The 57,671-nt window shown below is 52.6% G+C and carries 43 protein-coding genes and 1 tRNA gene (2 of these 44 only partly in view); 22 read left to right on the forward strand and 22 right to left on the reverse strand.

Going from position 1 to position 57,671, the window contains the following annotated elements; translation table 11 throughout:
• Positions 1–1,325, forward strand: the 3' portion of a protein-coding gene (locus KHQ09_RS03205; RefSeq protein ID WP_213596252.1) for a sensor histidine kinase. The gene continues 703 nt to the left of window position 1, outside the view; the window shows 1,325 of its 2,028 coding nt (coding positions 704–2,028); its start codon lies off the left edge, out of view; it ends in the stop codon at positions 1,323–1,325.
• Positions 1,326–1,354: 29 nt separating this feature from the next.
• Here KHQ09_RS03205 and cueR read toward each other — a convergent pair whose 3' ends face one another.
• The gene (cueR, locus tag KHQ09_RS03210) at positions 1,355–1,810 is read right to left on the reverse strand and encodes a Cu(I)-responsive transcriptional regulator (protein ID WP_213596254.1); all 456 of its coding nucleotides are present in this window, start codon (positions 1,808–1,810) and stop codon (positions 1,355–1,357) included.
• Between the two features lie 271 nt (positions 1,811–2,081).
• Between cueR and KHQ09_RS03215 the strand changes: the two genes are divergently transcribed.
• Complete coding sequence (locus tag KHQ09_RS03215; protein WP_213596257.1) at positions 2,082–3,518, forward strand: aldehyde dehydrogenase family protein; 1,437 nt, start codon at positions 2,082–2,084, stop codon at positions 3,516–3,518.
• 52 nt (positions 3,519–3,570) lie between these two features.
• Here KHQ09_RS03215 and KHQ09_RS03220 read toward each other — a convergent pair whose 3' ends face one another.
• Positions 3,571–4,524: a VOC family protein gene (locus tag KHQ09_RS03220; RefSeq protein ID WP_213656858.1), complete on the reverse strand. Its 954-nt coding sequence runs from the start codon at positions 4,522–4,524 to the stop codon at positions 3,571–3,573.
• Positions 4,525–4,738: 214 nt separating this feature from the next.
• Here KHQ09_RS03220 and KHQ09_RS03225 point away from each other — a divergent pair, with 214 nt between their 5' ends.
• Positions 4,739–5,458: an MgtC/SapB family protein gene (locus tag KHQ09_RS03225; RefSeq protein WP_213596258.1), complete on the forward strand. Its 720-nt coding sequence runs from the start codon at positions 4,739–4,741 to the stop codon at positions 5,456–5,458.
• A gap of 24 nt (positions 5,459–5,482) precedes the next feature.
• On the opposite strand, the gene KHQ09_RS03230 is transcribed toward KHQ09_RS03225, so the two are convergent.
• From KHQ09_RS03230 to KHQ09_RS03240, 3 genes are all read right to left on the reverse strand, one after another.
• Positions 5,483–7,345: a DUF1565 domain-containing protein gene (locus KHQ09_RS03230; RefSeq protein WP_213596260.1), complete on the reverse strand. Its 1,863-nt coding sequence runs from the start codon at positions 7,343–7,345 to the stop codon at positions 5,483–5,485.
• A 250-nt stretch (positions 7,346–7,595) separates the two neighbouring features.
• Positions 7,596–7,672: transfer RNA gene (locus KHQ09_RS03235), tRNA-Arg, on the reverse strand.
• A gap of 188 nt (positions 7,673–7,860) precedes the next feature.
• Entirely contained in the window at positions 7,861–9,558 is a 1,698-nt protein-coding gene (locus tag KHQ09_RS03240; RefSeq protein ID WP_213596262.1) for a sensor histidine kinase, read from the reverse strand.
• A 333-nt stretch (positions 9,559–9,891) separates the two neighbouring features.
• On the opposite strand from KHQ09_RS03240, the gene KHQ09_RS03245 reads away from it, so the two are divergent.
• From KHQ09_RS03245 to KHQ09_RS03260, 4 genes are all read left to right on the forward strand, one after another.
• A complete protein-coding gene (locus tag KHQ09_RS03245) occupies positions 9,892–11,055 on the forward strand; it encodes a PfkB family carbohydrate kinase (RefSeq protein ID WP_225686081.1) in 1,164 nt (387 codons plus the stop codon).
• A 40-nt stretch (positions 11,056–11,095) separates the two neighbouring features.
• Positions 11,096–12,013: a pseudouridine-5'-phosphate glycosidase gene (locus KHQ09_RS03250; RefSeq protein WP_022710762.1), complete on the forward strand. Its 918-nt coding sequence runs from the start codon at positions 11,096–11,098 to the stop codon at positions 12,011–12,013.
• Positions 12,014–12,306: 293 nt separating this feature from the next.
• A complete protein-coding gene (locus KHQ09_RS03255; RefSeq protein ID WP_075654125.1) occupies positions 12,307–13,446 on the forward strand; it encodes an efflux RND transporter periplasmic adaptor subunit in 1,140 nt (379 codons plus the stop codon).
• A complete protein-coding gene (locus tag KHQ09_RS03260; protein WP_238481551.1) occupies positions 13,443–16,652 on the forward strand; it encodes an efflux RND transporter permease subunit in 3,210 nt (1,069 codons plus the stop codon). The genes KHQ09_RS03255 and KHQ09_RS03260 overlap by 4 nt, the downstream gene beginning before the upstream one ends.
• A gap of 75 nt (positions 16,653–16,727) precedes the next feature.
• Here KHQ09_RS03260 and hydA read toward each other — a convergent pair whose 3' ends face one another.
• Positions 16,728–18,212, reverse strand: a complete 1,485-nt coding sequence (gene hydA / locus KHQ09_RS03265; protein WP_213596264.1) for a dihydropyrimidinase — start codon at positions 18,210–18,212, stop codon at positions 16,728–16,730.
• 94 nt (positions 18,213–18,306) lie between these two features.
• Positions 18,307–19,557 carry a Zn-dependent hydrolase gene (locus KHQ09_RS03270; RefSeq protein ID WP_213596266.1) on the reverse strand — a complete coding sequence of 417 codons (1,251 nt, stop codon included), beginning with the start codon at positions 19,555–19,557 and terminating at the stop codon, positions 18,307–18,309.
• Positions 19,558–19,910: 353 nt separating this feature from the next.
• Between KHQ09_RS03270 and KHQ09_RS03275 the strand changes: the two genes are divergently transcribed.
• On the forward strand, positions 19,911–20,579 hold the full coding sequence (locus tag KHQ09_RS03275) for a TetR family transcriptional regulator C-terminal domain-containing protein (protein ID WP_420801425.1): 669 nt from the start codon (positions 19,911–19,913) through the stop codon (positions 20,577–20,579).
• An 87-nt stretch (positions 20,580–20,666) separates the two neighbouring features.
• Here the strand turns inward: KHQ09_RS03275 and preA are convergent, their stop codons facing one another.
• The 3 genes from preA to KHQ09_RS03290 form a co-directional block, all read right to left on the reverse strand.
• Positions 20,667–21,980, reverse strand: coding sequence for an NAD-dependent dihydropyrimidine dehydrogenase subunit PreA (gene preA, locus KHQ09_RS03280; protein WP_213596268.1), 1,314 nt, complete (start codon positions 21,978–21,980; stop codon positions 20,667–20,669).
• 1 nt (position 21,981) lies between these two features.
• Positions 21,982–23,472 (reverse strand): NAD(P)-dependent oxidoreductase, encoded by a 1,491-nt coding sequence (locus KHQ09_RS03285; protein ID WP_213596270.1) that lies wholly within the window; start codon positions 23,470–23,472, stop codon positions 21,982–21,984.
• Between the two features lie 355 nt (positions 23,473–23,827).
• Complete coding sequence (locus KHQ09_RS03290; protein ID WP_022710560.1) at positions 23,828–24,292, reverse strand: SRPBCC family protein; 465 nt, start codon at positions 24,290–24,292, stop codon at positions 23,828–23,830.
• Positions 24,293–24,491: 199 nt separating this feature from the next.
• Between KHQ09_RS03290 and pgi the strand changes: the two genes are divergently transcribed.
• The 3 genes from pgi to KHQ09_RS03305 all read left to right on the forward strand — a co-directional run bounded on the left by pgi (position 24,492) and on the right by KHQ09_RS03305 (position 28,090).
• Positions 24,492–26,144 (forward strand): glucose-6-phosphate isomerase, encoded by a 1,653-nt coding sequence (gene pgi, locus KHQ09_RS03295; RefSeq protein ID WP_213596272.1) that lies wholly within the window; start codon positions 24,492–24,494, stop codon positions 26,142–26,144.
• Positions 26,145–26,288: 144 nt separating this feature from the next.
• Positions 26,289–27,350 carry a succinylglutamate desuccinylase/aspartoacylase family protein gene (locus KHQ09_RS03300; protein ID WP_213596274.1) on the forward strand — a complete coding sequence of 354 codons (1,062 nt, stop codon included), beginning with the start codon at positions 26,289–26,291 and terminating at the stop codon, positions 27,348–27,350.
• Entirely contained in the window at positions 27,350–28,090 is a 741-nt protein-coding gene (locus tag KHQ09_RS03305; protein ID WP_213596276.1) for an HAD family hydrolase, read from the forward strand. The genes KHQ09_RS03300 and KHQ09_RS03305 overlap by 1 nt, the downstream gene beginning before the upstream one ends.
• Before the next feature lie 106 nt (positions 28,091–28,196).
• On the opposite strand, the gene KHQ09_RS03310 is transcribed toward KHQ09_RS03305, so the two are convergent.
• A complete protein-coding gene (locus KHQ09_RS03310) occupies positions 28,197–29,933 on the reverse strand; it encodes a long-chain fatty acid--CoA ligase (protein ID WP_420801463.1) in 1,737 nt (578 codons plus the stop codon).
• 934 nt (positions 29,934–30,867) lie between these two features.
• Between KHQ09_RS03310 and KHQ09_RS03315 the strand changes: the two genes are divergently transcribed.
• Complete coding sequence (locus tag KHQ09_RS03315; protein ID WP_213596281.1) at positions 30,868–32,271, forward strand: pyridoxal-phosphate dependent enzyme; 1,404 nt, start codon at positions 30,868–30,870, stop codon at positions 32,269–32,271.
• A gap of 197 nt (positions 32,272–32,468) precedes the next feature.
• On the opposite strand, the gene KHQ09_RS03320 is transcribed toward KHQ09_RS03315, so the two are convergent.
• Positions 32,469–32,636, reverse strand: coding sequence for a hypothetical protein (locus tag KHQ09_RS03320; protein WP_022712226.1), 168 nt, complete (start codon positions 32,634–32,636; stop codon positions 32,469–32,471).
• Between the two features lie 853 nt (positions 32,637–33,489).
• Here KHQ09_RS03320 and KHQ09_RS03325 point away from each other — a divergent pair.
• The gene (locus KHQ09_RS03325) at positions 33,490–34,161 is read left to right on the forward strand and encodes an HAD-IA family hydrolase (RefSeq protein ID WP_238481552.1); all 672 of its coding nucleotides are present in this window, start codon (positions 33,490–33,492) and stop codon (positions 34,159–34,161) included.
• Positions 34,162–34,172: 11 nt separating this feature from the next.
• Here the strand turns inward: KHQ09_RS03325 and KHQ09_RS03330 are convergent, their stop codons facing one another.
• Both KHQ09_RS03330 and KHQ09_RS03335 read right to left on the reverse strand, forming a co-directional pair.
• Positions 34,173–35,120: an XdhC family protein gene (locus tag KHQ09_RS03330; protein ID WP_213596283.1), complete on the reverse strand. Its 948-nt coding sequence runs from the start codon at positions 35,118–35,120 to the stop codon at positions 34,173–34,175.
• Positions 35,121–35,150: 30 nt separating this feature from the next.
• Complete coding sequence (locus tag KHQ09_RS03335) at positions 35,151–35,588, reverse strand: Lrp/AsnC family transcriptional regulator (protein WP_028233479.1); 438 nt, start codon at positions 35,586–35,588, stop codon at positions 35,151–35,153.
• A gap of 185 nt (positions 35,589–35,773) precedes the next feature.
• Between KHQ09_RS03335 and KHQ09_RS03340 the strand changes: the two genes are divergently transcribed.
• Positions 35,774–38,815 (forward strand): aminotransferase class III-fold pyridoxal phosphate-dependent enzyme, encoded by a 3,042-nt coding sequence (locus KHQ09_RS03340; RefSeq protein WP_213596285.1) that lies wholly within the window; start codon positions 35,774–35,776, stop codon positions 38,813–38,815.
• A 91-nt stretch (positions 38,816–38,906) separates the two neighbouring features.
• On the opposite strand, the gene KHQ09_RS03345 is transcribed toward KHQ09_RS03340, so the two are convergent.
• Together KHQ09_RS03345 and KHQ09_RS03350 are read right to left on the reverse strand one after the other, a co-directional pair.
• The gene (locus tag KHQ09_RS03345; RefSeq protein ID WP_075654138.1) at positions 38,907–39,302 is read right to left on the reverse strand and encodes a c-type cytochrome; all 396 of its coding nucleotides are present in this window, start codon (positions 39,300–39,302) and stop codon (positions 38,907–38,909) included.
• Positions 39,303–39,426: 124 nt separating this feature from the next.
• A complete protein-coding gene (locus KHQ09_RS03350) occupies positions 39,427–39,822 on the reverse strand; it encodes a VOC family protein (RefSeq protein ID WP_022710320.1) in 396 nt (131 codons plus the stop codon).
• Between the two features lie 244 nt (positions 39,823–40,066).
• Here KHQ09_RS03350 and ydiJ point away from each other — a divergent pair, with 244 nt between their 5' ends.
• The 4 genes from ydiJ to KHQ09_RS03370 all read left to right on the forward strand — a co-directional run bounded on the left by ydiJ (position 40,067) and on the right by KHQ09_RS03370 (position 46,758).
• Entirely contained in the window at positions 40,067–43,114 is a 3,048-nt protein-coding gene (gene ydiJ / locus KHQ09_RS03355; RefSeq protein WP_213596287.1) for a D-2-hydroxyglutarate dehydrogenase YdiJ, read from the forward strand.
• A 24-nt stretch (positions 43,115–43,138) separates the two neighbouring features.
• Positions 43,139–43,699 carry a L,D-transpeptidase family protein gene (locus KHQ09_RS03360; RefSeq protein WP_213596289.1) on the forward strand — a complete coding sequence of 187 codons (561 nt, stop codon included), beginning with the start codon at positions 43,139–43,141 and terminating at the stop codon, positions 43,697–43,699.
• A 418-nt stretch (positions 43,700–44,117) separates the two neighbouring features.
• The gene (locus tag KHQ09_RS03365) at positions 44,118–45,206 is read left to right on the forward strand and encodes a DUF475 domain-containing protein (RefSeq protein WP_116086411.1); all 1,089 of its coding nucleotides are present in this window, start codon (positions 44,118–44,120) and stop codon (positions 45,204–45,206) included.
• A 157-nt stretch (positions 45,207–45,363) separates the two neighbouring features.
• A complete protein-coding gene (locus KHQ09_RS03370; protein WP_213596291.1) occupies positions 45,364–46,758 on the forward strand; it encodes an MATE family efflux transporter in 1,395 nt (464 codons plus the stop codon).
• A gap of 38 nt (positions 46,759–46,796) precedes the next feature.
• On the opposite strand, the gene KHQ09_RS03375 is transcribed toward KHQ09_RS03370, so the two are convergent.
• The 6 genes from KHQ09_RS03375 to KHQ09_RS03400 form a co-directional block, all read right to left on the reverse strand.
• Complete coding sequence (locus KHQ09_RS03375) at positions 46,797–47,618, reverse strand: M55 family metallopeptidase (RefSeq protein WP_213596293.1); 822 nt, start codon at positions 47,616–47,618, stop codon at positions 46,797–46,799.
• Positions 47,619–47,738: 120 nt separating this feature from the next.
• Entirely contained in the window at positions 47,739–47,894 is a 156-nt protein-coding gene (locus KHQ09_RS03380; protein ID WP_162994568.1) for a hypothetical protein, read from the reverse strand.
• Positions 47,895–48,203: 309 nt separating this feature from the next.
• Positions 48,204–49,721 (reverse strand): tripartite tricarboxylate transporter permease, encoded by a 1,518-nt coding sequence (locus KHQ09_RS03385; protein ID WP_213596295.1) that lies wholly within the window; start codon positions 49,719–49,721, stop codon positions 48,204–48,206.
• A 77-nt stretch (positions 49,722–49,798) separates the two neighbouring features.
• Positions 49,799–50,284, reverse strand: a complete 486-nt coding sequence (locus KHQ09_RS03390) for a tripartite tricarboxylate transporter TctB family protein (protein WP_022710311.1) — start codon at positions 50,282–50,284, stop codon at positions 49,799–49,801.
• The gene (locus KHQ09_RS03395) at positions 50,281–51,225 is read right to left on the reverse strand and encodes a Bug family tripartite tricarboxylate transporter substrate binding protein (RefSeq protein ID WP_116086419.1); all 945 of its coding nucleotides are present in this window, start codon (positions 51,223–51,225) and stop codon (positions 50,281–50,283) included. Before KHQ09_RS03395 ends, KHQ09_RS03390 begins: the two co-directional genes overlap by 4 nt.
• A gap of 277 nt (positions 51,226–51,502) precedes the next feature.
• The gene (locus tag KHQ09_RS03400; protein WP_238481696.1) at positions 51,503–52,555 is read right to left on the reverse strand and encodes an ABC transporter substrate-binding protein; all 1,053 of its coding nucleotides are present in this window, start codon (positions 52,553–52,555) and stop codon (positions 51,503–51,505) included.
• A 188-nt stretch (positions 52,556–52,743) separates the two neighbouring features.
• Here KHQ09_RS03400 and KHQ09_RS03405 point away from each other — a divergent pair, with 188 nt between their 5' ends.
• The 4 genes from KHQ09_RS03405 to KHQ09_RS03420 all read left to right on the forward strand — a co-directional run.
• Complete coding sequence (locus tag KHQ09_RS03405; protein WP_213596297.1) at positions 52,744–53,469, forward strand: response regulator transcription factor; 726 nt, start codon at positions 52,744–52,746, stop codon at positions 53,467–53,469.
• The gene (locus tag KHQ09_RS03410; protein ID WP_213596299.1) at positions 53,466–54,866 is read left to right on the forward strand and encodes a sensor histidine kinase; all 1,401 of its coding nucleotides are present in this window, start codon (positions 53,466–53,468) and stop codon (positions 54,864–54,866) included. The genes KHQ09_RS03405 and KHQ09_RS03410 overlap by 4 nt, the downstream gene beginning before the upstream one ends.
• Before the next feature lie 168 nt (positions 54,867–55,034).
• Positions 55,035–56,771, forward strand: a complete 1,737-nt coding sequence (locus KHQ09_RS03415) for an ABC transporter ATP-binding protein (RefSeq protein WP_213596301.1) — start codon at positions 55,035–55,037, stop codon at positions 56,769–56,771.
• A gap of 275 nt (positions 56,772–57,046) precedes the next feature.
• On the forward strand, positions 57,047–57,671 hold the 5' portion of the coding sequence (locus tag KHQ09_RS03420) for a DMT family transporter (RefSeq protein WP_213596303.1). 290 nt of this gene lie beyond the right edge of the window; only the first 625 of its 915 coding nucleotides appear in the window; its start codon is at positions 57,047–57,049; the stop codon falls past the right edge of the window.

Consider the following 57,671-nt stretch of genomic DNA (forward strand, 5'->3'; position numbering starts at 1 on the left):
AGGTGGCCGGTTATTATATCCGTTCGCCGCTGAGCGACTGGCGCATTGCGATCGGTGTTAACCGCTCGGAGCTGAACTGGCCGGTTTGGGTGGCTTTTGCCTATTTTATCATCCTGTTACTGGGCACATTATTGCTGAGTGCCTTGCTGGCAGGGTTCTTCGGACGCCGGATTTCGAAGCCGGTCAGAAAATTGGCCGCACAGGCTATGGCTGTGGGGGATGTGCAGGCGATAAAGCCGTTGGGTTCGGGCATTAGCGAGCTGGATGTTGTTAGTGAGGCACTGATACAGGCCGATAAACGCAACCGTGCGAAAGAGCTGAAACTTCTGGAAGCGCAATTGCGCCTGCAAATGGCGCTGGATGCCGGTAATATCGGTGTCTGGGAGTATAACCCAGAAGATGCCGAAGTAAGCCTTGATGGCCGTGCCAGCCACATGCTGGCATTTAAGGACAGACGTAAAATCAATTTTGTTACGGATTTTATGCCTCTCGTCCATGAGGAAGATAAACTGCGCGTTGAAACGGCTTTGAGCAACGCGCTGACATCAGGCGATATTGTCCGCGAGACTTTCCGCATCCGCGATACGGAACAACCGCATCCGGTCTGGGTGACGGGTATCGGCAGGCGTATTTATACGGATATCGGCAAACCTTCGGTTCTCGGGCTGATTGTGAATGTGACCGCTGAACAACTGGCGCTGGAGCAGCGGGAAGTGGTAGCGCAGGAGCTGAACCACCGGCTGAAAAATATGTTCGCGGTGATTATCAGCTTAATGAGCCTTTCCGCACGGGGCAAAACGGATGTGCAGGATTATGTCGGTCAGATGCGGGAGCGCATGACAGCGCTGGCCGGTGCATTTGAGCTGACCTATCAGAAAACACCCGCTGTTACGGGGCAGCATAGCACGATCTCACTGAATGAATTGCTGACCCGCCTTACGCAGCCTTATGTCTTTTCTGATTTGGAGCGCATTTCCATAGAAGGCGATGCACTTTTATGCCCCGTAGCCCATGTCACGCCGATGAGTCTGGTGTTTCATGAATTGATGACCAATTCTGTCAAACACGGAGCGCTGTCAGTGCCGCAGGGACATGTCCGTATCGAACTATCCGCATATGAGGATTTTATGCGGATTGAATGGCGGGAGACCGGCGGGCCGCAAATTATGCAGGAGCCGTCACAGCGTGGTTTTGGCTCCCGTCTCAAACAGCTCAGTATTGATGTGCAGATGCGCGGTTCGTTTAAGGAAATATGGGACAAAAACGGCCTTGTTTTTGTGATTGAGCTGCCATTGCCTGATATGCCTTCAGAAAAGAGTGCATAAAACAAAAACGCAGAGTGGTCAGGAAAAGATCAATGCGGGTGCTGTTTCCTGGCGCTGCTTTTTAAACTGCCGGTTTTCTTATTGAGCGTCATCTGATTTTGCAGCGACAAAGCATTGATGATTGCGCAATCCGGATCATTATCGCCATGGCAGCGGTCTGCCAGCTTCTGCAATGTATCGGCCATAGAGCGCATATCAGCGATTTTGGTTTCCAGTTCAGCCACATGCGCCAGCGCAATCTGCTTCACTTCGGAAGATGCGCGCTGATCATTACGCCAGAGATTGAGCAGTAATTTAATCCGTTCCAGCGACAGGCCGAGATCGCGGCACTGACGGATGAAGCGCAGATTTTGCACATCACGGTCGGAATAGACACGATAGCCGGAGGCCGTGCGGTCAGCCGCATCAATCAGGCCGATGGATTCATAATAGCGGATCATCTTGGCTGAAATGCCGGATGCTTTTTCTGCTTCGCCGATAATCATGATTGCTCCGCTCCGTTTCTTGTCTTGCCATTTATATAGGGTGCGCAGGGGTTTATCAAAGATGCTGTGCGGAGATAAAAATATTAGGTGATGACAGCTGTCCATTTTTCCTGTAGATACTGATATATCAGGATCATTCCGAATGAGCATCGCTTTATGAGGCCTGAACCATAGTCACAATGCTTTAAATGATATTAGTTTGATGCATCATATATGGCATGGTGCTGGCGGAACGAGTGACCGGCTATTCGCAAAGGGGAGTTTGCAGAATATGACATTGCATAAGAATCTGATCAACGGCGAATGGGTTGGCGGCGAGGCTATCCCGAATATCAGCCCGTCTGATACCAATGATGTGGTGGGTGAATATGCCCGTGCAACGCAGGCCGATGCACTGAGCGCGATTGCAGCCGCCAAAGCAGCTTTTCCAAGCTGGTCACGCTCCGGTATTATGGAGCGCCATGCAATCTTGCGCAAAACTTCTGATGAAATTCTGGCGCGCAAAGAAGAACTCGGTCGCTTGCTGGCACGCGAAGAGGGGAAAACGCTGCCGGAAGCTATTGGCGAAACTATGCGTGCCGCGCAGATTTTCGACTTCTTTGCTAATGAAGCCCTGCGCCTTGCTGGTGAAGTTCTGCCATCCGTGCGCCCGAATATCGGCGTGGAAATCACTCGTGAACCGGTTGGTGTGGTCGGTATTATCACACCGTGGAATTTCCCGATTGCTATTCCGGCATGGAAGATTGCACCGGCCCTTTGCTACGGGAACACCGTGGTGTTCAAACCGGCTGATCTGGTACCGGGCTGCGCCCATGCAATCGTTGATATTCTGCACCGTGCGGGCCTGCCAAAAGGCGTTCTCAATCTGGTGATGGGCAAGGGCTCGGTTGTTGGTCAGGCCATTCTCGACAGCGCTGATGTGCATGCCCTGACATTCACCGGTTCCACCGGCACCGGCCAGCGTGTTGCTGCGGCTTCGATCGTGCATAACCGCAAATTCCAGCTGGAAATGGGTGGTAAAAATCCGTTTGTTATTCTGGATGATGCCGATCTCGATGTGGCCGTTGAAGCAGCGCTCAATTCGTCTTTCTTCTCGACCGGTCAGCGTTGCACCGCGTCTTCCCGCCTGATTGTGCAGGACGGTATTCATGACCGTTTTGTTGATGCACTGGTTGCCCGCATGAAGACGCTGGTGATTGATGATGCGCTGAAATCCGGCACGCATATTGGTCCTGTGGTAGACGACAGTCAGCTGAAGCAAGACTTGGATTATATTGCACTTGGTACACAGGAAGGCGCAAAACTTGCCTTTGGCGGTGAGCAGCTGGAACGCAGCACACCGGGTTTCTATTTGCGTCCGGCCTTGTTCACAGAGGCGACAAACCAGATGCGTATTTCCCGCGAGGAAATCTTCGGCCCTGTGGCCAGCGTCATCCGCGTTAAATCCTATGAGGAAGCGCTTGCAACGGCCAATGATACGGCTTTTGGCCTGTCTTCCGGCATTGCAACAACCAGCCTGAAATATGCCACGCATTTCAAACGCAATTCCGATGCAGGCATGGTGATGGTCAATCTGCCGACCGCAGGCGTGGATTTCCACGTGCCTTTCGGCGGCCGCAAAGGCTCCAGCTACGGTTCGCGTGAGCAGGGGCGCTACGCGGCGGAATTCTATACCACCGTCAAAACCGCCTATACGCTGGCAGGCTGATATAACGGGCGAGAAATAAAAAGCGGAGAGGGAAACCTCTCCGCTTTTTTGTTTAGTCCAGCGCTTTAAGATTGCGTTCAATCGCAGCGCGGCGGCTTTCAAGGAACGGTGGCAGAGAGAGGCTCTCTCCCAGACTTTCCATTGGCTCATCGCTTGCAAAGCCAGGCCCGTCTGTAGCGATTTCAAACAGCACACCATTGCCTTCGCGGAAATAGAGCGAGCGGAAATAAAACCGGTCGATCTCGCCGGAAGAGCGGATCTTGTGGTCATTCAGCACACGCAGCCATTCCTGCATGCCGGCTTCGTCCGGTGTGCGGAACGCGACGTGATGGGCAGCACCTGCACCTTGTTGCGCGGCAGGCAGATCAGGCTGCACAGCTACATGCAGTTCAGCCGCTGGCCCGCCTTCACCCATTTCATAAACATGAACATGACCCTGACCATCCGGTGAGGCATAGTCGCGGGTTTTACGCATATTCATCAGCTTGATGAGAAAAGGCTCCGTATATTTCAGATCCGGCACACTGATCGTGATCGGGCCGAGGCCGCGGATCTGATGATCTGCGGCAACAGGGCTTTTCTCCCAAGGATGCGATTCACCGGTTTTACCGTCATCCAGCAAACGGAAACGCTGACCTTCGAAATCCTCAAAATCCAGAGAGGCACGTCCGTCGATGAGCTGAATATCACCAGCCTGAACATGCGCATCGCTCAGGCGCTTACGCCAATATTCCAGCGAGTCCTGACCGGAGACACGCAGACCAGTGCGGCTGATGGAATGTGTGCCGCGTTTTTCCGGTGCAGTCGGCCAGTCGAAGAAAGTGAGATCAGAACCGGGGGAGGCCTGACCATCGGCATAAAACAGATGATAGGCACTGGTATCATCCTGATTGACGGTTTTCTTGACCAGTCGCATCCCGAGAAGATCAGTGTAGAATTTCTTGTTTTCTTTCGCCTGTGCGGTGATCGCAGTCAGGTGATGAATACCTGTCAGGTTGGGTGACATCATATCCTCCTATGCCGGTTTGCAGATTGGAATGATCCGGCTTGTTGATCTTCCATATAGGGCGCTGTCTTGCCGGAAACAGGGACAAAGTCAGGACACTGCGTCTTGCGGGTGAAGAGGGTTCTGCTGCTGATGCTGTATACACGCAGCTATGCGGATCCCTTCATATAGCTGAGATACGCCACTGTTATCAGAAGGAAAAACGAGAGAGATTATGAGTTCTGTTGAAAGCCTTCTGCATACATTCGCCAGTCTCACGGCCGCGTTTATACTCGGCGGTATGATTGGTTTTGAGCGGCAATGGCGTCAGCGGCTTGCAGGGCTGCGCACCAATACGCTTGTGGCGCTTGGCGCCGCTACTTTCGTGCTTTTTGCCTCGCTGGTTGACGGTGATACCAGCCCGACGCGCGTGGCAGCACAGATCGTTTCCGGTATCGGCTTTCTGGGTGCAGGTATCATTTTCAAGGAAGGTTTTAATGTTCGCGGGCTGAATACCGCCGCGACTTTATGGTGCTCGGCGGCAGTCGGTGTTATGTGCGGCGCGGGTTTTTATCTCCATGCAGCGATTGCCGCCTTATTTATCATCAGCGTCAATTTATTTTTGCGGCCGCTGGTACATCTGATTGACCGGCAACCCGCCAGCGGTGGTGAGTTCGGCACCCGCTATGCTGTCAGTATTGTCTGTATGGGCGATGCTGAAGCGCATGTGCGGGGGCTGTTGCTGCGTGATCTAGGTACTGTTCTGCATATTCAGGATCTGGAAAGCACGAATATTGAAGACAGCAATCGCGTTGAGGTCAATGCATTGTTTCGTGCCGATAATAATCAGGATCCGCTGCTGGAGCAGATTATTGGGCGGCTGAGTCTTGAGCCATTGGTGACATCTGTACGCTGGCGCTATGTTGCTGCCGATGACGGGGATAAGGATTATTAGCCGGACTATGTTTTTTGCGTTGTTTTATTCAACATGCTCATAGGCGCCTCTGTCGATCAATGAGCCGGTGATGCGCGGGTTCATCGCAAAATCCTTGATGCCCGTGGCAGGGAATCCTGTTGCTGCATTAAACCGGCCATTGTTTCTGCCCGGAGAACCCGCAGCGAGGCGAAAATCTGAAGCACTGGCATTGATGAAGGCAGGATTGCCTATAATGCTGCCTGTATCACCGCTGACGGCTGTGAATGCGCTGAAATTATTGGGAGATGTGCTGTCATTGTAGTAATTTTTATTGTTCCAAAACCAGCGTGTAAAGCTGCTGCCGGATGTTGTGTAATATAAATTACTGGCAAGCTTCACTGTGTCCGGCACTGAAGGGATAAAGCTGGTGATTGCATAACCCTTTGTTCCGGCAAAGAGAATATTATTGCTGAAACTTATATTGCTGACATTGTGACCGAGCTGAAACTCACCGGAATTGATGCCTGAAATGTCACGGTTATTATTCTGATACAGAGTATTGTTTGTGATCGAGATGTGAGCGGCACCGCCCGACTGAGTCGCATCATATCCGCCTGCGAGGATACCGGCATCCTGATTGAAGCTGATGATATTGTTGCGTGCTATAATATTTTCAGTCACCTTGCCGCGCTGCTCACTCAGAAGCCATATACCGCCATCATTGGCGTAAATATTATTGCGCTCAACGGTAATATCCCGCCCGCCATCGACATAGATGCCTATGGCCGCAGCCGCAAAGGTCAGTGCCTGATTGCCGTTGGTTGAAAGATTATACACCGTGTTATCTGCAATCCAGCCGTTTCTGGCGCGGTTATAGTCCGCACGGTTGTTGCCGTAATAGCCGGTCGCATCAATGCCTATAAAATTATTGTCGTGTACCAGATTATTGGTGACCTGCCAGCCGTCGACATTGCCGCCAATGGTCAGGGATTCACTGGTTCCGGTTTTCAGATTATACAACTCATTACCGTCCACGATGACATTCTGTATCGGTACTGGCTGCTGTCCGTAAACAGCAATGCCCAAAGCATTTGCATTGCCGTTTGCAGGCAGATTATTCGCCTCAATGCCGTGAATAATATTGTCTCTGATCTCAATATATTTTCCGGTGCCCTGAGCAAGAACGCCAATGGCAATGAATTCCGTGCCGGATTTATAGTTGCGGATTTCAAACCCTTTAATGCGTATATAGCTGGCGCTGTTGAGGCTGATGAGGCCGCGCATGCCATAGGGCTCTGTGATCAACCCGCTACCGTCGATAATTGGCTTTTCACCGGCATATCGGGTGAGTGTGATAAAACCACTCTCCGCAGAACCTGATTTGTTGAATGTCACTGTCTCATTATAGATACCGCCGCGGACCGTGATTGTATCACCGGCCTGTGCCTGATCGACAGCATGCTGAATGCTGCGCCATGGGGCAGAATAGCTGCCTGAATTGCTGTCAGCGCCTGTGGTCGCGACATAATAAATTGTTCCGGTACGGCCATAGGCAACATTACAGATCTGGAAATTAGCAATTTCCGTTTCATCTGCCACAGAGACGGCGGAAATGGTGACATTGACAGATTCGTCCATATTGGCGGGAGCGGTATACAGGCCGGAATTTGTTATGGTTCCGATTGCGGGTGCGCCGCCTTTTACTCCGTCAACCATCCAGATGGTGTTATTCTCAGATGCTGGCGTGTCTGCTGCCTGAAACTGCTGTTTTTGCAGTGCTTGCATCGGCCTGCAGTCCGGTGAAGTGCCGGCAGTGGCTGCCGGTGTATTTTGCAGGATGATTGTCGCTGAAAAAGCGAAGAGCAGGCCTGCAGCCACATATTTATGATTTGAGATCGCTGATTTCGTATTTTTCAAAATAAACAAAAAGCGCATCTCCTGAGAATCACATTGTAACGAATATTTATTGTTGCGAATGCGAGCAGGGCGGAGAAATATTTTTGATATTCAACAGAGGAAACAACACGCGTCAAGGTGATTCGAGTGAGTGGTCCGGAGATGCGCATGTGAACTCTATGTGCTTGTAATAAGCACAGTGTATAACGCATGAAACTATCAAATGTGACAGGAGTTTTTCTGATCTTCAGAAAGTCAACTTCTCAATTTTGAGAAGGAGTGGCGCACCCGAAAGGATTCGAACCTCTGACCCCCAGATTCGTAGTCTGGTGCTCTATCCAGCTGAGCTACGGGTGCTTGCCCTAGAACCGCTCCGTTTCGGTGCGGTAAGCGCTCTCTAAAGGGTTCTGTTTGGCATTGCAAGGGCTTATGATGAAAAACTTTCAGAAATTTGTATTTTTTTTGAAGGCTGGGGATAAATATAAGAAAACCACGCGATTGCGTGGCTTTCCTGAAGGCGCTTTTCGCGCAGAGCGTTGAAATAATTAAACCATATTGCGTTGTGAGCGCTGAAACGGTGGCGGATAGATGGGCATATCAGGGATACGAATCTCAAATAATGCACCGTCTTTGTAATCGTCACGCAATTCTATGGTGCCGCCATGGGCACGAACCAGTTCCTGAGCAATAACCAGCCCCAATCCGGTGCCGTCGCTGCGTGTTGACCCGCGAAAAGCGGTGAAAAGATTGTCCCGTGCTTTCTTAGGCAGGCCGGGACCGGTATCCGCCACGGCAATATAACAGGTATTGCCTATGCGCCACGCGCTGATGGTCAGGCATTTTTCGGTTTCCGGCTGCCGGTGATAGGTGCCCATTGCCTGTACCGCATTGCGGCAGAGATTATTCAGCACCCGCAGCATTTGTTCTTTGTCGATATAGGCTTCAAAATCGACGGGAACCATATTGCGGAAAGCAATCTGCACATCGGATGGAAGCACCAGCATATCTTCCACTTCATGGATCAGCGGACGCAACAGGCGTTGCTGGCGAACCGGCACGGCTTCCTGTGTGCGGCCGTAAGCGATCACAGTCTCGGAATAGGTGATGGCGCGGTTCAGCGTGCGGATGAGCTTCGGTGAGAAGCGTTGCACAACCGGATCATTGGTATCGGCAAGACTGTCCGACATCAGCTGTGCTGAGGCCAGAATATTGCGCATGTCGTGATTGATCTTGGAGACGGCCAGACCGAGATCGGCCAGATGTTTACGCTCCTGAAACAAATGCTGCAGATGTGTCTGCATCTGCGCTAGCCTGTTCTGGGCATAGCCAAGTTCATCTTTGCGGCAGGAGCCGTCAATAATCAGCGTCGGATCATCCGGTTTCTGCCCGAAAGCAAACATATTCTCATACATATGGCCGACAGGGCGCAGCAGCAAACGGTGAATGATGAAATAAATCAGCGCGGCCGCGATCAGCGAAATCAGCAGCGATATGGCAGCAATAATACGGGAGTTTTTGATCAGCCTGTTATGCAGGGCATTATCGCTCATCACAAATTCAACCGTGGTGCCGCTGTAATCGGGCGGGCCTGACACCTGCATTGTCTTATTGCCGCCGCTGATCAGGGTGAGCAGAGCGCCCCAGAAATCACTCAGTGGCGTTGCTGTTGTCAGATCAATATATTCATCGACCTGCACTGCCTCCGGTGAGGCGGCAAGAACACGGCTGCTGCCATTACGGGTGACTGTAATGGATTGTGCGCCTGTGGAGCGCAGTAACTGATCCTGAATCTGCAATTCCAGCGTCGTGTCCGGATTCGCATCGAGCAATAACAGGCTGGAAGTGGCAATCATTGTATGTTTGGCATTCAGCCATTGATTGCGCATATTCGCCAGTGACGGCGCGAGAATGATAACTTCGGCAATCAGCACGGCCAGAATTGTCATCAAAAGTAATTTACTGGAAAGGCGGTGACGCAGCGGAATATGCAGGTCATCGGGATCGTTCGCAGTAAAATCCGATCCGGTATTGGTGAAGACCGGCGGGATACTTGTGCTTAAAGGTGCATTGGCGGCAATCGCGGAGAGGGATGTTTGGGTGCCGGATGTCGCGTCGCTGCCTTCCGCAGTCAGATCAGCTTGCTCACGGCTGCGCGCCTGTAATTCCTCGGCGCGCTTCTTTTCTGATTCTGCAGAGGCTTTGTCAGCAGGCCTTTGAAAATCCTTGCTTTTCATAAAGGTCATTTCACCCATCCGTCAGGCTGACAGGTTGTTCCTGTCCCCCGTCTCCACCCACGGACCAAAACAGGCGATCGCCCGGGTCACGGATTGTACAGTTGCATAAATATGCCTGACCGCAAGCCTGTCCCCACAAAGGCTAAAATCCTGCAAGTTTGTAATATAGGCGCTTTAAGCCAAAATTTCAAATTTTCGTGTGCTGTTTATTTATCGTGCGGTGATGAGGGAGTTATCCCTGAAGAATGCCAAAACAAAAGTTTTTATTTTAACATTTGTTTGATTATCTGAAATTGCTCTGCTATATGGCTCTCATCAGGACGATTGAAACGGAGAATGGCAATGGTGCAGGGCGATCAGGATGTGAACCAGTCAGCAAAAGCCGGTGCGCAAAATCTGCAAGATCTCTCCGCGCAGGAACGTGCTGTTCTGGAGATGATTGTCGCTAATCCGTTTGTCGGTCAGCAGCAGATTGCTGATGCGCTGAAACTGGCGCGTTCTACGGTTGCCGCTCATATTGTGCAGCTGACCCAGAAGGGTTTTGTTCTCGGGCGTGGCTATTATCTGCCGGAGAATAAACGCATCGTCTGTATTGGCGGCGCGGTCTTTGATCGTAAATATCATGCCCATGCCCCGCTCATCAGCGAGACATCCAATCCGGTCAGCGGTTATCGCAGCCATGGCGGTGTTGCCCGTAATGTCACGGAAAATCTGGCGCGGCTCGGCGTGAATATCGGCTTTGTTTCTATTCTTGGCGATGATGAAACCGGGCGCGCTATTCTTGATCATCTGCGTCTGCTTGGTGTCGATGTCAGCCGTGCGATTGTGACCAATGAAGCGCCGACTGCTGAATATGCTGCCATTCTTGGGCCGGATAATGAGCTGGCACTCGGCATTGCCGATATGGGCATTTTCGACCTGTTCAAGCCTGAAACACTGGAAACTGTCTGGCCGCATCTGGCTTCGGCTGACTGGGTTTTTGCCGATTGCAATCTGCCGCAGGCAACATTGGAAACCTTGCTGGCGAAGAAAACCGGCAGCCGTTTCCGTTTGGCTGTTGATACGGTTTCCGCACCAAAAGCACTGCGTTTGCCGCAGGATCTCAGTGGTGTTGATCTGCTGTTTCTCAATCTGGATGAGGCGCATAGCCTGTTGCGTCACCCTGCGGGTACACCACGCCTGACAGCCGAGCAGGCGATCAATGCCTTACATGCGCGCGGCGTTGCCAAAATCGTCATGACCATGGGTGCTGGCGGTGTTCATATTGGCGATGAAAGCGGCATCCGGCATATTGCCAGTGTGCCAGCGCAGCCGGTGGATATTACCGGTGCAGGCGATGCGCTGATTTCCGGCACGCTTTATTGTCTGCTTGACCGGAAGGAACTGCCCGATGCAGTGCGCACCGGTACTTTGCTGGCCACGCTGACAACCGAAAGCGACGCAAGTGTCCATCCGGATTTGTCTGCACATTTTCTCGAAGCGAACCTTCATCGTATTCGCGACTGATTTATCTCCATTAAACTCCCTCAGAAAGGCTGCTCCAGCTATGACCCGTTTGACTATGCATTTCAGCGATGAAGTCCGCGCCGCTCTCGATAAAGGCGCACCTGTTGTTGCTCTTGAATCCACGATCATCACCCATGGCATGCCTTTCCCGCAGAATTTGGAAATGGCGCGTAAGGTTGAAGCTGTGATCCGTGAAAACGGTGCGACACCGGCAACCATTGCTGTGCTCAAAGGTGAAATCCATGTCGGCCTCGGTGATGCCCAACTGGAACAGCTTGCACAGACCACCGATGCGGTGAAAACATCGAGCCGCGATCTGGCTGCTGATATGGTGCAGGGACTGACTGCCGGTACTACTGTTTCCGCAACCATGCGTATTGCTGCGCTGGCCGGTATTGAAATCTTCGCCACCGGCGGCGTTGGCGGCGTGCATCGCGGTGCGGAAGACAGCTTCGATATTTCCGCCGACCTGAACGAACTGGGCATGACCAACACCACTGTGGTTTGCGCGGGTGTGAAATCCATTCTCGATATTCCGAAAACGCTTGAATATCTGGAAACCCAGCGCGTGCCGATTATTGCGCATGGCAGCGATGATTTTCCGGCATTCTTCACCCGCTCAAGCGGTTGTAAAGCCGATCACCGCCTGAACAGCGCGGAAGAGATTGCGAAAGCGATGGCTCTGCATCATGCGCTTGGTTCCGGCACCGGTATTCTGATTGCCAATCCGATCCCTGAAGAAGATGCACTGACACCGGAATTCATTAACGGCACGATTGAAGCCGCTGTTAAGGAAGCTGCCGATCAGGGCGTTGGCGGTAAAGATGTGACACCGTTCCTGCTGGCGCGCATCAATGAATTGTCGGAAGGCCGCAGCCTGAAAGCCAATATTGCGCTGGTACTGAACAATGCCAAACTGGCAGCCCGTATGGCCGTTGCCTATAAAGCTATCGTATAAAAGACAGTATCCTATTGAGTTCAGCGGGCGGAAACATCGTGTTTCCGCCCGTTTTGCTTTGTCAGACCTATGTCATGGTAAGGCCTTATTAACCATATCGGCTCATCTCAGAGCGTGAGACGTGGTTTAAACAGAGCCGGATACCGGTTTTACGGGCTTTCCGGCACTTTGCCGCAACAGGATTACAGAAATTTAATTAGACCTGAGACCGCAGATTACGCATTTTAAGAGCAGAATGCAGCGAGCCTGTCTGTGCAGGCAATTAACTCAGGTTGCGGCAAGATCGGAAGATAATGAAAAACTGGAAACAAATTACGGTTTGTTTGGTCGTGGCTGCCGCCGCCTTCGGGGGCTGGAGCTGGTATAATACTGAACGTTCCGCGACACAGGCCACCGGCGGCGCACCGGCAGCAGGGCAGAGTGGCGCGCGCAACGCGCCTTTGGTGGTTGTAAAGCCAGCCCAGAAGCAGGTCGTCAATGACAAGCTGAGTGCCATCGGCAGCGGCGTTGCGCTCAATACGGTCGCGGTTTCGCCTTATTCAAGCGGAACTATTCGCCGGTTTCTGGTGAGTGCAGGCACCACTGTCCAAAAAGATCAGGTCATTGCCGAACTGGATGCGGAAACAGAACAGATTGCCGTTGAAAAAGCGCAGGTGCTGCTGAAAGACGCGGAAATCACACAACAGCGTATGGCAACTTTGCGGGCTTCCAACACGGCGACACAGGTACAGGTTGTTGCGGCAGAGCTTGCTCTGGCCAATGCAAAACTGGCTGTGAAGGATGCAGAACTGGCGCTCAGCCGCCGTTCGGTTACAGCACCGATTGCCGGTATTGTCGGTATTCTGCCGGTGGACGCAGGGAATTATGTAACATCCTCCACCACGATTGCTACGATTGATGATCGTTCAAAACTGCTGATTGATATCTGGGTACCGGAACGGTTTGCACCCCAATTGCGGTTGGGGCAGGCCGTGACAGCAATGCCGACGGCTCTGCCAGGAAAAAGCTTTCAGGGGCAGGTCAGCGCTATGGATAATATGATTGACGCGGCCAGCCGAACTTTGCGGGTGCGTGCGGAAATTACCAATCCGAGCGATGTGCTGCGTGCCGGTATGTCTTTTACCGTGACTATCCTTTTCCCCGGTGATCAATATCTGGCGGTTGATCCGCTTTCTGTGCAGTGGGACGGTGACGGTTCCTATGTCTGGCGCATTACCAAAGACGGCAAGGCCGAGCGTGTAGCTGCGCGGATTATCCAGCGCAATGCCAATGCGGTGCTGGTTGATGGTGCACTGGCTGAGGGCGATACGATTGTCACCGAAGGTGTGCAGAATGTGCGTGAAGGCGGCAATGTGACGATTAAGGGCGCGGGCAATACCGCCAGCCCGAAAGAACCGGCCACAGCGCAGGCAAACAGCAAACAGGCAGGATGATGATGAATTCTGACAAATCATCCGCTGAAACAAACACGGTGACTGAGGATGTAACCGGCGCTGAAGAAAAAGGCGGCGGGCATAATCCGCAGACCGGCGGTTTTACGGCATTGTTTATCCGTCGTACGGTTTTTGCTTTCGTGCTCAATGTGCTGATTGTGGTCGCAGGTCTTGCGGCTCTGAGCGGCGTGGATATCCGCGAATTGCCGGATGTTGACCGTCCGGTGATTTCCATCAGTACCACTTTTGACGGTGCATCTGCAGAAACGGTTGACCGTGAGGTCACGCAGGTTCTGGAAAATGAAGTTGCCCGTGTTTCCGGTGTGAAGAATATTTCTTCAACCTCATCATTCGGCCGCAGCCGCGTGACGGTTGAGTTCAATGACGGCGTGGACATCAATGTCGCCGCTGCTGATATGCGTGACTCGATCTCGCGCGTGGCCAACCAGATGCCGGAAGAAGCCGATGCATCGCGTATCATCAAGGCGGATTCCAATGCTGATGCGGTCATGCGTCTGGCAATTGCGTCTGAAACGCTCAGCGTTGATGATATGACGGTGATTGTGGAAGATCAGATTGTCGATGTGCTGTCTGCTGTTCCCGGTGTGGCCGATGTGGAAACCTATGGTGACCGTGACAAGATTTTCCGTATTGATATCGACCATAAACGTCTGGCCAGTTATGGCCTGACCTTTGCCGATGTCAGTTCGGCACTGGCTTCTATGGCGCTGGATCAGCCCGCCGGATCGCTGCGCAGTGCATCTCAGGCGATTGTGGTGCGCGCCACAGCATCGGTTTCCTCGCCGCAGGATTTCGAGAATATCATCATTAAAGGGCAGACCCGCATCCGCGATGTCGCCAATGTCACGCTGGGGCCGGATATTGAAAGCTCGGCAGTGCTCAATAATGGCCGTAACAGTATCGGCCTTGGCATTATCCGTCAGGCACAGTCCAACACTTTGGATATTTCGGACGGTATTCGTGCGGAAGTTGAGCGCCTGAATAAGACATTGCCGGAAGGCATGACAATGCGGGTGACCAGTGATGATGCGAACTTCATCCGTGGTGCTATGCATGAAGTGGAAATCGCGCTGACCGCAGCGATCCTCATTGTTATTGCTGTTATTTATATGTTCCTGCGCGATATCCGCGCGACACTGATCCCGACGGTTTCCATTCCGGTGGCGCTGGTCGGTACTGTGGCGGCGATTTATCTGGCAGGATTTTCGATCAATATTCTAACCCTGCTGGCGCTGGTTCTGGCAACCGGTCTGGTGGTGGATGACGCGATTGTGGTGTTGGAAAATATTGTCCGGCGCCGGTCGATGGGGCTGGGGCCGCGTGCGGCTGCGGTGCTTGGCACGAAAGAAGTGTTTTTTGCGGTTATCGCCACAACACTGACACTGGTGGCGGTGTTTGTGCCGATTTCCTTTCTGCCCGGACAGGCCGGTGGCTTGTTCCGCGAATTCGGTTTTGTGCTGGCAATTGCCGTGCTGCTGTCCTCCGTGGTGGCGCTCACACTGTGTCCGATGCTGGCTTCGCGGTTTCTGACGGCGGAAAGCATCGCCCATGAAACCGGAACAGATAAACCGCGCGGGCTAGTCTATCGTATCAGTGCCGGTTTGGCGCAATTCTATCGCCGCAGTCTGCACTGGTGCCTCAATGCACCGTGGATTGTGGTTGCGGCTGCTCTGGTCTTCGCCTTTTTCTCGTTAAGTGCCTATACGACTTTGCGTCAGGAGCTGACCCCGAATGAGGATCGTTCTGCGGTTATGCTGCGTATTTCCGGTCCGCAGGGCATCAGTATTGATTTCCTGCGTTCGCAGCTTGAGCAGATCGATACGGCGCTCAAACCGCTGCGCGATAATGGCGAGATTGTAAACTCCTATGCCATTGCCGGTTCCGGTGGTGCGTCCAATAACGGTTTTATGGTGCTGACACTGGCCGACTGGGCAGAGCGCGACCGTAAGCAGCAGGATATTGTTGCCGATATTAATAAGCGTCTGCGTCCGATCACCGGCGTGCGTGCATTTACTCTGCAGCCAAACAGTCTCGGTATTCGCGGTGCCGGCAATGGTTTGCAGTTCACGCTGGTCGGCAATGATTATGCAACGATCCAGCCGGTGACCCGCGCTTTGCTGGCCGAGATGGAGAAAGATCCGCGCTTCCAGCAGCCGCGCCTGTCGGTGGACGCAACGCAGCCGCAACTCTCGGTACAGATTGACCGCGAGCGGGCATCGGATCTCGGCATTGATATTACCGGCCTCGCCAATGCGGTGCAGTCGGTGCTCGATGGCCGCAGGATCGGCGCTGTCTATATCGGTGACCGTTCTTATGATGTGAAGATGATGGCGACGTCCAATCCGATCAATGATCCTACGGATCTGGAAAATGTCTTCATGCGTACCGGTGACGGCCGTTATGTTTCGATGGCAACCATTGCTTCGGTACGGGAAATTGCGGTGCCGCCGCAGCTGGCGCGTGAACAACGCCTGCGCTCCATTGCGATTACTTCAGGTCTGAGCAGTGATTTTGCTCTGGGCGATGCTTATAAAACCGTACAGGAACTGGCCGCGCCATTGCTGCCTGCCGGTGTGCAAATGGTGCCGCTGGCAGAAGCGGCAACTTTAGGCGAAACCTCAACCGGTCTGTTTCTGGTGTTCGGCTTTGCGGTAGTGATTATTCTGCTGGTTTTGGCCGCGCAGTTTGAGAGCTTCGTCAGTGCGCTGATCGTTATGGCGACCGTGCCGCTGGGGCTTGGCTGTGCCATTGTGGCGCTGATCCTCACCGGCACGAGTCTGAATGTGTATAGCCAGATCGGGCTGGTCTTGCTGGTCGGGATCATGGCGAAGAACGGTATTCTGATCGTGGAATTTGCCGATCAGTTGCGCGACCGTGGCCTGTCTTTGCGTGAAGCGGTGGAAGAAGCATCGAATATCCGCCTGCGTCCGGTTTGTATGACGATGATCTGTGCGGTGCTTGGTGGTATTCCGCTGGTCATCGCCTCCGGTGCCGGTGCGGAAGCCCGTATTGCGCTGGGCTGGATTATCGTCGGCGGTCTTGGACTGGCAACCATTGCCACGCTCTATGTGACACCGGTTGCCTATCTGCTGCTTGGCCGTTTCACCAAGCCGAAAAGCGATGAAGAAAAACGTCTGGATCGCGAGCTGGCTCATGCGGCTACGCTGGAGATGAAACCGGAATAAAGCCGGTCAGAACCTCATCTGTATATAAAAAACGGCGGGTGTTCCCGCCGTTTTATAGTTGATGGATACTTTATTTCACACGCCAATCGGCATCAGCGCGGGATCACGTTCCACTTTGCGTGGTGCTACTACCTCTTTCCATACCGACAAAGCCTGTTGCTGCGGTGTGTTCGGTGCGCGCTCAATGAAGCGCCCGTCACCCGGCTCTGCCAGAATTTTTCCCTGCGCATAGGCAACGCGCCCGCCGCTGATGGTCATACGTGGCAGGCCGGTCACTTTCATGCCTTCAAAAACATTGTAATCAATCGCCGAATGCTGCGTTTTGGCCGAGATTGTCTTGGTTGCATTCGGATCCCAGATGATGAGATCAGCATCTGAACCCTCCAGCACCGCACCTTTGCGCGGATAGATATTGAGAATTTTCGCTACATTGGTGGAGGTAACAGCGACAAATTCATTCTCGGTCAGGCGACCGGTACGCACACCTGTCGTCCAGAGCACCGGCAGACGTTCTTCCAGCCCTGCGGTACCATTCGGGATTTTGGTGAAATTACCAACGCCGTGGCGCTTTTGTTCGGTGGTGAAAGCGCAATGGTCGGTGGCCACACATTGCAGGCTGCCTGCGCTCAAACCTGCCCAGAGACTGTCCTGATTGATCTTGTCGCGAAACGGCGGTGACATCACCCGCCGTGCCGCATAGTCCCAGTTTTTATTCTGATATTCGCTTTCATCCAGTGTCAGATGCTGGATCAGCGGTTCACCATAAACACGCATGCCTTTCTGGCGCGCACGGCGGATAGCTTCATGCGCCTGTTCGCAGGAAACATGCACCACATAAAGCGGCACGCCTGCCTGATCGGCGATCATAATCGCACGGTTAGTGGCTTCGCCTTCCACTTCCGGCGGACGGGAATAGCTGTGCGCTTCAGGCCCTGTATTGCCTGCTGCCAGCAGATTTTGCTGTAATTGCGCAACAATATCGCCGTTCTCGGCATGCACCAGCGGCATGGCACCGATTTCCGCACAGCGGCGGAAAGAGGCGAACATCTCGTCATCATTGACCATCAATGCGCCTTTATAGGCCATGAAATGTTTGAATGTATTGACGCCGCGTGCCACCACTTCCGGCATTTCATTATAGCAGCGCTCACTCCAGCCGGTGACAGCCATGTGGAACGAATAGTCGGTGCGTGCTTTGCCTGCTTTCTGAAACCAGTCCTGCAAGGCTTCCAGCAAATTACCCTCTGGTGAGGGTAGTACAAAATCCACCACCATTGTGGTTCCGCCTGCCAGTGCCGCAGCGGTGCCGCTGTCAAAATCATCGGAACTGTGGGTGCCCATGAACGGCATTTCCAGATGGGTGTGGGGGTCAATGCCCCCCGGCATAATCAGGCAGCCATAGGCATCAATTGTTGTGTCGCCCTGCAAATCATGGCCGATAGCGGCAATTTTGCCGTCTGCAATCAGAATATCTGCATCGTAAGAGCGGTCTGCGGTAACAATTTTACCGCCTTTAATCAGTGTTGTTTTCTTATCTATATGCGATCCGGAATATGACATTGTTCGTTTCCCCTTATGGTTTTTTGCGAACAGATGCTGATTAATCGAAAAGGTTAAGGGCTCCGGCACAAATGACTCATGCCGGAGCAGGTATTTATACGATTTCAGCGGTCTCCAATGCTGCATGCAGCAGCACATCAGCGCCGTTACCAGCCCATTCTTTGGTGATGTCTTCCGCCTCATTATGGCTCAGACCATCAACGCAAGGGCACATAATCATGGCTGACGGTGCAACCTGATTGATCCAGCAGGCATCATGGCCGGCACCGGATATAATATTGCGGTGTGACAGACCGAGACGCTCGGTTGCCTGACGGATGGTCGAGAGGCAGGTCTCATCAAAGGAAACCGGATCAAACGCGCCGACTTCCTCAATCTGATAGGTCAGGCCGACTTTCTCACAGATTTCCGCAACGGATTTCTCCAGTTTCTGAACCATTTTGGCCAGTTCGTCTTTATCCGGATGACGGAAGTCGGCTACAAAAACAGCAGTACCCGGAATGATATTGCGGGAATTCGGGCTGATATGGGCATAGCCCACGGCACCCACGCCATTCGGTGCGTGCTCCCATGCAATTTCATCCACACGCTCGGTAATACGCGCCATACCAAGCCCCGCATTCACACGTTTGCGCATCGGTGTTGATCCGGTATGGGCTTCTTTGCCGGTCAGCGTAATTTGCAGCCATTTTAACCCCTGACCATGGGTTACAATACCGATATCCAGACCTTCATCTTCCAGAATAGGCCCTTGCTCAATATGCAGCTCGTAATAGGCTTTGATCGGGCGCTTGGCGGTCGGGATTGAACCTTCAAAACCGATGCGTTTCAGCTCGTCACCAACGGTTTTACCTTCCGCATCCGTGCGGGATTTCGCCCATGCTTCATCAAAGAGACCGGCGAAAACACCGGAAGCCAGCATGGCGGGAGCAAAACGGGCGCCTTCTTCATTCGTCCAGTTCACGACCTCAATCGGATGGCGGGTTTTAATGCCCAGATCATTGAGGGTGCGCACCACTTCCAGCCCGCCAAGGACACCAAGCACACCGTCAAATTTACCGCCGGTCGGCTGTGTATCCAGATGGCTGCCGAGCATCACCGGTGGCAGCGACGGATCGCTGCCCTCGCGACGGGCAAACATATTGCCCATCGTGTCGATGCCCATAGTCATACCGGCATCTTCGCACCATTTCTGAAAAAGCAGCCGGCCTTCACGGTCTTCATCGGTCAGGGTCTGACGGTTATTCCCCGTTGAAATGCCGGGGCCGATTTTGGCCATATCCATCAGGCTGTCCCAGAGGCGGTCAGCATTGGTTTTGAGATTGCTGTTCAGATGCGTTTTCATGTCTGTTTCCGTATGCGGTCTGTATTAATCATGATAAGCTCATAAAGGCGCGGGGAGACGGCATGTGGATTTCCTCCTCATTCAGCGCATCGTGAAAGATGATGCGTTTTGGCGTAATAAGCGCAGCCTTGTCAGAGGCCGCACAAAAAGAGCCTTGATTGTTTCCCCAAAAACACGTTGATTACTGCTCCGTTCTGTTGCGGAGTATTTATGAAACCGGCTTGCTTCCGTTGCTGGAAACCGGCTGCTGTATCATCCACTAAAATCCGTTCAGGACAAGAGAATATCGGTGGCCGAATTTGCCTGTAACGCATTATATTTGCAGGCAGTATGAAAATGCGGGGAAGAGCAGCATGGTACGGAAATCTAAATCGGCTAAAGACATTTCCGTGATGCAGCAGGAACAGCCTGAAAGCCTGTCGCGTATTCAGGAAATGAACCGCAAGCTCATTCTTGAGGCCGCGCTGGATGTGTTTTCGACCTATGGTTTTCGTGGTTCCACCATCGACCAGATCGCGCTGAAATCCGGTATGTCGAAGCCTAATCTTCTGTATTATTTCCGCCGTAAGGAAGATATTTACAACACCGTTTTGCAACAGACGATGGAAGAATGGCTGGCTTCGCTGCAGTCTATTGATCCGCAGGGCGAACCGCTGGAGGAGCTTGGCTCTTATATCCGCAACAAGATCGAGATGGCGTTCCGCAATCCTGCGGCTTCGCGCCTGTTCGCCAATGAGATTATGCATGGTGCACCGGCAATCGGCACTTTCCTGCAAGAGGATATGCGCGAACTGGTGGATGAAAAAGCGGCCATGATCGGGCAATGGATGGAAGAGGGCAGGCTGGCAAAGACCGACCCGCATCATCTGATTTTCACGATCTGGGCGACGACCCAGCATTATTCCGATTTTGAAACGCAATTGCGTGCTGTGCTCGGTGAAAAATTTGATGCGCCGGATTGCTGTGAGAAAACGGTACAGGTGGTCAGCGCCATTTTGCTCAACGGTATCCGGCCCCGTTAAGCAGGGAGGAGTTGCGGCAGAAAATTCTCTGCCGCTCTCTGTTTTATGAGCTGTGATGACTGCCTGTCCTGTCACCGTTTACCGCCCCTATTCCGCAGCCTGTTTGTGTTTTGCCATCGGATTGTTCGGATGGGTTGTCCAGTTGGCATAATCAGGGCTGATTGGTTCTTTTGTGCGCGGATCAATACCGGAAACCTGCTCCATCGTGATACAATCCTGCACAGGGCAGACACTTACGCAGAGATTGCAACCGACACATTCCTCATCAATCACCTCAAAATGGCGCACACCATCCACCATCGAAGTAATCGCCTGATGGGATGTATCCTCACAGGCAATATGACAGCGGCCGCATTTGATGCAGGCATCCTGATCGATCCGCGCTTTGGTGGTGTAATTGAGGTTGAGATATTGCCAGTCGGTGACCTGCGGGGTTGCGCGGCCACGGAAATCATCGAGTGACTGATAGCCTTTGCTGTCCATCCAGTCGGACAGACCGTCGATCATTTCTTGTACAACCTTGAAACCATAGGTCATGGCCGCCGTGCAAACCTGAACCGTACCGCAACCGAGTGAAATATATTCCGCCGCATCGCGCCATGTGGTGATGCCGCCGATACCGGAAATCGGCAATCCGCGTGTTTCCGGATCGCGGGCAATTTCCGCCACCATATTGAGCGCAATCGGTTTGACCGCAGGGCCGCAATAGCCGCCATGGGAGCCGCGCCCGTCAATGCTTGGTTGCGGGGCAAAATTGTCGAGATCAATGGAAACAATGGAATTGATGGTATTGATGAGCGATACCGCATCGGTTCCGGCATTTTTAGCAGCCCGCGCAGGCATACGGATATCGCTGATATTCGGGGTGAGTTTGGTGATAACCGGCATGCGGCTATATTGTTTGCACCATTTCACCACCATGGCCACATATTCCGGCACCTGACCGACAGCAGCACCCATGCCGCGCTCGCTCATGCCGTGCGGACAACCGAAATTCAGTTCAATCCCGTCGGCACCGGTTTCTTCCACCCGTGGCAGAATGGCCTTCCATGCTTCCTCTTCGCAAGGTACCATGATGGAGGCGATCAGAGCGCGGTCAGGCCAGCGGCTTTTCACCTCTTTCATCTCGCGCAAATTGATTTCCAGAGATCGGTCAGTAATCAGCTCAATATTGTTGAAGCCGAGCAATCGGCGGTCGGCACCCCAGATCGCACCATAGCGCGGCCCGTTGACATTGACGACCGGCGGGCCTTCCGCACCCAGCGTTTTCCAGACAACACCACCCCAGCCAGCCTTGAAAGCGCGTTCCACATTATAGGCTTTGTCGGTTGGCGGGGCAGAAGCCAGCCAGAACGGATTGGGTGAACGGATACCGAGAAAATTCGTGGTCAGATCAGCCATGTCAGTGATCCTTTGCCGAAGATGATGTCGTGTGATTGTGCACCGATGGTGCGTGCGGATGGAGGCTCGGCAGGTCTTTGCGATTGGCTGCCAGCACGGCCTCGGCAAAGCCGCTCACGGCTTCCGGCAATTGCATCAGATGCTGATGGATGGATTGCGCCGCGATCTTGCCGTCTTGCACGGAGGCCACGGTAAGATCCTGACCGCCAGCAACACAGTCTCCGCCAGCCCAGATGCCTTTCACACTGGTGCGGTTTTCAGTATCAACTTTAATCCGGCCGCCGCTCATTTCCATGCCGCTGGCACCAAGGCCTTGGCCGTCAAGTTTTTGGCCGATGGCCTTGTAAATCTGGTCGGCGGGCAATGTGAGTGTAGCACCCGTTGCAACCAGTTTTCCGTCACGCTGCTCGGTGTGAGCAAAGCGGATCGCGATGGCCTGCCCCTGATCATTGAGCAGAATTTCCTCCGGTTGCAGGCAGTCACGGATCACCACGCCTTCGGTCTGTGCCAGTTGCTGTTCATAGAGGCTGGCATTCATATGTTCGCGGTCACGGCGATAGGCCAGCGTCACGTTCTCTGCGCCCAACCGTTTGATCTGGATAGCAATATCAATCGCGGTCATACCGCCGCCGATAACGACTATATTGTTGCCGATATTCAGGCGGGAAAGGTCAGAGCTTTGGCGCAGTTCTGCGATGGTGCGTACGGCATCCAGCACATTCTCGGCATCTTCACCGGCAATATGCAGCCGGTTTGTGCCGCCAAGGCCAAGCCCCAAAAACACGGCATCATAACCGGAACGTAAGGCATCCAGCTGAATGTCTTTGCCCAGCGCTTTGCCGGTTTCAATCGTTATGCCACCGATTTTCAGAATGAATTCCAACTCGCGGGCAGCGAAATTATCGACGCTTTTATAGGAGGCGATGCCGTATTCATTGAGGCCGCCGCCTTTCGGGCGGGCTTCAAAAATCGTCACCGTATGGCCTTCGCGTGCCAGCGCATGGGCGCAGGCAAGACCGGCAGGTCCTGCACCGACGACCGCCACGCTTTTGCCGGTAACCGGCGCGCGGGTGAAGGGGTGAACACCGCTTTCCATCAGGTGATCGGTGGCATGACGCTGCAATAGTCCGATACGTACGGGCTTGCCTTCTGCCGCTTCACGCACGCAGGCTTCTTCGCACAGAGTTTCAGTCGGGCAGACACGGGCGCACATACCGCCGAGAATATTCTCGCTCAAAATCGTGCGTGCAGCACCTTGAGGATTGCCGCCTGCGATCTGGCGGATGAATTGCGGAATATCAATATGGGTCGGGCAGGCCGTCATACATGGTGCATCATAGCAGAAATAGCAGCGGTCCGCTTCTACCAGTGCTTCATGTTTGTCGAGCGGTGGATGCAGATCGGCAAACACATCCTGATAATTATCAAGGCGGTTCGGCCGGATATCCGCTGCTGTATTGTTGTGCCTGTCATGCGAATGCTGGTCACTCATGCTCCTGTCACTCCTCCCGGCACAGTCGCAGTTAAGACAAGCGATCTGGTGCTTAAAATCAATGTCAGAGGTGCCGGACGGCTGTTCGCGCAAGTGCGCCAAGCAAAATCCGGTTATGCAAATGCTGTCTCAGAACGCATGTTGATGCGCGTCCCGCATTGGTTCATTGCTGCATGGTGGGGAAGCGGCGTGGTTCCCTTATTATACGCCGGTTCCGCAATCTGTCAGAGCTGAGCACTTTTTGGTTTGTGTGCTTTTGGCTTCTGTAGACTCAGCATGACAGATTTTTGCGGAAGGTCAAATTTTTTATCAGATGGTCAAAATATGACAAATATACTCATAAAATACACCTGAGTTAAGCGCTGCCTTGGCGTATATTTTGTGCTGCGGCTTCGCCGATATTGGCGAAAAACCGGTCAGCTATTTTGCGTGCCGTATTGCCGAGCAGCTTGGTGCCGAGCTGGGCAATTTTACCGCCTGCATCGCCATTGATCGTATAGCGCAGAATGGTCACATCAGGGCTTTCTTCGATCAGTTCCACATCGGCACTGCCTGCCGCGAAACCGGCAATCGAACCCTGACCTTCACCGCTGATCGTATAAGAAAATGGCGGGTTGAGATTGGAGAGGATCAGCAAGCCGTGAAAGCGGATTTTGATGAGGCTGAGATTAACAAGAATAGCCGCCTGAATGTCGGTTTCCGACAGCCGCTCCAAGGTCTCGCAACCCGGAATACAGGGCTTGAGAACGTCCACATCATTCATCGCATCCCAAACAGCCTGTCTTGGTGCCTGAATGCGTTCTTCGCCGGTCAGATCCATATCTATCCTTTTAAATTTATGTGGTGCAGAATATTTTTAACCCGCTATCTTGTTAATGATATCGGTTTCAATCACAAGAAAACAACGTCTGAATTTTGTTTTTATTTATCATGCCCTTAAAACACTTCAATCGGTTCATATCTAAAGTGTTATAGGTTGTCTTTGAGAAGCAGTTATTCTTTATCCGGGAGTGGTTGGCATGGCATGGAATGAGGCGGCAATTGCGGCAGGTGTGACAGCCTTGAAAGCACATTGGCAGACAGTTGCGCAAAAGCAGAATATGCGTGAGGCCTTTACCGCAGATCCGCAGCGTTTTGAGCGCTACTCCCTCAAACTGGATGATTTACTGCTCGACTGGTCAAAATGCCGTGTCAATGACGAGACAATGGCATTGCTCAAAGATCTGGCCGTGGCCTGTAATGTCGAAGGCCAGCGCGATGCCATGTTTGCCGGCGAGCCGATCAACAGCACCGAGAACCGTGCCGTTCTCCATGTAGCCCTGCGGGCAAAACCGGATGATGTGATTGTCACAGACGGTGAAAATGTCGTGCCGCAGGTGCAGGATGTGCTGCATCGTATGAGCCTTTTCAGTGAGGCAATCCGTGCCGGTGATCTGGCTGGTGCCACAGGGCGCACCATCACCGATGTGGTGAATATCGGTATCGGTGGTTCAGACCTCGGACCGGTGATGGCAACACTCGCGCTGACACCGTATCATGACGGGCCGAATACGCATTTCGTTTCCAATATTGATCCGGCGCATATTGCCGATACGCTGCGCGGTCTCGATCCGGAAACCACGCTGATTATCATCGCGTCGAAAACTTTCACCACGATTGAAACTATGACCAATGCGAAAACCGCCCGTAAATGGGTGGCCGATGCTCTGGGGGAAGAGGCTGTCGGTGCGCATTTCGTGGCTGTTTCTACCGCACTCGATAAAGTAGCAGCCTTCGGTATCCAGCCGGAGCGGGTCTTCGGTTTCTGGGATTGGGTTGGCGGGCGCTATTCCGTGTGGTCGTCCATCGGCTTGCCGGTCATGCTGGCGATTGGCGAACATAGGTTTAAAGAATTTCTCGCCGGTGCCCATGCAATGGATGAGCATTTCCGCACCGCGTCGTTTGAGCAGAATCTGCCGATGATGCTGGGCGTGATCGGCTATTGGCATCGTGAAATCTGCGGCTTTGGCAGCCGCGCGATTATCCCTTACGATCAGCATCTGGCGCGTTTACCGGCCTATTTGCAGCAGCTGGATATGGAATCCAACGGCAAGAGCGTGAAGCGTGACGGTACGCCGGTTTCCGGTGTCACCGGTCCTGTGGTCTGGGGTGAACCCGGTACCAACGGGCAGCATGCTTTCTTTCAGCTTTTGCATCAGGGAACCGATACAATTCCGCTGGAATTTATGATCGCAGTGCATACGCATGAACCGGAACTGCTGGAGCAACATCAGATGCTGCTGGCCAATTGTTTTGCCCAGAGCGAGGCGCTGATGAAAGGCCGCACGCTGGAAGAGGCACAGGCGCAGCTGCGTGCGCGCAAATTGCCGGAAGCGGACGTGGAGCGCATTGCCCCGCATCGTGTTTTCTCCGGCAACCGCCCGTCGGTCACCATTCTCTACGACAAGCTGACACCTTTTGCGCTCGGGCGTCTGATCGCGCTTTATGAACACCGTGTTTTTGTGGAAGCGCAGCTCTTTGGTATCAATGCATTTGACCAATGGGGTGTGGAGCTTGGTAAAGAATTGGCAACAGAATTGCTGGATGTCGTTACCGGAAAACAAAATGCCGGTGGCCGCGATACCTCCACACAGGGTCTGATTGCACATCTGCATCAGGCATCGCAGGTGTAAAAACCTGATCCTCATACACTGAAAACTGCTTGCCGATACGTGACAAGCATCTGTTTTTCGTGTTTGTTGATAATGGTTTATGGAGTAACCGCCGGAATGAGGTGATTGGAAAACCTGTCCGGCGGTCAATGGGTGGAATACATTATGAAAACGGATCATATACAGTTTGCCGGTGATGTGCCGGGCATTCAGGTGGAAATGCGTGTACTGCGTTTTGAAGGCGCAGATACAAGCGCGCCGACGGCTTATTTGCAGTCATCATTGCATGGTGCTGAATTGCCGGGGCAGGCTGCGCTGCATTTCCTGATTCCGATGCTGCGTAAAGCGGAAGAGGAAGGCCGTATCAAAGGCGATATCACGATTGTCCCGCAGGCTAATCCTGTGGCCTCCAATCAGTGGCAGAGCCATCAGCATCTCGGTCGTTTTGATTTCTTCTCCGGTGTGAATTTCAATCGCAATTTCCCGTTGCTGGAAGATTTCAACACTTCTGCACTGCCGCAGCCTGATGCGCCGGTTTCTATCGATAAGCGTATCAAGGCAATGCTGGTTCGCATGGCGCTGAAACATGAGATCGTGCTCGATCTGCATTGTGATGATGAGAGCGAAAACTATCTCTATGTGCATGAAAATTATGCGGAAGATCTGCGTGATCTGGCAACAGCACTACGCTCGACCGCAATTCTCGCCGGTGATTCAACCGTTAGCGCGGCTTTTGAAGAGGCCTGTGTTAATCCGCTGCTGCATATGAAAGAGGGCGAGCGCGATATGCGCCGCCGTGCGGTAACAACCGTTGAGTTTCGTGGTCTCAATGATGTTGATCCGGCAACCGGTCTGGCTGATGCGGAAGGGCTCTATCGCTTCCTCGTGCATCGCGGCGTGGTGGAAGATGCGTCCAGCCAGCTTGGCGAAGCATTTAACGGCCCGATTGCGCCTTTCTCCCGTGTGGAAATGATCCGTGCGCCGCAGGGCGGTATGGTGCTGTATCATGTGGCGCTGGGTGATATCGTTAAAAAAGGCGATCTGCTGGCAACGATTGTCACCGTGCCGGGTGAACCTGAGCACGATATCAAACTCTGCGCACCGCAGGCCGGTCGCGTTTTAACCTATCGCAGCCTGCGCTATCTGCGCCGCGGCGATGATGTGATGAAGCTGATCGGTGATGAACCATCGGCACAAAGCAAACCTGCCGGTTCACTGGAGGCATAATGTCAGCAACTGTAGCAGTGCCGTCCGGCTCTGAAAAAACGATCCGTGCCATTCTTTTCGACAAGGACGGCACGCTGGTTGATTTTAACAGGACGTGGTTTTCCATTTCCTGCGAACTGGCCAGACGCTCTGCTGCCGGTGATGATGCCTTGGCGAAATCGCTGCTGGATGCCGGTGGCTATGACTGGCAGGCGGAGAAATTCCGCGCCAATTCCGCAATCGCCGCCGGAACGGTTGAGGATATTGTTGCACTCTGGCATCCGCAGGATACAGACGAGCAACGCCGTGCACGCGTCGCTGAATATGATATTTACGGGGTTGAGGAAGGTGCCAAACAGGCGGTGGCTGTTGAAGCATTGAGCCAGACCCTGCAAACCTTGAAAGCGGCCGGTTTTATCTTAGGCATTGCGACCAATGATTCTGAGGCCGGTGCACGGGCAACAGCTGCTGCACTCGGTATCAGTGATCTGTTTTCCGGCTTTATCGGCTATGACACGGCAGCGCGTGCCAAACCTTATGCTGATCCGCTGTTGCATTTTGCGGCAGAAGTCGGCGTGGCACCGGAGCAGGTGGCGATGGTTGGCGACAATCCGCATGATATGGAATGTGCCAGAGCGGCCAAAGCGGGTCTGGCGGTTGGTGTACTGACGGGCAACAGTCCGCGTGAAGTGCTTGAACCGCTGGCTGATATTGTGCTGCCGTCTATTGCGGATTTGCCGGATTATCTGGCCGGAAAGTAATGTCTGCTTGTATTTAAAATTAAAGGCCGGTGATTCCACCGGCCTTTTTTCTGTTTAGTCTCATTATCACGGGCATCAAGTTGATCCAACTTGACTGTGAAATGCTCTAGCGCAATTCGCGGCGCAGAATTTTACCGACATTGCTTTTCGGCAGACTGTCGCGGAATTCAATTATACGCGGACGCTTATAATTGGTCAGCCGCTCGGCGCAGAAAGCTTTCAGTGTCTCTTCGGTTAGTTCCGGATCGCGGCGCACCACAAACAGCTTTACCACTTCGCCGGAATGTTCATTGGCAATACCGATAGCGGCAGCCTCAACAACGCCCGGATGTTCCGCTGCAACTTCTTCAATCTCATTCGGATAGACATTGAAGCCGGAGACAAGGATCATATCCTTCTTGCGGTCCACAATTTTGGTGAAACCGCCTTCATTCATGAAGCCCATATCACCGGTGCGGAAAAAACCGTCAGGGAAAATAGCCTTGGCTGTTTCCTCAGGCCGGTTCCAATAGCCTTTCATGACCTGCGGACCACGCACACAGACTTCGCCCACTTCACCAAGCGGCACATCATTGCCGTCATCGTCACGGATCGCCACATCAGAACCCGGTACCGGCAGGCCGATAGTACCTGAAAATTCCGTTGCATTGAGCACATTGGCCGTGGCAACCGGCGAGGTTTCCGAAAGGCCGTAACCTTCAGTAATCAGGCAGCCCGTCATCTTCTCCCAGCGCTCGGCAACAGGACGCTGAACCGCCATGCCGCCGCCAAGAGTGAGGATAAGCGGCTTGAAATCCAGCCTGCGGAAGTCTGCATTTTCCATCAGGGCATTGAACAAAGTGTTGAGCCCCGGGAAAATATGAAACGGTGCTTTTTGCAGCTCTTTCACAAAAGCCGGAATATCCCGCGGATTTGGGATAAGCAGATTGCGGGCACCCTGCTGAATACCCATCATCGCATTCACGGTCAGGGCAAAAATATGATAGAGCGGCAATGCGCAGATATAATTGATATGCTCCGGCCGGCCTTTATGCTGGAAAGCCACATCCAGCCACAGGCGCATTTGCTCCACATTGGCAAGAATATTGCTGTGCATGAGCATGGCACCTTTGGAAATGCCGGTCGTGCCGCCTGTATATTGCAGAAAAGCCAGATCATCCGGTGCAATCACCACCGGTTTGAATGTCAGTTTTGCACCGCTGGCGAGGACAGATTTAAAGCTGTTATGTGCCGGAATATTCCATGCAGGCACCATTTTCTTAACACGGCGCACGACGAAATTGATAATCGCACCTTTAAGCCCGTGCATATCGCCCATAGAGGCGACAACCACATGCTTGACCGATGAATTTGGCAGGACTTTCTCCAGAGTATGGGCAAAGTTTTCGAGAATAATAATCGCTTTGGCACCGGCATCATTGAGCTGATGTTCCAACTCGCGTGGGGTATAGAGCGGATTGACATTCACAACCACCAGCCCTGCGCGCAAAATAGCGGTAATCGCAACCGGATATTGCAATACATTCGGCATCATCACGGCCACGCGGTCGCCTTTGACCAGTCCGCGTGATTGCAGCCATGCTGCCAGAGCCGCCGATTTTTCATCCAGCTCTTTATAGGACAGAGATTTGTCCATGCAGGTGAAAGCAGGGCGGTCGCCATATTTCTTGCAGGATGTGAGGATCAGATCGGTGATCGATTGATAAGCGGACGGGTCAAGCGCATGCGCTACCCCTTGCGGATAATTGCTGAGCCATGGTTTGGCATCATAAGGGCTGGCTGTTTTTACCGGCTTGGCAACTGGTACTACGGCCGGTTCCGGTGCCTTGTCAGCAATTTTCACTTCCGGTTCGGCTTTTGCAACCTTGGCAGCGGCTTTAGCGGCAGGCTTAGCGCTACCAGCTTTCGGGGCGGTTTTGGTTTCCGCTGCTTTTGCTGCCGGTTTTACCGCAGCAGTTTTTGTTTTGCCGGCAGGCTTTCCTGCCGTGGTATTGGTTGCAGGCTTTGCTGTTGTTGTTTTGGCAGGCTTTTTGGCTTCTGCAACTGTCGGAGCCGCAATGTTTGTTGCCTCCGGTGTGGCAGTTTTTTTGGCCGGAGATTTTTTCGGTGCCGCAGATGTTTTTACTGCAGTCTTTGCCGGTTCGGCCTTGGTGGCTGCCACTGTCTTAGCTTTCGCTGCTGTGCTTTTCGGAGCGGATTCTTTGACCGGCTTTGTTGCGGCTGTTTTGGCCGCCGTGGTTCCGGTTTTCTTTGCGGCGCTTTTTGTTGCACCGGCCTTGGCATTCCCATCACTCGAACGTGTCATTCTGCCTCCCAGAATTCCTGTTGTGCCGGCATATGCTTCCGGAAAGTTTCCGGTGTATCGGGTCTTCCTCGCTAAAACCCGTCTGCCAACAACTTAACCAAGATTATGCCGATATCAATATCAGACATGATCTTTCCATTGACGTAAACGTAAATTCTTTATCAGGCAATATGTCTGATTGATTTGGCTGTATGAAATACAAGGCCGGTCATGGGATAGCCGGCACTGCGGGCGTCGTCTTCTTTATGCAATAATTTTTCTGTCTTTGATATTGTGTGAAACAACAAACCTGTAAGCCTCTTATATAAGTAAAAAATCTTAGCTTAATGACGGTAAGATAAAATAATATGTCTTCTGATGTGCTGGTGAAGCACTATGCTCTTTAAAGATTCAATGACATAGGCCGACTTGATAAATCCGCAGATATATCGGGTCTTACACAGCATTATGAGCTGTAAAGGAGCCCACCGCAATGCGATTTGCAAGTGTATTCCCGTCAGTTTTACAATTGATCGGCCGGACACCGCTTGTCGAACTCAGCGGATTTGACACTGGGCCGTGCCGTTTATTTGCGAAACTGGAGAGCCAGAACCCTTCCGGTTCCATCAAAGACAGGGTCGCTCTGAGCATTATTTCCGCAGCGGAACAATCGGGTCAGTTGCGGGCAGGCGGTACAATTGTCGAAGCAACAGCCGGTAATACAGGGCTTGGCCTTGCGCAGGTTGCGGCACTGCGCGGCTACCGGTTGATACTGGCTATTCCGGATAAAATGTCCAAAGAAAAAATCCGGCATTTACGGGCTTTAGGGGCAGATGTCCGGCTGACACGTTCTGATGTGGATAAGAACCATCCGGAACATTATCAAAATCTGGCGCGGCGTATCGCAGAGGAAATTCCGGATGCGTTTTTTGCCGATCAGTTTTCCAATCCTGCCAATCCGCTGGCACATGAGATCGCAACAGGGCCGGAAATCTGGGAGCAGACAGATCATAAGGTTGATGCGGTCGTCGTCGGGGTAGGCTCCGGCGGTACGCTGACGGGGCTGGGGCGTTATTTCCGCTCAGTTGCTCCGCAGACGCAAATCATACTTGCTGATCCTGAAGGTTCGGTTCTGGCGCCATTTATCGCGACAGGGCAGTTGGCACAAGCCGGTCAATGGTCGGTGGAGGGGATAGGGCAGGATTACATCCCTGCGAATGCTGATCTCTCTTTTGTCAGCCGTGCTTATACAATGTCCGACCGGCAATCTGTTCAGGCTGCCCGCGATTTGCTTTTGCGTGAGGGCATTCTGGCCGGAGCATCGTCCGGTACTTTGCTGGCAGCGGCTCTGCAATATTGCCGCGAGCAGACAGAGCCCAAAAATGTGGTGACGCTGATTTGTGACAGCGGCTCCAAATACTTGTCAAAAATGTTTGATGATAACTGGCTGCGCGAGCGGCATCTGAGTGAGCGCGCAGTGCAGGGCAATCTGGAGGATCTGATCTCGCGGCGCCATCAGGATGGTGCGGTGGAAGTAACCGCACCGGATGAAAATCTGCTTGAGGCCTATGGGCGGATGCGGCGCAATGCTGTTTCGCAATTACCTGTGCTGGATGGTGGCAGGCTTGTCGGAATTATTGATGAAAGCGACATCTTGAAGGCCGTGGAGGGCCCGCCGGAAGGGCGCTGGTCGCGCTTTGCGGTTCAGGTTTCATCGGCAATGACCCCGCAACCGCGTGTCTTACAGGTGGACGCACCATTGAGTGCGTTGCAGAGTTTCTTTGACCGTGATGAAGTGGCGCTGATTGTGAATGGTGCGGATTTTATCGGGCTTATCACCCGTATCGATCTGATTAATCATTTACGCTATGCCGGTAAAAATACGCGTGATGCATAAAAAAACGGCCATATGCTGCAAGGTGCATATGGCCGTTTCAGTCTTTTCCGGTCAGCTTCGGCTTTCAATGCCGCACAATTGCATCGATTGAGGCAAGGGGCACAAAGCGCATCTTTTTTAGCTGTTCTTATACAGATATGACTGCCGGAAAATGCAGGATTGGATTTCGGGTGCCGGAGGGCTCCTTTTCTGCTGTTTCAGCCGAAGACTGATGTCAGGCTTGTCGCAATTGCCCAGATAAGAAATGCAGCCGGGACAGCCAGACCGGCCAGAAAAATTCCCAGAAATACATAGGCCGCATCATCGGTGCGGTTTCTCATCTGATCGGCAGGCTTTTGCCATTGAGCGGGTACACCATCATACATTGCGGGTCTCCTCCGATATCTTCTTAATGGATTTATTATGATCTGAATGAGAAATACTGCAATACTGAATATAAAAAGATTTGAATTGCACGAAAATGATGGTATTAGCTGTTTTCTGTTACTGCTGGTTTTAAAAATATGATATTTCTCGACATGTAATTTTATAAATATTGATTTTAACTCTATGATTTTTATAAATTTTACTTTTATACTGTATTTTTTGAAGTATCTGTAATTTCAATAATTGCTGAATGTTTCGATAAATATGAGATTTCAGTACGATTTGTAGTCTCAAAAATCCCGTGAAGCCGGACAAAATCACTGCAAACTGAGTCGGGTTAACCGGCACTGGTTTTCATCATGTTATTGCAGCCTGTTGTCGCTGCTGCAGTTCTTTCGTGCGTGTTACGCATAGCGGCTTCACTCTGCCTTGCAATGCTGCATGACTGTTATGCATTATTGTTTATTGTCGGTTTTTTTATCTGCCGCTATATGTCTGTCCATCGGGTTCGTTCTCCTCCTCCCAATTGGACCCGATGACGGAATGCGGTACTCCTCCTCCCAACCGCATCCATAATCAGGCCGCGCATCTCCTCCCCCGCGCGGCCTTTTTCTTTTTCCAAATCGATTAAATTCATTTCCGTATTCAGCGTTCGGGCTATATTCTCGGCGCGAAAATCACTATTCGTTATTTTGTTGCGATCAAAACATTATAAATGTTTGTTTTGTAACAATATGGTGTAATAGTGCGCTACCTGCTCCTGCAAAGCATGATATTTGTAGAGGGCAGGAGTTCTATGAGCTTTGTCTGTTTGTTTGCCCCGTTTATCCCTTGGCTAAAAAGGACCTGAAAGTGAAGCAGCGCGATAATTCTGTATTTCTGAATTCCTATTCCGGTTTCCTGTTTGATATGGACGGAACATTGGTCAATTCCATTCCGGTTGTAGAGCGGATCTGGCTGGAATGGGCTGCGGAACACGGGGTAGACGGGCCGGAACTGCTCAAAAAAGTACATGGCATCCGCGTTGTTGACGTTATCAAAATGCTGAATATGCCTCATCTTGATCCGGCAGCGATTGCAGCCGCTTTTCTGGCTGAAGAAATGCAGGACTTTGCCGGTATTCGCGCTATTGCCGGTGCAAAAGATTTTATCGCCAGTCTGCCTGCTGACCGCTGGACGATTGTCACGTCCGCGCCGCGAGAACTGGCGGAAGCGCGTCTGGCTGCGGCCGGTCTGCCAGTGCCGGAAACCATCGTCGTGGCGGAAGATGTGAGTGCTGGCAAACCTGATCCGTCCGGTTATCGTCTTGGTGCGCAGCGTCTTGGCTTTGATGCTGCTGATTGTCTGGTTTTTGAAGATGCACCGGCCGGTATTGCTGCGGGTAAAGCGGCTGATTCTGATGTTGTGGTGATCAGCGAAACCCACAGTCACGTGGTGACAGGCGGCAATGTTGAGTTCCGCGACTTTATCAATTTAGGCATCATGCAGGACGGCGACGGACGTTTGCGCCTGAGCGTCGGCTAAGTGTTTACAATTCAGGCCTTGCGATAGGCCTGAATAATCTCTGCCAGAATGGCCACGGCAATCTCTGTCGGTTCCTGTGCGCTGATCGCTAATCCGATCGGCGCATGAATACGCTCTAAATTTGTCGCTTCAAACCCTGCTGCTGTTAAACGCTCCAGTCGTTTGGCATGAGTTTTTCGGCTGCCCAAAGCACCGATATAGAAGCAATCGCTTTTCAGAGCGGCAGTGAGTGCCGCATCGTCGAGATGCGGAATATGGCTGAGCGCTACAATCGCTGTAAAACTGTCCGGCTGATTGGTTTTGAAAAATTCTTCCGGCCATATTTCGTGTAAATTGATAGACGGGAAACGTTCCGCCGTGGCAAAGCCGCTGCGCGGATCAATGATACTCAGATCATAACCGGTTATACGTGCCATTTGTGCCAGCGCCTGAGCGATATGTACGGCACCGGTCACCACAATATGCGGTTGCGGGCGGTAAGTCTGAATAAAGCCGGTTTCATCCAGTTGCGTGATTTTGGCATTATCCGGTGCGGGCAGGATGGTAATCTGCCCGCTTGTCAAATCTGTGCGGCTGGTAATGCGCCGCCGGTCGTGTTGCGCCTGCACGATCTGTGTCACCATCTCATGCATCGCTGCATCATAGGGAGCAATCAGCAGCCGGATCGTACCGCCGCAGGATAATCCTGCGGACCAAGCGGTTTCATCGCTGATACCAAAAGACAGATCATGGGCTTGTCCGGTTACCAGTACGTCTAAGGCTTGTGCAATCACTTCCGCCTCAATGCAGCCGCCGGAGACTGATCCTTCAAAATTACCCTGATCATCGCAGATCAGATGACTGCCCGCAGGGCGCGGTGCAGAACCCCAGACAGAAAGCACGGTAACCAGAGCCAGTTTACGCCCCTGTTCAAACCAGTTCTGCGCAATATGCAGCGGATTGACGGTAGGTTTTTCCATGGAGAGTATCCTCCTGTCAGGGCAGAAACTTTATTTATCGCGCAGGATTTCGCGGCGCAGCACGATACTGGTGGTCAGGTCTTCCACATTCTCTATTTCAGCAATTTTATTACGGATTTCGTTCAATGCGTTGATGGATGCTACTTCTACTTCCACCACCAGATCAAGCTGGCCGCTGACCGACGAGACTTTGCGTACGGCCGGTAATCCGGCGAGAATATCGAGAATGGAAATACTCGGTGTGCGTTTCAGCGTAATCATCAGAAAAGCCTGTAAGGCCGCATCATCCAGCAGGCCGATATCGGCGCGGTAGCCGCGGATCACACCATTCTTCTCAAGGCGTGCAACGCGCTCGCTGGTTGCGCTGCGGGACAGGCCGACACGCCCTGCAAGGGTCTTCATCGGAATGCGGGCTTCCTGAGACAGAATGGTCAGAATTTTCTGATCCGTAGCGTCAATATCCTGCATCATTTCCCCTCTGAAACTGCATGGTTTTTACGATGAAAAACCTCACCGGCAAAGTGACGGTTACTTGAAACAAAGTGCCGGTGCAACCGGCACTTTGTCTGATGCGCATCTTTTTATGCTGTGCAAATCTGTCCGCATAAGATGCAACGCTTGTCTCAAAGGCAGGCTCATGAAACGGAACAACCATGCTTGATACCGCGCCGCAATATTCACTCACCGATGCCGCTTCTCTGCTCAAGACTCATTATGGCCTGAGCGGTGATCTGTCGCCGCTCAACAGCGAGCGCGACCAGAATTACAAGGTCGTGACAGCAGACGGTAAAATCTTCATTCTGAAGATTATCAATGCATCCGAACCGGTGGTGGAAAGCCGTTTCCAGACTGCATTGCTCAACCACATCCGTGACCATGCCGGTCACCTGCCGGTGCCGCATATCGTGCCGACGCTCAAAGGCGACAGCCTCGCCGATACGCTTTCCGTCAATGGCGATGTGCATAATATCCGCTTAGTCGGTTGGGTTGATGGTCTGCCGCTGGCAGAATCCGCGCGCTCATTGCAGGCTTTGGAAGGTCTTGGCGAATTACTCGGCCAGTTTGATGCGGCTTTGCAGGGCTTCATGCATGCCGGTGCTTTGCGCGATCTCGACTGGGATATGACAAATGCAGGCCGCTCGAAAGACCGTCTGCATTTTGTGAAAAATGCTGATGACCGCGCTTTGCTGGAACGTTTCATTGCCCGTTTTGAAACACAGGTCGCACCAAAGCTTGGCACACTTCGCTCCGGAGTGATACATAATGATGCCAATGATTGGAATGTGCTTGTCGGCAATGACAATCATGATGTGATTGCCGGTCTGATTGATTTCGGCGATGCACTTTATACGCCGGTGATTGCGGAAGTTGCGATCGCAGCTGCCTATGCTGGATTGGATCATGATGCACCAATCAGCGCCGCCGCTGCTATCGCCAAAGGCTTCCACAAATATTACCCGCTGCGTGAAGAAGAACTGAACCTGCTCTATGATCTGATCGCTATGCGTCTGGTAACTTCGGTCACGATTTCCGCCTCGCGTCATGCGGAAGCTGAAGACAATCCGTATCTGGCTATCAGTGAAAAACCGGCATGGGATTTCCTGCGCAAGCTCGACCGGATGGAACCGCTGTTTGCAACGGCAATCCTGCGTAAGGCCTGTGGCTTTGATGCGGTTTCCGGTGCATCGGCAACGGTCAACTGGCTGAAGAATAACCGTTCAAAGCTCTTGCCGTTACTGGATAAGCCGGTGGCTGCCTATCCGGCGGAACTGGTGCCTTACGGTGATCCGACCCATCCGATGACCATCAAATCGGCAGAAGAACAACCGGTTATTGCACAGGCAATGTGGGAAGAACATTGCGCTGTCACCGGCACGGAAGTCGGCATCGGTCCTTGGGGTGAGGAACGCACCGTCTATGCCGGTACGATGTTTGAATCCAAACTTGTGAAGGGCAAACGCCGTACCTATCATCTGGGGCTTGATCTGTTCATGGCTTCCGGCACGCCTCTTTATACGCCGCTTGATGCGATTGTCCGTAGCGTGGATATTGAGCCGGATCCGCTGGGCTATGGTTGCCTGATTACACTGGAACATCGCCCAGAAGGTTGTGCGCCATTCATTTCGCTCTGGGGGCATCTGGCGCATGAAGCAGGCAATCGTCTCAAAGCAGGCGATATTCTGAAGGCTGGTGATCTTGTCGCTTACATGGGCGATGAAACCGAAAACGGCCATTGGGCACCGCATCTGCATTTGCAGATTTGTACCGATACCCGCCTGACTGCGATGGATATTATCGGCGTGGGTGAAGAAACCTATCTCGATGTCTGGGCAGAGCTGTTCCCTGATGCCCGCAATTTCGCCGGTATGGCCGAAGAGTTCTATCAGCAGTCAGGCCGCAGCAAAGAAGAAATCGTGGCGATGCGCCGCGAGATGTTGCTGCCGAACCTGTCGATCTCCTATGAAGATCCGATAAAATTTGTGCGCGGTGACGGCGTTTGGCTGATTGACCATAAAGGCCGTGCCTATCTCGATTGCTTTAACAATGTCTGCCATATCGGTCATGCCCATCCGGCAGTGGTGGAAGCTATGGCCAAACAAGCCTCAACGCTCAACACCAATACCCGTTATCTGCATGATAATATTGTTGCCTATGCAGAGCGCCTGACCGCCACTTTGCCGGATAATCTCACCGTTGCCGGTTTCACCAATAGCGGTTCCGAGGCCAATAGTCTGGCACTGCGCATGATGCGTGTGCATACGGGACGTGAAAATGCGGTTGTGCTCGACTGGTCCTATCACGGCACGACGCAGGAGCTGATTGATATCAGCCCGTATAAATTCAACCGCAAGGGTGGCAAGGGTGCCAAGCCTCATGTTTATGTGGCAAAAGTGCCGGACAGCTATCGCGCACCAAAAGACTGGGCACCGGAAGATCACGCCAAGCTCTATGCGGAAAGCGTGGCCGAACAGATTACGCTCATGCAGGCCAAGGGTGAAGGGCCGGGCTTCTTCATTGCTGAATCCATTCCGAGTGTTGCCGGACAGGTCTTCATGCCGGATGGCTATCTCAAAGAAGTCTATAAGATGATCCGCGATGCCGGTGGTATCTGTATCGCTGATGAAGTGCAGGTAGGTTTTGGCCGTGTCGGCAGCCATTGGTGGGCGTTTGAAACGCAGGATGTGACACCGGATATCGTGACCATGGGCAAGCCGATCGGTGACGGTCATCCGATGGCAGCGATGGTCACTACCCGTGAAATCGCTGACAGCTTCAATAATGGCATGGAATATTTCAACACATTTGGCGGTAATCCGGTGTCCTGTGCCGTTGGTCTTGCGGTTCTGGATGTGATTGAGAGCCAGAACCTACGTGGTAATGCGCTGACAATCGGCAATTATCTGATGGATTCTTTCCGTGAGATGCAGAACCATTATGAAGTGATCGGCGATGTGCGCGGCCTTGGCCTGTTCCTTGGCATTGAACTGGTCAATGACCGCTACACCAAAGAACCGGCTACCAACATTGCGCGCGCCGTGTGCAATGTCGCCCGTCGTCGCGGTATTTTGATGGGAACAGAAGGCCCGTTTGATAATGTGCTGAAAATGCGCCCGCCAATGATCTTCAGCAAGGCTAATGCTGATCATCTGCTGAATGTTCTGGATGAGGCTTTCGCAGAAGTGACGAAGAAATAAACCGAGCGTATCCCGAAAAGTGTGAAGCGGTTTTCGGACAAGATACGCGTCAAATAAACAAAAGGCCGGTGAGTTTCACCGGCCTTTTGTTTTATTGTGCTGATTTGGAGCGGATATAGGCAATCAGATTGCTGATATCTTCCGGCTTTTTCAGCCCGACAAAGATCATTTTATTACCGGGAATAAATTGTTTTGGCGCGGTGAGATAAGAAGTCAGAGTTGCTTCATCCCAGACCATGCCCTCTTCACCGGCTTTGATCATGGCCGGAGAATATTTAAACCCTTCAACTGTTGCGGTTTTACGGTCAAGAATATTTACCAGATGCGGGCCGACGCGGTTTTTCTCTTCTTCAATTGTGTGACAGGCCATGCATTTTGCAAAAACTTTTTTGCCTTTATCAGCATCACCTTCGGCAAATGCCGGATAGGTTACAGCGAGGCCTGAGAGAAGAGAGAGACCAATAATCATTTTGGCAGACATGCGCATAATTACACCTTGATTAAATCATTGTATCTGCGCTGGATTTTAGCTGAATTTTGCCGCAGCAAGGCTGGTGTTAGCGTCGCTGCGACAAAGCTATACAGGGAGGCTCATGCCAAGCGTTTCATATTTATTTGAAACGGCCGCCGCGCTGCAAAACCTCGATCTTGTAACCGTCCGGATCGGTAATGAAGAAGAAACGGCCGACCAGCACACCATCCGGTTTGAATTCAATCAGCTTGCCCGGATTGAGACCGGCTTGTTCAAGACGGGCATGTTCCGCATCAAGGTCAGACACTGAAACAGCGAGATGGCCGTAGCCGTCACCCAGATTATAGGGTTCAGTGCGGTCTTTGTTGATCGTGAGTTCAAGTTCAAATTCGCTTTCCGCATTGCTCAGGTAAACAAGCGTGAAAGCCTGAAAATCAAGACGGTCTGCAATCTCCAAGCCAAAGGCGGTTTTGTAGAATGCAAGGGAGCGGGCTTCATCAAGCACGCGGATCATGGAGTGGATGTTTTTTGCCATAGGAGCACCGGTTATGAGAGTTTGGAACAGGCTTTCTTGCAGATTCTGCCCTGTTTGTCCCGTTTAACGGCCAGCTCAATGCCGCAGAATAAAGCTATATAAGATAATTCGCATGACTTCATGCCAATGCGTGACAAAGTAGACGGCTGCGCATGATTGGAAAGAGCGGCTGAAAACGCTATGACATTTGCGAAAGACGGGTTGCTTGCGGCGCGATGCAACCGGCAAATGCGGAGAGAATTGCGTGATACCATTCCTGCAGGCAGACGTTCTGGCAAAACCGGAGCCGTTGGATTTTTACGATGCGTTGCGGCTGAGCAGCTTTGGCGGTGATATTGAATTCAGCGCGGCCACGACCACCGTTTATGCAACCGACAACTCCGTTTATCAGGTGCGTCCGCAGGGTGTGATCTATCCGCGTGGATTTGAGGATTTGCAGCAGATTGCGCAGCTTCTCCAAAGGCAAGAATTCCGGCATCTGAAAATGGCGATGCGCGGTGGCGGCACCGGCACCAATGGTCAGTCGCTGACCGACGGTGTTGTGGTTGATACCTCACGCTATATGAACCGTATTCTCTCGATTGATCCGGAAAAACGCATTGCCCGTGTGCAAAGCGGTGTGGTCAAAGATCAGCTCAACAAAGCGTTGAAACCCTATGGCCTGTTTTTCGCGCCGGAGCTTTCAACATCTAACCGTGCCACCATCGGCGGTATGATCAATACCGATGCCTGCGGGCAGGGCTCGTGCCTTTATGGCAAAACCTCCAATCATGTTTTGGGCTTACGTGCCGTTTTGATGGATGGCAGTGAGCTGAACACCAGACCGGTCTCAAAATCGGAGCTGGAAGACCTGCAAAAGCCGGATACCCGCAGCGGTGCAATCTATCGGCTGGTGGATGAGATCGAGCGTGATAATCGCGATCTGATCAATCAGACCTTCCCAAAGCTCAACCGCTTTCTGACCGGTTATGATCTGGCACATTTACGCGAGAGCGACGGCGGGCTTAATCTCAATTCTCTGCTTTGCGGAGCTGAAGGAACATTGGCACTGATTGCTGAGGCTGATCTCAATCTGCTGCCGATCCCGCGGTTCGCTGCGCTGATCAATATCCGCTATGATGACTTCAACACCGCGCTGCGCGATGCCCGTTTCCTCACCGGATTGCAGGTAGCATCGGTTGAAACGGTGGACGCTAAGGTGCTGTCACTGGCGCGTGGCGATATTATCTGGAACCGGATTGCGGATTATTTTCCGTCAGAGGAAGGCAAGCGCACAGACGGTATCAACATTGCCGAAGTGCTGGCCGATAGCGCTGACGAACTGGCAGAGAAAATCCGTTTTGTCAGTCAGTCTCTGGCGGATTCTCCGCAAAGCGGCCGTCACGGTTTTACCACCACAGAAAAACCGGATGATATTGAAGCCATCTGGACAATGCGCAAACGCGCGGTTGGTTTGCTTGGCAATGTCGAAGGCGCGCGCCGTCCGGTGGCATTTGTAGAAGATACGGCGGTACCGCCGGAAAATCTGGCTGATTATATTCTTGAATTTCGTGCGCTTCTCGATGGTGAAGGGCTGGATTACGGCATGTTCGGCCATGTCGATGCCGGCGTGCTGCATGTGCGTCCCGCTCTTGATCTGTCCGATCCTGCGCAGGAAGTAATGATCCGCCGTATCTCTGATGCGGTGGTGGCATTGACGCTCAAATATGGCGGCGTTTTGTGGGGCGAGCATGGTAAGGGCGTGCGCTCAGAATATGTGCCGGAGTTTTTCGGCCCGCTTTATCCGCAATTGCAGCGTATTAAAGCGGCTTTTGATCCCTATAATCAGCTCAATGCCGGTAAGATTGCCACGCCGGATGATGAGCCGCTGACAAAGATTGACGAGCTGGCCTTCCGCGGTCAGAAAGACCGGATCATCCCTGCAGATGTGCGCAATGCTTATGACAATGCGCCTTATTGCAACGGCAACGGTGCCTGTTTTGATTTCAACACAGATTCCGCGATGTGCCCGTCTTTTAAAGGCAGCGGCGACCGGCGTTATTCTCCGAAAGGCCGCGCTTCACTGATCCGCGAATGGCTGCGCCTGCTGAGCGAAAAGGGCATTGATCCGCGCCGCTCGGCACAGGCGCTGCGGAATAAACCGCTGTGGAGCGGTTTACTTGGCCGCATCGGCAACAGTCTCGGTTCTAAAAATCGCGATGACTTTTCCCATCAGGTGCGCGATGCAATGGATACCTGTTTGGCCTGTAAGGCCTGTGCAGGGCAATGTCCGGTCAAGGTCAATGTTCCGGCCTTCCGCTCCAAATTCCTTGAGCTTTACTACAGCCGCTATCTGCGTCCGCTGAAAGATCCGCTGATTGCCTCGATTGAACATATGATGCCGCTGGTTGCCAAAACCGGCAGGCTTTATAATGGTGTGATGGGTAGTGGTCTTGGCCGCTGGGGTATGAAACAGGTTGGCCTCACAGCTTTGCCGTCACTGAGCGATGTGAGCCTGACAAAAGAACTGCGCGCCCGCAATATTCAGATGGCGGATGCAAATGTGCTGAACAATCTGAGCGCAGAGCAGAAAGCCAAAGCGGTTATTCTGGTACAGGACAGTTTCACGAGTTTCTTCGATACACAATTGCTGCTGGATGTGCTGGATTTGCTGAAGGTGCTTGGCTTCACACCTTATCTGGCTGAACTGAAGCCAAATGGTAAAGCGCAGCATGTGCATGGCTATCTGAAGTCCTTTACCCGCACGGCACGCAATACCAGTCTGTATCTCAACAGCCTTGCCAAAAGCGGTGTGCCGCTGGTCGGACTTGATCCGTCGATGACGCTGACCTATCGCAGTGAATATCGCTCTGCGCTGCCAAATGAAACCGTGCCGGATGTGAAGCTGCCGCAGGAATGGCTGGCGCAGCATCTGGGGCAGATTGCATCCGATATTAAGCCATCGCTCGAGCGTGCCGCACAGAATTATATGCTGCTGCCGCATTGTACTGAGAAGACCAATGCCACGCCGACAATTGCGGCATGGGCAGCGATCTTCAAACATTTCGGCATCAATATGGTGATTGGCGAAAGCGGTTGCTGCGGTATGGCCGGTACTTTCGGCCATGAATTGCGCAACCGCGCACTGTCAGAAAATATCTATGATCTGAGCTGGCGACAGAAAATGCAGACCCATGGCCGCGAGCAAATCGTGATGGCCACAGGTTTTTCCTGCCGTTCGCAGGTTGAGATCATGGAAAAGACGCAAATTCAGCATCCTTTGCAGGTTCTGAAGCAATTGATTGCTTCCTGATCTTAAAGTTTGCAAACGGGTGCTATGAGCTCAAAGCGCAGAAAAACTTTAGCCGTTCTGTTAGGGCTCGCTCTGACCGTGCCGGTTGCAGGTTTCGCTTATACAAAAGTGCTGGGACGTTTTGCTTCCGGCACAGCGCCAGCAATGGCAGCTGTTGAACAGCAGGCGGATAAAATCATCGTGCGTAAAAGCGCGCGTGAACTGCAATTACTGCGCGGTGATGAAGTCTTACGCATCTATCGCATTGCATTGGGAGGCGCACCGGAAGGTCATAAATTACAGGAAGGCGATCAGAAAACACCGGTCGGTAATTATGTGATCGACTGGCGCAATCCGCGTTCCATGGCACATCTCAGTCTGCATATTTCCTATCCCAATGAGCAGGATGCAGCCAAAGCCAAAGAGGCGAATATATCTCCGGGCGGCAATATTATGATCCATGGTCTGCCGAATGGCTGGAGTGCTCTCGGAGCGATCCATCATCTCTGGGACTGGACGGATGGCTGTGTGGCGGTGACAAACAGCGAGATGCGGGAGATCTGGTCGCTGGTGCCGAATGGTACGCCGATCTCCCTTTATGAATAACGGGCGCTGAAATCCGCTTTTGAAAAAGCAATCATGTTCAAAATATGCCTTTTTTCGGCTGAAAATCGGATTCCCCCCTTGAAGCAATCGTAACAATGATTAATTAGAATGCATCTGTAGTATGAAGGCTGCGGGAAATTCGGCTGGTGAGAGGCACCGGCATCCGCCTTGCAACTGTTTTATACAGCTGGGTCAATCATTACGGAGCTAACACGGTACCGGGCCCCTCTGGCGAGAGTTTACGGCGCTCTCGTGATGTCGGTACTGCCGCAAATATAGCCGGCGGACATGTGATCATGAAAAATTCTTTCATGTTTTCTGCGGAAGGTCATCAGGCCGATTCCGCTTTTAACTTTTGTTCTTATATTGATAATGCGTATCGTACAGACCGGTCTCCGGCCACTAAGGAGATCGTGAAATGAGCACGCCTGCATCTCAGAAAACTGTTCTCAGCTATTTTACCTGGGCATTTATTGTCACCGTCGTCGGTCTGGCGCTTGGTGCATGGCTCGGCTGGCAGTCCACCGGCACAATCGGTGGTATGGCCTCGATCTTTTTCATCTGTACGGTTCTGGCCGTGCTGGAAATCTCGCTGTCCTTTGATAATGCGGTGGTGAATGCCAATAAGCTGAAAGATATGACGCCGGAATGGCAGCATCGCTTTCTGACATGGGGTATCATCATTGCCGTTTTCGGTATGCGTATTGTTTTCCCGCTGCTGGTTGTGGTGATTGCTGCCGGTATCGGTCCGATTGAAGCGATCGTTCTGGCTGCTGCGAAACCTGAAGAATATGCGCGTATCATGACTGATGCGCATCTGCCGATTGCCGCTTTCGGCGGTACCTTCCTGTTGATGGTGGGACTGACCTATTTCTTCAATTCCGACAAGGATGTGCATTGGTTCGGTCCGCTCGAGCGTCCGATGACGCGTCTGGCTGAAATCAAAGGGGTTGAAGTTGCAATCGTTCTGATCCTGCTTCTGACCTTCTCGTCCATTCTTGGTGAAGTTGAAGGTACAACTTTCCTCTATTCCGGCATTTATGGTCTCCTGACCTTCCTTGCTGTGGAGGTGGTTGGCGGTATTCTTGATGCTTCGCAGAAAACGCTGAACGCTGCGGCGCAGGGCGGTTTTGGTGCTTTCCTTTACCTCGAAGTGCTGGATGCCAGCTTCTCCTTCGACGGTGTGATCGGTGCTTTTGCTCTGTCGCAGAACCTGTTCGTGATCGCGATCGGTCTGGGTATCGGTGCGATGTATGTGCGTTCCATGACCATTATGCTGGTAGAAAAAGGCACATTGAGCGAATACCGCTATCTGGAACATGGTGCATTCTATGCGATCCTGATCCTGTCGGTGGTGATGTATTTCCAGACACTCGTGCATATTCCGGAAGTGATTACCGGTCTTGGCGGTGCGGTACTGATCGGTATCGCATTCTGGGCATCGGTTCGTCATAACCGCCGCGAAGAACATGCAGAAGCAAAAGCTGAAGCTGTAGCAGCCGAATAAGCTGTTTCATCACCTTCACGTAATTATGAGCCGCCGGATCACTCCGGCGGCTTTATTATTTTGCATGATTGCAAAGCTGCGATTATTGCTCATTGATGAGAAACAGCATGCACGGACAGCGAGAACGGAAGAGGCAATGGAAACAGGCGGACAGAATATGAGTGACAAACAAGCTGTTTCTGTGAGCATTGATGCAGTTAAGCCGCCGGTACAGCATGGTCTGTGGCGCTCCTATATGCTGATTTTTCTGCCAATGCTGCTGTCCAATATTTTGCAGGCGGCTTCTGGTACGCTGAACGGTATTTTTGTCGGCCGCATGATGGGCGTTGATGCGCTGGCGGCAATGTCCGCCTTTGCTCCGGTGTTCTTTTTGTTTCTCGGGCTGATTATCGGTCTTGGTGCCGGTGCTACCGTTCTGATCGGGCAGGCATGGGGCGCACGGGATATGGTCAAGCTACATGGCATTGCGGGCAGTGCGGTGGCAATGGTGATGACTGTGTCTGTTACCGTTGCAATAATGGGCGGATTATTTGCCACGCAGCTGATGGCGTTTTTAGGTACGCCGGAGGCCGTGCTGAACGAATCCGCCCATTATGCCCGCATCATGATGATGGGCATGCCGGTGATTTTCCTGCTCTGGCTGATGAGCAATATGAGCCGTGGCGTGGGTGATGCGGTCAGTCCGCTCTGGGCGCTTGTGGTTGCAACATCTGTTGCCATGGTGCTGACACCGCTCTTCATTGAAGGCTGGCTGGGTTTTCCGCAGCTTGGGGTGATGAGTGCAGCAGTTTCTACGGTGATTGCTTCCGCTGTGGCACTGGTCTGGCTGATCTGGCACTGGAACCGGCGCAATCATCCTATGGCATTTACACGCAGTTTTCTGGCTCTGATCCGCTTTAACGGCACCTATTGCAAAACCATTTTGCGCGTTGGCCTGCCGACAGCCTTGCAGATGCTGACCATTGCTTTTGCCGAGATCGTGCTGCTGGGGCTGGTCAATGGTCATGGTACGCAGGCGACAGCCGCCTATGGTGCGATTGTTCAGACATTGGGCTGGGTGCAGTTTCCGGCCATCTCTATCGGTATTACCGCCTCAATTCTGGCTGCACAGGCGGTCGGGGCAGGGCGTAATGAGCAGGTGCATAAGATTGTGATTGCCGGACTGCAGCTGAACTGGCTGGTAACCGGCTCCTGTGTGGCACTGGCCTATTTACTGTCCGGCTATATTACCAGTGCCTTTCTGACAGAACAGGCCGTCGCAGATCTGGCGGCGCATTTGCTGCATATTGTGCTTTGGACGATTGTATTATTTGGCATGAGCAGCGTGTTTATGAGCTCAATGCGGGCAAGCGGGGCAATCTATGCCCCGACCGTTCTGACCATGAGTGCTATCTTGCTGGTGGAAATTCCGGCAGCCTATTTGTTCAATCAATGGATCGGCATTGACGGAATTTGGTGGGCTTATTCGCTGACCTTCGCCACGATGCTGTGTCTGCAATCGGGCTATTATTATTTCATTTTCAGTAAGCGGAAAATTGTGAAGCTTATATAAATTATGTAAAAAAGCCGGCACTGCCGGCTTTTTTGTTGTTATTTCACATTGGCAGCAAGACCGGAAAGAACACCCATCCAGCCGACAGCTTCCGCAACATTTGCACAATCGAAGCTGATGGTGGTGGCATCTGTGCGCTTGGCACAAGGGATAATTGCCATCTGATCGGCCAGCAGCGGGGAATTCATAATGAATTCTGCATGGATACGGCCGGTAAATGGTTTCCAGACTTTCAGCTCATTTTTGCGCTCAACTGCTTTTTTCGCCAGATCACGGATCATCGCACGGGCATTCTGAACGGAAATCTGACGCGCTGCACGGTTGCCTAGGGCTGTTTTGACGGTGGCAAATTCAGCCTCAGGGAAGAACGGGCGGTTTTCCTGCTCGGTCTGATCATCGCCACTAATCAGTGCCACCGGCACACCAAGCTCACCGGCATAGGCACCATAAAAGCCGGGTTCGCCGACAATCTGTCCATTGAGTTTGATGGTGCGGAAGGCAAAGCCGTTGGTGGTATGGGCCAGCACGCCATATTGCGCGGCACTGGCATGATGACCGGTGAAAAACAGCAGGTCAAAGCTTTCATCCAGACCGGCAGCCATATTGAATTTTTTGGGGCGGCCAAGGATCAGTTCTGCTGCCGGATGCAGCATTTCCGGAATAATATTGACCATCGGGCCATGCGAGTCATTGACCAGAATATAGTCTGCTCCGCCTGCCAATGCGCCTTCAATGGCGGCATTGACTTCTTCTGTCATCAGGCGGCGCGCCCGCTCATATTCCGGATTGCCGGGTTGCCCCTGCTGGGATGTTACAACACCTGCAACACCTTCAATATCCGCACAAATATAGACTCTCATATTTCCCCTCCGGCAATCATGATTGATTCCGTAATTCCGAGGCTACCTTGACAAAAAAGCCCCGCAGCTTCAACCGAAGTGCGGGGCTTGAAGGACTTAAAATCTTATAGATAGAGCAGATTAGCTGAAGTCGGCCGGATTAATGCCGAGGGTGCGCAGGTCTCTTTCATGCGGACGACGGCGGCCTTCAACAGCAGCGGCTGCGGAAGCTGCGGCACCGAAAACAGCCAGTGCACGGCTGATGAAATTACGGGAATGCTTTGTACGTTCTGTCATCTTGCTTCTCCGTGTTTGGGGCTTTGTCTATTGCAAAGCCGTAATCTGATACTCCAAAGATGGGATCACCAAGCCGTTTTCACAACTGACAGAATAACAGAGCTGCCATGCATGAATCGCATGGCCGGTTAAATAATGATGATAAGCAAAGAAAAAGCCCGCCGGCATAACCGGCGGGCTCATCATTTTCGGGGGTATAAAGGTTTAGAGCATTTCACAGTCAAGTTGGAGCAACTTGACGCCAGTGATAATGCGTCCAAATAAAGAATCTAGAGCGAGCGCTATGATCCAATCTGGACGTAAACCGCTCTAGTCCTCATTCGCCGCAAGCTGTGACAGAACCTGACCGCGGCCACGGGCACGCATAATCAGCGGTACGATCAGTGCCAGTGCTGCAATTGTCAGCAGCACAGCTGCAATAGGGGAGGTGAACAACACGGTCACATCACCCTGACTGATCGACAAAGCGCGACGTAATTGCTGCTCAGCCAACGGGCCAAGGATCAAACCAACGACTGCCGGTGCAATCGGATAACCGAAGACACGCATACCATAGCCCATCAGGCCGAAAGCCAGCAGCATACCAAGTTCAAAGATCGACGGATTAGCACCGATTGTACCAAGCGTGGCGAACATCAGAATACCGGCATAGAGCCATGGTTTAGGGATGGTCAGCAATTTGACCCACAGGCCGATCAACGGCAGGTTCAACACCAGCAGCATGAAATTGGCGATGAGCAAGCTGGCAATCAAACCCCAGACCAGCTGCGGATTAGTTGCAAACAGCAGCGGGCCCGGTTGCAGACCATATTGCTGGAAACCGGCCAGCATGATTGCAGCGGTTGCTGTTGTTGGCAGGCCGAGTGTCAGCAATGGCACGAGCGTACCGGCAGCGGACGCATTATTGGCAGCTTCAGGTCCTGCAACACCTTCAATTGCACCATTGCCGAATTCTTCCGGATGTTTGGTGAGTTTGCGCTCGGTTGCATAGGAGAGGAATGTGCCGATTTCCGCACCGCCGGCAGGCATGGCACCAATCGGAAAACCGATAAATGTACCGCGCAGCCATGGTTTCCAAGACCGCGCCCAGTCTGAGGCAGACATCCACAGCGAGCCTTTAACGGCTTCCACTTTATCCGGTGCGCGTGCGCCCTGAGCGGCGATAAAGAGCGTTTCGCCGATCGCGAACATGGCAACGGCCAGTGTGGTGACTTCAATGCCGTCAAGCAGATCGGGCACACCAAAGGACAGACGCGCCTGACCAGTCAGCTGGTCAATACCAATAGTGGCAAGCGCAAGGCCGATAAACAGGGATGTCAGGCCGCGCAATGCGCTGTCGCCAAAAGCCGATGACACGGTGACAAAAGCCAGTACCATCAGCGCAAAATATTCGCGGGGGCCGAAAACCAGTGCAAGTTTAACAATATAAGGCGCGATGAAAGCGAGGCCGATGGTTGCAATCAGGCCGGCAACAAAAGAGCCGATAGCAGCCGTTGCCAATGCAGGGCCGCCGCGCCCTTTACGCGCCATTTTGTTACCTTCCAGAGCGGTAACAATCGAGGCGCTTTCACCCGGTGTATTCAGCAGAATAGATGTAGTGGAACCGCCATACATGCCGCCGTAATAAATACCGGCAAACATGATCAGGGAACCCGCAGCATCGAGCTGATAGGTAACGGGCAGCAACAGGGCGACAGTCAGTGCGGGGCCGATGCCCGGAAGCACGCCGACAGCGGTGCCGAGTGTCACGCCGATCAGCGCATAGAGCAGGTTCATCGGCTGCATCGCAACCACAATCCCCTGCATGAGAAATTCAAATGTAGACATTAATCATTGTTCCCGTGTTGAGCCGCTTTACGCAGAGGGTAAGGCGCTGCGGCAACGAGGAGACAGCCGGTGGCTTTTTAAAAGAACAACCGCTCTAACGGCCCCGCAGGCAGTGACAATTGCAGCAATTTGGCAAAAACCAGCCAGATCACATAACAGGCGGCAATTCCGACAGGGATCGAGAACCATAATTTGCGCTTACCGAAACCATAGGCCGTAAGGGCGAACATGATGCCTGTGGCAATAGAGAAGCCTGCCGTGTTGAGCAGCAACATCTGCGCGGTCAGACCGCCGACAATCCACAATACCGGTTTGACTTCCTGCGGCTCACGTTCGGGAAAATCATGGCGGAAAGCAGCAATAATTGTCCAGATCGCCAATCCTGCAAGGCCAAAGGCAATGGCTTTCGGCACAGTGGCAGGGCCGACCTGCGAATAACCGGCAGCCTCGGAAAGACGTGCCATATCCCAGAACATCACGCCGGAAATGACAAGCAGGATGGCCGCGATACAAAGCGCCGCCCGATCGGGGCGACGCGCTGTTACAGGTTTCAGTTCACTCATTGAACAAGACCGATGTCTTTCAGAACACCTTCGGTTGCCTGAATATCCTTATCGAGCTGTGCGTCAAAAGCGTCGCCTGCCAGATAGGTGTCAGCCCAGCCTTTGGTTTTCAGAGTTTCCTGCCAGGATTTGGATTTTGCCAGCTTTTCAATATCCGCATTGATTGCGGCTTTCTGCTCGGCGGAAATGCCAGGTGCTGCAGCCAGCATGCGCCAGTTTTCTACAACAACATCAAGGCCGGATTCTTTCAGGGTCGGTGCATCAATGCCTTCGATCCGTTCGGCACTGGAGACAGCCAGCAGACGCAATGTGCCGGATTTGACCTGTGATTCAAATTCTCCGTAACCGGAAATACCGGCAGAAACCTGACTGCCGAGAATTGCTGCCAGTGCTTCACCACCACCGGAATAGGCAATATAGTTGATCTTCTTAGGATCGACGCCTGCAGCCTTGGCAATCAGACCAACAGCGATATGGTCAGTACCACCGGCAGAACCACCGCCCCATGATACTGCGCCCGGATCTTTTTTCAGCGCTTCAACCAGGTCGCCCATTGTCTGGAAAGGAGAAGAAGCAGGTACAACGATTGCTTCATATTCGCCGGTCAGACGTGCGATTGGCGTAACATCTTTCAGGGTTACCGGTGATTTATTGGTCAGAATAGCGCCGACCATTACATAACCTCCGACGATCAGAGCATCGCCTTTACCCTTTTGCTGGCTGGCGAATTGTGCAAGACCGATCGTGCCGCCGGCGCCCGGTACGTTCTGTACCTGTACTTTACCGGAAATACCTTCCTGCTGCAGAACAGTCTGCAGGGAACGGGCTGTCTGATCCCAGCCGCCGCCCGGATTGGCCGGTGCAATAATGGTGTAATCTGCTGCATAGGCAGGCAGCGCCAATGCGCCTGCAAAGAGGGAAGCGAGTAGAAGTTTTTTCAAGTCTGATCCTCCTGATGCTGCGTTTCAACGCAGGCTGTGGTTTTTAGAAAACGCACGGGAAGGATCAGGCATGTGGTGCCCCCGACCATATACAGTGTTCCTCCCCGGTACTGTTTAACCGCCTCCACGGACAACAGTCCCGCTAATCGATCATATGAAGCTGACGCGAACCTGACGCACCCTGCGCTTTGCGCATAATTATTGAGACTTGCGCTGTTTTCAGGAACGGCTCTTACTCATATGTCTTTTGAAGATTGTGAGCCTGTTCCTGTGAAAATCAATAATATTTTTTCTGCTGGCGCAGTACATCATTCCATTTGGCAATCAGGCGGCTGCGTTTAACCTGATCGAGATAGACCATCAGGCCGGGGCTCACAGGCACCGGTTTCAGTTTGTTACCATAGATTTCCTGCATGGTCAGAGCGGTATTGTCTCCGGCCACTTCAGGGCTCACAGCCGGTATCTGCAACTGGCGGGCGAGGATAGTTTGGCCTTGCTTAGACATGAAGAACTCAAGATAGCGTCGCCCCAGTTCCGGCGAGGCGGCGGCTTCCGGTACCAGTCCGATACGCGACATCACCACAGTATAATCTTTAGGCAGAATAATCCCGACATCGGGATTACGCGATGCCCAGTCTGCGGCATAGGAGCCGAGAATATTATAACCGAGCACGAAGCGCCCGTCGGCAACGCGTTCCACAATCGCCTGACTGGTGGAATAGAGTTTGACCCCCGCTGATCCCATGGCCTGAATAACAGTCCAGATATCGTCAAACTGCTCCTGATCGCGCGCCATGAACAGAAAGCCGACGCCGGAGCGTTCAATATCATAAGTACCGATACGGCCGAAAACGCTTTCACCCTGCTCTTTGAGATAGGCAACCAGTTCCGCACGGGTTGACGGTGGTTTGCGGTCTTTAAATTCCGGCTTGTGATAGACAAAAACTGCTGGCTCAAATGTCAGCGCATAGGCGGTGTTGCGCCAGTTCGCCCAGCTTGGCCAGCGCTCGCTCATCGGCAAAATACTGGCTTGCGCATAACCGTCATTGGTAAGTTTGACCTGCAAATCCATGGCTGAGGAAAAAGCGAAATCGGCTGTTTTCAAGCCGTCATCGGTTTCCCGCACGATGCGCTCATAAATTTCCGTGGTCAGCATATCCTCATAGCGCACGGTGATGTCAGGGTTGTTTTTCTGAAACCCTTCAATCATCGGCCGCGCAAGCGGCTCGTCGAGAGAAGAATAGACAACCAGCACCGGCGCATTCTTGTCGCCGCTGAGTGCCGGAAACATCATGGGCGTTGCTGCCACAGCGCTATTCCACACCGGCAATAAACTTAAAACCGCACTCAGCCAGAAACGGCGCACGTCCTGTCCTCCCCAATCTCGCTGGCCCAAACATTACTGACAATGCAGGATTATTTCTTTGTATCCGCTGACATTGCCCTTGTAATCATTATATGCTGTGTCGGGGAGAAACAATACGGGCTGCAACAGGGCAGCAGGGAGATGTTGTCAGCGTGCGGATTTTGCTGGTTGAAGATAATAAGGCGCTGTCGGAAGGGCTGGGCGCTTTGTTGCGCGGTAGCGGCTATGCGGTTGATATTGTTGAAGACGGTGCATCTGCCCATGCCGCCGCTGCGGCTGAGAACTTTGATCTGGTGATTCTTGATCTCAACCTGCCTGAGATGGACGGGCTGGATGTGCTGCGGGCCATGCGTGCGCGGCATAATCAGGCGGCTGTGCTCATTCTGACCGCACGCGGTACACCGGAAGAGCGCGTGCGCGGACTGGATCTCGGTGCGGATGATTATATGATTAAGCCGTTCGATATCAGCGAGTTTGAGGCGCGTGTGCGCGTGCTGTTGCGGCGTCAGGCGGGATTGCGTCATGCGCTGGTGCATTTCGGTGCTGTCACACTGGATCTGAATACACGCACTTTCAGTTCTGCCGGACAATCGATTGATATTCCGGCGCGGGAGCTTGGCTTGCTGGAACTGCTCTTTGTACGTGGTGGCAAGGTCGTTGCCAAAGAAGCGATTGTGCAGTCTCTCAGCGGTTTTGACCATGAACTGAGTTCTAATGCCATTGAGCAATATGTCAGCCGCTTGCGCAAAAGGCTTGCGCCTTACGGGCTGACGGTCAGGACAGCGCGGGGGCTGGGATATTATCTGGATCGTCTGTCCGGCACCCAGCCGGTTATTATTGCGGATGAAACTGTGGATTTGCCCGCGGATACACAATGAGGAAAAACAGCTATTCTCTGCGCAGACGTTTGCTTGGCTGGTTGCTGGTTTCAACTATGCTGATCGGGTTGATTGCGCTGGCGGATACGTATCAGGAAGCTGTCAGCACGGCCAATAAGGTGGCGGATCGTGTGCTGAGTGGTTCGGCGCTGGCGATTGCCGAGCGTGTTGTGGTGTCCGAGCATGGTGATCTGGAAGTGGATATTCCCTATGTCGCCTTGGAAATGCTCACTTCTGCCGCGCAGGATCGGGTGTTTTATCGGGTGGACGGCCCGCCCGGCCAGTTTATTACCGGTTATGAAACATTACCGCTGCTGAAAAATCCGGAAAATAAGGATGTTGAATTTGGCGACGGAACCTATCGCGGAGAGCCGATCCGGCTGGCTTTGCTGCGCCGTTCCGCTTCGACCGGTGTGAATTCCGTGCCTTTTACAGTGACTGTCGCCGAGACAACTATGGCGCGTCGGCAGCTCACGCATACGCTTTTGCTGCGTTCTGCCCTGCGGTTGTTGTTTATGATTGTCGGCACTGCATTGGTGGTCTGGATTGCCGTGACCTATGCTTTGCGACCGCTTTATCGCCTCAGTGATGCAATTGCCGAGCGCAATCCGCAGGACTTGCATCCGATCAGCGAGCATGTGCCCAATGAGGTGCAGGGGCTGGTAGAAACGGTCAATTCTTTCATGGTGCGGTTGCAATCGGCGCTGGATGCACTGCGCCATTTCACCGGCAATGCCAGTCATCAGTTGCGCACACCTTTGGCAGTGGTGCGCACGCAACTTGCTCTTGCCCAGCGTAGTCAGGATCGCCAATCCATGTTGGAAGCGGTCACGCAGGCCGATCAGGCTGTGGCGCATGCCGAGCGTATTCTGGCGCAGTTGCTGTTGCTGGCCAAAATTGATGCATCCGGCGACCAGACTGTGCAAGTGCTCGGATCTGTTGATCTGGCTGAGATGGCGCGGCAGATCACCGGTGATTACGTGCGTGAGGCAGCGCGGGGAGATATTGATCTGGGCTATGAGGGGGAAGCCAGCCTGACCGTGCAGGGCGACCGGCTGCTGCTGGAAGAGGCTTTGAAAAACCTGATTAGTAATGCGTTGCTTTATGCCGGTACAGAGGCCGTCGTGACTGTGCGTGCGCGCAGGCAGGGGGAGCTTGTTTTCCTTGAGGTTGAGGATAATGGCAAGGGCGTGCCTGAAGAGCAGCTTTCCCTGATCCGCAATCGTTTTGACCGCGGCTCTGTTGCAAAAAACACAGGACATTCTCCGCAAGGCAGTGGTCTTGGTCTGTCGATTGTCGAGGAAATTGCGGCTTTGCATGGGGGGCATCTGATCTTGCAAAAAGCAGTCCAGAGCAAAGGTCTTCTCGCGGCCATCCGGTTTTCTGCTGCTTCGTAAAATATTCTGGCCGGTTATCATTATTGCCGGTTTTTGATAGATCATTCCGGCCGATTTACTGGCACACAGACACTTATCTTGTTGCAAGCTGAAGGTTTTTGGCTACAACCGCCAGTAACTTGAATGATAATGTCAGATTTTGTAGGCGGGACGACGGGAGAGATTGTAATGCCGGATATCGTAAAACGGTTTTTTGCCTATTATCGTCCGCATAAGCTTCTGTTCGCTGTCGATTTTTGCAGTGCGGTATTGTCCGGTTTGCTGGAACTGGCTTTTCCGGTGGCCGTTACATTATTCATCGACCGGTTGTTGCCGACCAATGAATGGGGGCTGATTGCTCTCGCGGCCGCCGGTTTGCTCTGCGTTTATATTTTCAATGCCGGTTTGCAAGTGGTGGTGACCTATTGGGGGCATATGCTCGGGATCAATATTGAAACCGAGATGCGCCGCAAAGCCTTTGATCATTTGCAGAAACTCTCCTTCGGCTATTTCGACAATCAGAAGACCGGCCATCTTGTGGCGCGTATGACCAAAGATCTCGAAGAGATCGGCGAGGTCGCCCATCACGGTCCCGAAGATCTGTTCATCGCGATCATGACGCTGATCGGCGCTTTCATTCTGATGTTCTGGGAACATTCGACACTTGCTATTATTACAGCGCTGATCGTGCCGGTCACTGCATGGGTGACATTGCGCTATGGTGGTCGCATGACCACGACATGGCGCGCACTTTATGGCCGCGTGGCGGCTTTCAATGCGCGTATTGAGGAAAATGTCGGCGGTATCCGTGTGGTGCAGGCTTTCACTAATGAAGACCATGAACGCGCGTTGTTTGCCGAGGATAATCAGAATTATCGCAGCACCAAGCTTGAAGCCTATAAGGTGATGGCAGCCTCCACATCGCTGAGCTATTTGTCGATGCGCTTCATTCAGGTGGTGGTGATGCTGTGCGGAGCATATTTTGTCATTCGCGGCGACCTGAGTGCCGGTGGTTTTGTCGGTTTCCTGCTGCTGGTCGGGGTGTTTTTCCGCCCGATTGATAAGATCAATTCGGTGATTGAAAGCTATCCGAAAGGGATTGCCGGTTTTCAGCGCTATCTGGAGTTTCTGAATACGCGTCCGGATATTGCTGACCGCGCCAATGCCCGCGATGCAGGCAAATTACAGGGCAATATCCGTTACGATCAGGTTTCCTTCGGTTATCAGGATAATCGTCCGATCGTGCATAATCTGAACCTCGATATTCAGGCTGGCGAGACCATTGCATTTGTCGGGCCCTCCGGTGCGGGAAAAACCACGATCTGTTCTTTGCTGCCGCGTTTTTATGAAGTGACCGGCGGTGCTATCAGCATTGACGGAATTGATATCCGCGATATGACGCTGAAATCCCTGCGCAGTAATATCGGCATTGTCAGTCAGGATGTATTTTTGTTTGCCGGTACTATCCGTGAGAATATCGCCTATGGTCGTCTTGATGCAACGGATGCCGAGATCATGGATGCTGTGCAACGGGCGCGTCTGGGCGATGTGGTTGCCGGTCTGCCGGCGGGGCTGGATACGATTATCGGTGAGCGCGGTGTCAAGCTTTCGGGCGGCCAGAAACAGCGTCTGGCGATTGCCCGTATCTTCCTGAAAAACCCGCCGATCCTTATTCTGGATGAGGCAACTTCCGCTCTTGATACAGAGACAGAGCGTGCCATTCAGCAATCCCTGTCGGAATTGTCGGTCGGGCGCACTACTTTGGTGATCGCACATCGTCTGGCAACAATCACCAATGCTGATCGCATTGTTGTTGTGCAGGACGGCAGTGTGGCGGAACAGGGCAGTCATCAGCAATTGCTGGCAGCAAAATCCGGTCTCTACCGCCAGTTGCTTGAAGCACAGAACCGTGCGGCCGAGGTGTAGGAGCTCTGCTTTCTGCACCCTGCAGATAATGCTTGTGTAATTGTGCCCTAGAGCGGTTTACGTCCTGACTGGATCTCAGTGCACGCTCTAGATTCTTTAATTTGCCGCATTATCACGGGCGTCAAGTTGATCCAACTTGACTGTGAAATGCTCTGGTCGGGAATGCAGGCCAGCTCTGTCCGTTAATTGTGAACGCAGTGTCCATCAATATGACGAATTGATACGATACCGTACGGTATGATATTGGTACTGCAAATTGAAGGACAGGACAGATCATGAATCCTAAACTTGCAGCCGCACTGGCCACCATTCTATGGGGCTTCACTTATATTGTTTCATCTAACATGCTGCCGCATAATCCGGTTTTTATCGGTGCAATCCGCGCTTTGGGTGGCGGTATTCCGCTGTTGCTGTTTGCCCGCACAATGCTGCCGCGTGAATGGTGGTGGAAAATTCTTGTGCTTGGCACGCTCAATGCCGGTTTGTTTTTCGGCCTGATCTTTGTTGCGGCTTTGCGCCTTCCGGGCGGTGTGGCCGCAACCATCCAGGCTTTGGGGCCGCTCTTCACTATTCTGCTGGCATGGCCGCTGATGCAGGTTATTCCGACCGGTCATAAGATTTTCAGCGTCTTGCTGGGCGCCGTTGGTGTCAGCCTTGTTGTGCTGCGCGGTGGTGTGCAAATGGATATGATCGGTGTTCTGGCGGGTTTAGGCGCGGCCTTATCTGTGGCACTGGGTGGTATCTATGTCCATAAATGGGGTCGCCCGTGTTCTTTGCTTGCATTCACTGGCTGGCAGCTGGTTGTCGGTGGCGTTGAACTGGCAATCCTTGCTGTGATTTTTCAGGACATTCCGTCTTCTGTTACGCTCGTGAATTTTGCCGGTTTTGTCATTCTTGCAC

It is taken from the genome of Pseudochrobactrum algeriensis (genome assembly GCF_018436245.1).
GTDB lineage: Bacteria > Pseudomonadota > Alphaproteobacteria > Rhizobiales > Rhizobiaceae > Pseudochrobactrum > Pseudochrobactrum saccharolyticum.

What these genes read in the sequence shown, in the direction of transcription:
- cueR (WP_213596254.1), bottom strand. Translation starts at nt 1,810, where the DNA reads ATGATTATCGGCGAAGCAGAAAAAGCATCCGGCATTTCAGCCAAGATG.
- KHQ09_RS03215 (WP_213596257.1), top strand. Translation starts at nt 2,082, where the DNA reads ATGACATTGCATAAGAATCTGATCAACGGCGAATGGGTTGGCGGCGAG.
- KHQ09_RS03220 (WP_213656858.1), bottom strand. Translation starts at nt 4,524, where the DNA reads ATGTCACCCAACCTGACAGGTATTCATCACCTGACTGCGATCACCGCA.
- KHQ09_RS03225 (WP_213596258.1), top strand. Translation starts at nt 4,739, where the DNA reads ATGAGTTCTGTTGAAAGCCTTCTGCATACATTCGCCAGTCTCACGGCC.
- KHQ09_RS03240 (WP_213596262.1), bottom strand. Translation starts at nt 9,558, where the DNA reads ATGACCTTTATGAAAAGCAAGGATTTTCAAAGGCCTGCTGACAAAGCC.
- KHQ09_RS03245 (WP_225686081.1), top strand. Translation starts at nt 9,892, where the DNA reads ATGGTGCAGGGCGATCAGGATGTGAACCAGTCAGCAAAAGCCGGTGCG.
- KHQ09_RS03250 (WP_022710762.1), top strand. Translation starts at nt 11,096, where the DNA reads ATGACCCGTTTGACTATGCATTTCAGCGATGAAGTCCGCGCCGCTCTC.
- KHQ09_RS03255 (WP_075654125.1), top strand. Translation starts at nt 12,307, where the DNA reads ATGAAAAACTGGAAACAAATTACGGTTTGTTTGGTCGTGGCTGCCGCC.
- KHQ09_RS03260 (WP_238481551.1), top strand. Translation starts at nt 13,443, where the DNA reads ATGATGATGAATTCTGACAAATCATCCGCTGAAACAAACACGGTGACT.
- hydA (WP_213596264.1), bottom strand. Translation starts at nt 18,212, where the DNA reads ATGTCATATTCCGGATCGCATATAGATAAGAAAACAACACTGATTAAA.
- KHQ09_RS03270 (WP_213596266.1), bottom strand. Translation starts at nt 19,557, where the DNA reads ATGAAAACGCATCTGAACAGCAATCTCAAAACCAATGCTGACCGCCTC.
- KHQ09_RS03275 (WP_420801425.1), top strand. Translation starts at nt 19,911, where the DNA reads ATGGTACGGAAATCTAAATCGGCTAAAGACATTTCCGTGATGCAGCAG.
- preA (WP_213596268.1), bottom strand. Translation starts at nt 21,980, where the DNA reads ATGGCTGATCTGACCACGAATTTTCTCGGTATCCGTTCACCCAATCCG.
- KHQ09_RS03285 (WP_213596270.1), bottom strand. Translation starts at nt 23,472, where the DNA reads ATGAGTGACCAGCATTCGCATGACAGGCACAACAATACAGCAGCGGAT.
- KHQ09_RS03290 (WP_022710560.1), bottom strand. Translation starts at nt 24,292, where the DNA reads ATGGATCTGACCGGCGAAGAACGCATTCAGGCACCAAGACAGGCTGTT.
- pgi (WP_213596272.1), top strand. Translation starts at nt 24,492, where the DNA reads ATGGCATGGAATGAGGCGGCAATTGCGGCAGGTGTGACAGCCTTGAAA.
- KHQ09_RS03300 (WP_213596274.1), top strand. Translation starts at nt 26,289, where the DNA reads ATGAAAACGGATCATATACAGTTTGCCGGTGATGTGCCGGGCATTCAG.
- KHQ09_RS03305 (WP_213596276.1), top strand. Translation starts at nt 27,350, where the DNA reads ATGTCAGCAACTGTAGCAGTGCCGTCCGGCTCTGAAAAAACGATCCGT.
- KHQ09_RS03315 (WP_213596281.1), top strand. Translation starts at nt 30,868, where the DNA reads ATGCGATTTGCAAGTGTATTCCCGTCAGTTTTACAATTGATCGGCCGG.
- KHQ09_RS03320 (WP_022712226.1), bottom strand. Translation starts at nt 32,636, where the DNA reads ATGTATGATGGTGTACCCGCTCAATGGCAAAAGCCTGCCGATCAGATG.
- KHQ09_RS03330 (WP_213596283.1), bottom strand. Translation starts at nt 35,120, where the DNA reads ATGGAAAAACCTACCGTCAATCCGCTGCATATTGCGCAGAACTGGTTT.
- KHQ09_RS03335 (WP_028233479.1), bottom strand. Translation starts at nt 35,588, where the DNA reads ATGCAGGATATTGACGCTACGGATCAGAAAATTCTGACCATTCTGTCT.
- KHQ09_RS03340 (WP_213596285.1), top strand. Translation starts at nt 35,774, where the DNA reads ATGCTTGATACCGCGCCGCAATATTCACTCACCGATGCCGCTTCTCTG.
- KHQ09_RS03345 (WP_075654138.1), bottom strand. Translation starts at nt 39,302, where the DNA reads ATGCGCATGTCTGCCAAAATGATTATTGGTCTCTCTCTTCTCTCAGGC.
- KHQ09_RS03350 (WP_022710320.1), bottom strand. Translation starts at nt 39,822, where the DNA reads ATGGCAAAAAACATCCACTCCATGATCCGCGTGCTTGATGAAGCCCGC.
- KHQ09_RS03360 (WP_213596289.1), top strand. Translation starts at nt 43,139, where the DNA reads ATGAGCTCAAAGCGCAGAAAAACTTTAGCCGTTCTGTTAGGGCTCGCT.
- KHQ09_RS03365 (WP_116086411.1), top strand. Translation starts at nt 44,118, where the DNA reads ATGAGCACGCCTGCATCTCAGAAAACTGTTCTCAGCTATTTTACCTGG.
- KHQ09_RS03370 (WP_213596291.1), top strand. Translation starts at nt 45,364, where the DNA reads ATGAGTGACAAACAAGCTGTTTCTGTGAGCATTGATGCAGTTAAGCCG.
- KHQ09_RS03375 (WP_213596293.1), bottom strand. Translation starts at nt 47,618, where the DNA reads ATGAGAGTCTATATTTGTGCGGATATTGAAGGTGTTGCAGGTGTTGTA.
- KHQ09_RS03380 (WP_162994568.1), bottom strand. Translation starts at nt 47,894, where the DNA reads ATGACAGAACGTACAAAGCATTCCCGTAATTTCATCAGCCGTGCACTG.
- KHQ09_RS03385 (WP_213596295.1), bottom strand. Translation starts at nt 49,721, where the DNA reads ATGTCTACATTTGAATTTCTCATGCAGGGGATTGTGGTTGCGATGCAG.
- KHQ09_RS03390 (WP_022710311.1), bottom strand. Translation starts at nt 50,284, where the DNA reads ATGAGTGAACTGAAACCTGTAACAGCGCGTCGCCCCGATCGGGCGGCG.
- KHQ09_RS03410 (WP_213596299.1), top strand. Translation starts at nt 53,466, where the DNA reads ATGAGGAAAAACAGCTATTCTCTGCGCAGACGTTTGCTTGGCTGGTTG.
- KHQ09_RS03415 (WP_213596301.1), top strand. Translation starts at nt 55,035, where the DNA reads ATGCCGGATATCGTAAAACGGTTTTTTGCCTATTATCGTCCGCATAAG.